General features: G+C 43.9%; 36 protein-coding genes, 2 pseudogenes and 1 other annotated feature (1 of these 39 running past the window's edge). Of the genes and pseudogenes, 22 read left to right on the top strand and 16 right to left on the bottom strand.

Annotated elements, in window-relative coordinates; all coding sequences use genetic code 11:
* From ACED48_RS04870 to ACED48_RS04825, 10 genes are all read left to right on the top strand, one after another.
* Positions 1–680, top strand: the 3' portion of a protein-coding gene (locus ACED48_RS04870; RefSeq protein WP_029626943.1) for a cell division protein FtsQ/DivIB. Its footprint begins 100 nt before the window's first position; only the last 680 of its 780 coding nucleotides appear in the window; the start codon falls outside the window, past its left edge; it ends in the stop codon at positions 678–680.
* The gene (gene ftsA / locus ACED48_RS04865; RefSeq protein WP_017056050.1) at positions 673–1941 is read left to right on the top strand and encodes a cell division protein FtsA; all 1269 of its coding nucleotides are present in this window, start codon (positions 673–675) and stop codon (positions 1939–1941) included. Before ACED48_RS04870 ends, ftsA begins: the two co-directional genes overlap by 8 nt.
* 31 nt (positions 1942–1972) lie before the next feature.
* On the top strand, positions 1973–3205 hold the full coding sequence (gene ftsZ, locus ACED48_RS04860) for a cell division protein FtsZ (protein ID WP_017056051.1): 1233 nt from the start codon (positions 1973–1975) through the stop codon (positions 3203–3205).
* A 95-nt stretch (positions 3206–3300) separates the two neighbouring features.
* Entirely contained in the window at positions 3301–4218 is a 918-nt protein-coding gene (lpxC, locus tag ACED48_RS04855) for a UDP-3-O-acyl-N-acetylglucosamine deacetylase (RefSeq protein ID WP_017056052.1), read from the top strand.
* 388 nt (positions 4219–4606) lie between these two features.
* Positions 4607–7333 carry a preprotein translocase subunit SecA gene (secA, locus tag ACED48_RS04850; protein WP_017056053.1) on the top strand — a complete coding sequence of 909 codons (2727 nt, stop codon included), beginning with the start codon at positions 4607–4609 and terminating at the stop codon, positions 7331–7333.
* A 182-nt stretch (positions 7334–7515) separates the two neighbouring features.
* Positions 7516–7914, top strand: coding sequence for an 8-oxo-dGTP diphosphatase MutT (gene mutT / locus ACED48_RS04845; protein WP_017056054.1), 399 nt, complete (start codon positions 7516–7518; stop codon positions 7912–7914).
* 91 nt (positions 7915–8005) lie between these two features.
* Positions 8006–8830, top strand: coding sequence for a 4-hydroxy-tetrahydrodipicolinate reductase (gene dapB, locus ACED48_RS04840; protein ID WP_017056055.1), 825 nt, complete (start codon positions 8006–8008; stop codon positions 8828–8830).
* A gap of 504 nt (positions 8831–9334) precedes the next feature.
* A complete protein-coding gene (carA, locus tag ACED48_RS04835; protein ID WP_017056056.1) occupies positions 9335–10489 on the top strand; it encodes a glutamine-hydrolyzing carbamoyl-phosphate synthase small subunit in 1155 nt (384 codons plus the stop codon).
* A 16-nt stretch (positions 10490–10505) separates the two neighbouring features.
* Complete coding sequence (carB, locus tag ACED48_RS04830; protein ID WP_017056057.1) at positions 10506–13736, top strand: carbamoyl-phosphate synthase large subunit; 3231 nt, start codon at positions 10506–10508, stop codon at positions 13734–13736.
* 301 nt (positions 13737–14037) lie between these two features.
* Positions 14038–14817, top strand: a complete 780-nt coding sequence (locus ACED48_RS04825; RefSeq protein ID WP_017056058.1) for a TSUP family transporter — start codon at positions 14038–14040, stop codon at positions 14815–14817.
* Here the strand turns inward: ACED48_RS04825 and ACED48_RS04820 are convergent.
* The 11 genes and pseudogenes from ACED48_RS04820 to gltB (ACED48_RS04770) form a co-directional block, all read right to left on the bottom strand.
* Positions 14768–15613, bottom strand: a complete 846-nt coding sequence (locus ACED48_RS04820; RefSeq protein WP_017056059.1) for a LysR family transcriptional regulator — start codon at positions 15611–15613, stop codon at positions 14768–14770. The genes ACED48_RS04825 and ACED48_RS04820 overlap by 50 nt on opposite strands.
* Before the next feature lie 122 nt (positions 15614–15735).
* Positions 15736–16328: pseudogene (locus tag ACED48_RS04815) on the bottom strand (flavodoxin family protein).
* 243 nt (positions 16329–16571) lie between these two features.
* Positions 16572–17189, bottom strand: a complete 618-nt coding sequence (locus tag ACED48_RS04810) for a TRIC cation channel family protein (protein WP_017056062.1) — start codon at positions 17187–17189, stop codon at positions 16572–16574.
* 77 nt (positions 17190–17266) lie between these two features.
* Positions 17267–18136: a vitamin B12 ABC transporter substrate-binding protein BtuF gene (gene btuF, locus ACED48_RS04805; protein ID WP_017056064.1), complete on the bottom strand. Its 870-nt coding sequence runs from the start codon at positions 18134–18136 to the stop codon at positions 17267–17269.
* A 1-nt stretch (position 18137) separates the two neighbouring features.
* A complete protein-coding gene (locus ACED48_RS04800) occupies positions 18138–19091 on the bottom strand; it encodes a cobalamin biosynthesis family protein (protein ID WP_017056065.1) in 954 nt (317 codons plus the stop codon).
* 10 nt (positions 19092–19101) lie between these two features.
* Positions 19102–19797 carry a 5'-methylthioadenosine/S-adenosylhomocysteine nucleosidase gene (gene mtnN / locus ACED48_RS04795; protein WP_017056066.1) on the bottom strand — a complete coding sequence of 232 codons (696 nt, stop codon included), beginning with the start codon at positions 19795–19797 and terminating at the stop codon, positions 19102–19104.
* A gap of 126 nt (positions 19798–19923) precedes the next feature.
* Complete coding sequence (locus ACED48_RS04790; protein ID WP_017056067.1) at positions 19924–20352, bottom strand: DUF1499 domain-containing protein; 429 nt, start codon at positions 20350–20352, stop codon at positions 19924–19926.
* 187 nt (positions 20353–20539) lie between these two features.
* A complete protein-coding gene (locus tag ACED48_RS04785; RefSeq protein WP_017056068.1) occupies positions 20540–21952 on the bottom strand; it encodes an FAD-dependent oxidoreductase in 1413 nt (470 codons plus the stop codon).
* 16 nt (positions 21953–21968) lie between these two features.
* A complete protein-coding gene (gltB, locus tag ACED48_RS04780; RefSeq protein ID WP_017056069.1) occupies positions 21969–26432 on the bottom strand; it encodes a glutamate synthase large subunit in 4464 nt (1487 codons plus the stop codon).
* A gap of 423 nt (positions 26433–26855) precedes the next feature.
* Positions 26856–28325: a glutamate synthase subunit beta gene (locus ACED48_RS04775; protein WP_017056070.1), complete on the bottom strand. Its 1470-nt coding sequence runs from the start codon at positions 28323–28325 to the stop codon at positions 26856–26858.
* Complete coding sequence (gene gltB, locus ACED48_RS04770) at positions 28325–32872, bottom strand: glutamate synthase large subunit (protein ID WP_017056071.1); 4548 nt, start codon at positions 32870–32872, stop codon at positions 28325–28327. The genes ACED48_RS04775 and gltB (ACED48_RS04770) overlap by 1 nt, the downstream gene beginning before the upstream one ends.
* A gap of 530 nt (positions 32873–33402) precedes the next feature.
* Here gltB (ACED48_RS04770) and ACED48_RS04765 point away from each other — a divergent pair.
* The 4 genes from ACED48_RS04765 (at position 33403) to ACED48_RS04750 (ending at position 39159) form a co-directional block, all read left to right on the top strand.
* A complete protein-coding gene (locus tag ACED48_RS04765; RefSeq protein WP_017056072.1) occupies positions 33403–34356 on the top strand; it encodes a TIGR01212 family radical SAM protein in 954 nt (317 codons plus the stop codon).
* Positions 34357–34450: 94 nt separating this feature from the next.
* The gene (locus tag ACED48_RS04760; protein WP_017056073.1) at positions 34451–36202 is read left to right on the top strand and encodes a diguanylate cyclase; all 1752 of its coding nucleotides are present in this window, start codon (positions 34451–34453) and stop codon (positions 36200–36202) included.
* A gap of 172 nt (positions 36203–36374) precedes the next feature.
* Positions 36375–38708 carry an aerobic respiration two-component sensor histidine kinase ArcB gene (gene arcB / locus ACED48_RS04755; protein WP_017056074.1) on the top strand — a complete coding sequence of 778 codons (2334 nt, stop codon included), beginning with the start codon at positions 36375–36377 and terminating at the stop codon, positions 38706–38708.
* 7 nt (positions 38709–38715) lie between these two features.
* Entirely contained in the window at positions 38716–39159 is a 444-nt protein-coding gene (locus ACED48_RS04750) for a hypothetical protein (RefSeq protein ID WP_017056075.1), read from the top strand.
* Positions 39160–39292: 133 nt separating this feature from the next.
* Here ACED48_RS04750 and arcA read toward each other — a convergent pair whose 3' ends face one another.
* On the bottom strand, positions 39293–40009 hold the full coding sequence (arcA, locus tag ACED48_RS04745) for a two-component system response regulator ArcA (protein ID WP_017056076.1): 717 nt from the start codon (positions 40007–40009) through the stop codon (positions 39293–39295).
* A gap of 577 nt (positions 40010–40586) precedes the next feature.
* Here arcA and ACED48_RS04740 point away from each other — a divergent pair.
* Positions 40587–41072 carry a putative 4-hydroxy-4-methyl-2-oxoglutarate aldolase gene (locus ACED48_RS04740; RefSeq protein WP_017056077.1) on the top strand — a complete coding sequence of 162 codons (486 nt, stop codon included), beginning with the start codon at positions 40587–40589 and terminating at the stop codon, positions 41070–41072.
* 45 nt (positions 41073–41117) lie between these two features.
* On the opposite strand, the gene ACED48_RS04735 is transcribed toward ACED48_RS04740, so the two are convergent.
* Entirely contained in the window at positions 41118–41594 is a 477-nt protein-coding gene (locus ACED48_RS04735) for a ribonuclease activity regulator protein RraA (RefSeq protein WP_017056078.1), read from the bottom strand.
* A gap of 318 nt (positions 41595–41912) precedes the next feature.
* Positions 41913–42031: a sequence feature (Thr leader region), on the top strand.
* Between the two features lie 29 nt (positions 42032–42060).
* Here ACED48_RS04735 and thrA point away from each other — a divergent pair.
* From thrA to thrC, 3 genes are read left to right on the top strand one after another with little or no spacing between them, the layout of a single operon-like run.
* Positions 42061–44520: a bifunctional aspartate kinase/homoserine dehydrogenase I gene (gene thrA, locus ACED48_RS04730; RefSeq protein ID WP_017056079.1), complete on the top strand. Its 2460-nt coding sequence runs from the start codon at positions 42061–42063 to the stop codon at positions 44518–44520.
* 17 nt (positions 44521–44537) lie between these two features.
* On the top strand, positions 44538–45494 hold the full coding sequence (gene thrB / locus ACED48_RS04725; protein ID WP_032547891.1) for a homoserine kinase: 957 nt from the start codon (positions 44538–44540) through the stop codon (positions 45492–45494).
* A complete protein-coding gene (gene thrC / locus ACED48_RS04720; RefSeq protein ID WP_017056081.1) occupies positions 45491–46774 on the top strand; it encodes a threonine synthase in 1284 nt (427 codons plus the stop codon). Before thrB ends, thrC begins: the two co-directional genes overlap by 4 nt.
* Before the next feature lie 79 nt (positions 46775–46853).
* On the opposite strand, the pseudogene ACED48_RS04715 reads toward thrC, so the two are convergent.
* The 3 genes and pseudogenes from ACED48_RS04715 to ACED48_RS04705 form a co-directional block, all read right to left on the bottom strand.
* Positions 46854–47024: pseudogene (locus ACED48_RS04715) on the bottom strand (autonomous glycyl radical cofactor GrcA); the annotation flags it as partial.
* A gap of 102 nt (positions 47025–47126) precedes the next feature.
* On the bottom strand, positions 47127–50393 hold the full coding sequence (locus tag ACED48_RS04710) for a hypothetical protein (RefSeq protein WP_017056082.1): 3267 nt from the start codon (positions 50391–50393) through the stop codon (positions 47127–47129).
* Positions 50394–50494: 101 nt separating this feature from the next.
* Positions 50495–50842, bottom strand: coding sequence for a hypothetical protein (locus ACED48_RS04705; RefSeq protein WP_017056083.1), 348 nt, complete (start codon positions 50840–50842; stop codon positions 50495–50497).
* A 178-nt stretch (positions 50843–51020) separates the two neighbouring features.
* Here ACED48_RS04705 and ACED48_RS04700 point away from each other — a divergent pair, with 178 nt between their 5' ends.
* From ACED48_RS04700 to ACED48_RS04685, 4 genes are read left to right on the top strand one after another with little or no spacing between them, the layout of a single operon-like run.
* Positions 51021–52391, top strand: coding sequence for a site-specific integrase (locus ACED48_RS04700; protein ID WP_017056084.1), 1371 nt, complete (start codon positions 51021–51023; stop codon positions 52389–52391).
* Positions 52378–54807 carry a hypothetical protein gene (locus ACED48_RS04695; protein ID WP_017056085.1) on the top strand — a complete coding sequence of 810 codons (2430 nt, stop codon included), beginning with the start codon at positions 52378–52380 and terminating at the stop codon, positions 54805–54807. Before ACED48_RS04700 ends, ACED48_RS04695 begins: the two co-directional genes overlap by 14 nt.
* A 17-nt stretch (positions 54808–54824) precedes the next feature.
* The gene (locus tag ACED48_RS04690; RefSeq protein WP_017056086.1) at positions 54825–56990 is read left to right on the top strand and encodes a site-specific integrase; all 2166 of its coding nucleotides are present in this window, start codon (positions 54825–54827) and stop codon (positions 56988–56990) included.
* An 8-nt stretch (positions 56991–56998) separates the two neighbouring features.
* On the top strand, positions 56999–57487 hold the full coding sequence (locus tag ACED48_RS04685) for a hypothetical protein (RefSeq protein WP_017056087.1): 489 nt from the start codon (positions 56999–57001) through the stop codon (positions 57485–57487).
* Positions 57488–57671: the final 184 nt, after the last annotated feature.

Raw genomic sequence — 57671 nt, 5'->3', positions numbered from 1 at the left:
TCATTGGGTTTCTTTTCTATACCACACTGACTTGGATGTGGGACGATCAACGATTGCCTCTCTCCAAAATAGTACTTCAAGGCGACTTAACTTACGTAACCGCAGGTGATGTTCAACATGCATTTAGCGAGATTGAGCATATCGGTACATTCATGTCACAAGATATCGGTGTATTGCAAGAAAGTTTGGAAGCGTTGCCTTGGGTATCAGTTGTCTCTATTCGTAAACAGTGGCCAGATACAATAAAAGTATTTTTGACGGAATATCAAGCTGCAGCAATCTGGAATGGCAACATGCTGCTGAATGAAAATGGTCAGGTATTTAATGGTGATATCGGCCTTTTGAAGGGCGATAGAGTTAAGCTTTATGGCCCTGACGGCACCAGCCAAGTAGTAATAGAAAAATGGCGACAGATAACCCCTTTGATTAATAGTTTAGGGTTGACGGTTACCTCGCTCGTTCTCAATGAGCGTCGTGCTTGGCAAATAATCCTAGATAACGGTATCCGTTTAGAACTAGGTAAAGATTCTTTAGATGAGCGTGTTGAACGCTTCATTTCGCTTTATAACGAATTAGGAAGTAAAGCGAATCAAGTGAGCTACATTGACCTCAGGTATGATACGGGAGCCGCTGTAGGCTGGTTTCCAGAGCAAGGGTTAGAAGAGAGCACAGATGACTAAGACCGCAGATGACAACATAATCGTTGGTCTTGATATAGGCACTGCGACCATATCAGCTCTGGTTGGTGAAATACTGCCTGATGGTCAAATCAATATCATTGGTTCAGGGCAAAGCCCATCCAGAGGTATGGATAAAGGTGGTGTAAACGACCTAGAGTCGGTAGTGAAGTCGGTTCAGCGAGCTATTGATCAAGCAGAGTTGATGGCTGAATGCCAAATCAGCAATGTATTTATCTCGCTATCGGGCAAGCATATCGCAAGCCGAATTGAAAAAGGCATGGGCACTATCTCTGATGAAGAGGTGTCTCAAGACGATATGGATCGAGCGATCCATACCGCGAAATCAATTAAAATAGGTGATGAGCAGAGAATTCTGCACGTAATTCCACAAGAATTTACCATTGATTATCAAGAAGGAATTAAGAACCCTCTTGGTTTGTCTGGTGTTCGAATGGAAGTTAGTGTTCACCTAATTTCTTGTCATAGCGATATGGCAAGAAATATTATTAAAGCTGTCGAACGATGTGGTCTCACTGTAGAGCACATCGTGTTTTCAGGACTTGCCTCAAGTAATGCGGTAATTACTGAAGACGAGAGAGAGCTTGGAGTGTGTGTGGTTGATATCGGTGCTGGTACGATGGATATTTCCATTTGGACTGGCGGCGCACTGCGACACACAGAAGTATTTTCCTACGCAGGAAATGCAGTAACCAGTGATATTGCCTTCGCCTTCGGCACACCAGTAAGTGATGCTGAAGAGATAAAAGTGAATCATGGTTGCGCTCTAAGTGAACTTGTAAGCAAGGATGACTCTGTTAACGTCCCAAGTGTTGGTGGTCGTCCATCGAGAAGTTTGCAACGACAAACTTTGTCGGAAGTGATTGAACCACGTTACACTGAACTTATGGGGCTTGTTAACCAAACTATTGATACGGTTCAATTGCAGCTACGAGATGAAGGTATTAAACACCACCTTGCAGCTGGCGTCGTTCTCACTGGTGGAGCAGCACAAATTGACGGGTTGGTAGAGTGTGCGGAACGTGTTTTCCGCAATCAAGTTCGAGTTGGTAAGCCATTAGAAGTTAGTGGCTTAACTGACTATGTTAAAGAGCCGTATCATTCTACGGCGGTTGGTTTACTTCATTACGCAAGAGATTGTCAGATCAGTGATGAAGGTGATTACAGCGAACCTAAGCGTTCTGCACCTTCAATGTCTGGTCTATTTGGCAAATTGCGTAATTGGATACAAAAAGAGTTTTAACCTGAGTTGCAGGAAAAAACGGAGATAACACATGTTTGAACCGATGATGGAAATGTCTGACGATGCAGTAATTAAAGTCGTTGGAGTTGGTGGCGGTGGCGGTAACGCTGTTGAGCACATGGTACGTGAATCAATCGAAGGCGTAGAATTCATCAGTGTTAACACTGATGCACAAGCACTTCGTAAAACAAGCGTGAGCAGCGTGATCCAAATTGGTGGTGATATCACTAAAGGTTTGGGCGCTGGTGCAAACCCACAAGTAGGCCGTGATGCAGCTCTCGAAGATAGAGAAAGAATTAAAGAAGTTCTAACTGGCGCCGATATGGTATTTATCGCAGCTGGTATGGGCGGTGGTACAGGTACAGGTGCTGCTCCAGTTATTGCTGAAGTTGCGAAAGAGCTTGGTGTACTAACGGTTGCTGTTGTAACTAAACCGTTTAGCTTTGAAGGCAAAAAGCGTTTAGCGTTTGCTGAGCAAGGTATCGAAGAGCTTTCTAAACATGTGGATTCTTTAATTACGATTCCAAATGAAAAGCTACTTAAAGTACTTGGCCGCGGCGTAACACTGCTAGAAGCTTTCGCAAGTGCAAATGATGTACTTAAAAACGCTGTACAAGGTATTGCTGAGCTAATTACTCGCCCTGGTATGATTAACGTCGATTTCGCGGATGTTCGCACCGTAATGTCGGAAATGGGTCATGCAATGATGGGTAGCGGTATCGCTAAAGGTGATGACCGTGCTGAAGAGGCCGCTGAAACGGCAATTTCTAGCCCATTACTAGAAGATATCGATCTAGCTGGTGCGCGTGGCGTTCTTGTGAACATCACAGCAGGCCTAGATATGCGTCTAGATGAGTTCGAAACTGTGGGTAATACAGTTAAGGCATTCGCATCTGATAATGCAACAGTAGTGATAGGTACTTCTCTAGACCCTGATATGACGGATGAAATCCGTGTAACTGTTGTAGCAACAGGTATCGGCACTGAGAGAAAACCAGATATTACTTTGGTTGCTGGCGGTAATACTAAAGTTGCGTCAACCCCTCAACCACAGGTAGCTGCTCAAACAGCAGCAAAAGTGGAAGAGAAAGTGGCACAGCCATTGCATGAAAAAACTGAGGTAAAATCTCAAGTTAAGCAACAGCCAACAACGTCGTCACCGGCTTCTTCAGGTTCAGGCGCTAGCCAAAATGCAGCACCTAAAGCTGAGAAAGAAAGTGGGTATTTAGATATACCAGCATTTTTACGACGTCAGGCTGACTAGCAAACACCCAAAATTTGACTATAGTCGAATTAATGGTAAAATCCGCGGTCGGTAAATACTGGCCGTGATTTGTAGCACTGATAAGAGGCAAGCAGATGATCAGACAACGTACTCTGAAAGAAATTGTGAAAACAACTGGTGTGGGTCTCCACTCTGGTCGTAAAGTCACACTTACTCTTCGCCCGGCAGCTGCAAATACAGGCATTGTTTACCGTCGTACTGATGTAAATCCACCTGTAGATTTCCCAGCTGATCCAGCATCAGTTCGTGACACTATGTTATGTACTGCTCTTGTTAATGATGAAGGTGTACGTATTTCTACAGTGGAACACCTTAACGCCGCTCTAGCGGGGATGGGCATCGACAACATTATTGTTGAAGTGGATGCACCAGAGATTCCAATTATGGATGGTAGCGCAAGCCCATTCGTATACTTGCTACAGCAAGCGGGTGTAGAAACACTGAATACAGCGAAGCGTTTTATTCGAATCAAAAAGCCTGTTCGTTTTGAAGATGGCGATAAGTGGGCAGAATTTGTTCCATTTAACGGCTTCCGTATGGACTTTGAGATCGACTTTAACCATCCTGCCATTGAGTCTGACGAGCAACGTTTATTATTTGATTTCTCTTCACAAGGTTTTGTGAAAGAAATTTCTCGTGCTCGTACGTTCGGCTTTATGCGTGATATTGAATATCTACAATCTCAAAACCTAGTACTTGGCGGTAGCTTCGATAATGCTATCGTACTGGACGAATACCGAATTCTTAATGAAGAAGGCCTTCGTTTTGAGAATGAGTTTGTAACACATAAAGTGTTGGATGCGATTGGTGACCTTTACATGTGTGGACATGCTATTATTGGTGAGTTCCGAGCATACAAATCAGGTCATGGCCTAAACAACCAACTATTACGTGCAGTACTTGCTGACGCAGAAGCTTGGGAGTGGGCAACATTTGAAGAAGAAGCTGGCTCTCCTGTTGCATTTGCTGAACCAGGAATGGTTCTAGCGTAATTATTGTTTACAATAATATAAGATTTCGAAAACCAGGTCATTGACCTGGTTTTTTTGTATCTAGAAAATAGATACAGTGTCGTTAACCTACGGAAATTGCTGGACAATGGGTCGTAGTTTGCTTAATCCATCAGCAATTAGAAAGAAAAGTTCCAAGCACATCAAACAAATGGTGTTCTAAATGGTCGTTAGTGTGAAAATTACTTACACTAAGGGGCATTAATTTTAACTCAAGCCTTGAAAACTCTACTCTCAAGTACAATATCAAAGATACTAGATTTATCTCAGTATCCTTGGTTAGTAACTGAAGACTAGTTCATAGCTAGTAGAGACTGACGGCATTTAAAATAGATCGCGGACGATCTGAGAACGAAGAGATTCCAAGCACATGATTACTAAGCTGCTGACAAAGGTAATTGGCAGTCGCAATGACAGAACACTGCGCCGCCTTAGAAAAATTGTAAAAGAAATTAATAACTACGAACCAACGTTTGAAGCACTTTCTGATGAAGAGCTAAAAGCAAAAACGGTTGAGTTTCGTGAGCGCTTAGATAAAGGTGAATCGTTAGATCAACTTCTACCTGAAGCTTTCGCTACGGTACGTGAAGCGTCTAAGCGTGTTTACGGCATGCGTCATTTTGACGTGCAATTGATTGGTGGCATGGTTCTAAATGCCGGCCAAATTGCAGAGATGCGAACTGGTGAAGGTAAAACCCTTACTGCCACCCTGCCTGCTTATCTAAACGCACTTCCAAGTAAAGGTGTTCACGTAGTAACGGTGAACGACTACCTAGCGAAGCGTGATGCGGAAACAAACCGCCCATTATTTGAATTCCTTGGTATGACGGTTGGTGTGAATGTACCAAACATGGCTCCACCAGAGAAAAAAGAAGCCTACCAAGCTGATATACTATACGGAACAAACAACGAGTTTGGCTTTGACTACCTACGTGACAACATGGCTTTCCGTGCTGAAGATCGTGTTCAACGTGAACGTTTCTTCGCTGTTGTCGATGAAGTTGACTCCATCTTAATCGATGAAGCTCGAACTCCGCTAATCATCTCTGGTCCAGCTGAAGATAGTTCAGAGCTTTACACGCGCATTAACACTCTGATTCCTAGCCTTGAGCGCCAGGATAAAGAAGATTCAGAAGAGTACCGTGGTGAAGGTCACTACACCATGGACGAAAAATCGAAGCAGGTTCACCTGACTGAAAATGGTCAAGAGTTTGTTGAAGAGTTAATGGTGAAAAATGAGCTAATGGAAGAGGGGGATACACTTTACTCTCCAACCAATATCAGCCTGCTTCACCACGTAAACGCTGCTCTTCGTGCGCATGTATTGTTTGAGAAGAACGTAGACTACATCGTTACTGATGAAGGCGAAGTGGTTATCGTTGATGAACATACTGGTCGTACAATGCCAGGTCGTCGTTGGTCTGAAGGTTTACACCAAGCGGTTGAAGCTAAAGAAGGTGTGAAGATTCAGAATGAAAACCAAACACTAGCATCGATTACCTTCCAGAATTTCTTCCGTTTGTACGAAAAACTGTCTGGTATGACAGGTACAGCCGATACAGAAGCTTTCGAATTCCAGTCTATTTACGGCCTAGAAACAGTGGTTATTCCAACCAACAAACCTATGGTTCGTAACGATATGCCAGATGTGGTTTATCGTACTGAAGAAGACAAGTTCAATGCGATCATTGAAGACATTAAAGACCGTGTAGCCGCTGGTCAGCCATCACTGGTTGGTACAGTTTCTATCGAGAAATCTGAGCTACTGTCTAACGCACTGAAAAAAGCAAAAATTAAGCACAACGTTCTAAACGCTAAGTTCCATGAGATGGAAGCCGAGATCGTTGCACAAGCAGGTACGCCAAGTGCGGTAACTATCGCAACTAATATGGCCGGTCGTGGTACCGATATCGTGTTAGGTGGCAGCTGGCAGGCACAAGTTGATAAGCTAGATAACCCAACTCAAGAGCAGATCGATAAGATCAAAGCTGACTGGAGAGTCATCCACGATAAAGTACTTGAGTCAGGTGGTCTGCACATTATTGGTACTGAGCGTCATGAATCTCGTCGTATCGATAACCAGCTACGTGGTCGTTCTGGTCGTCAAGGTGATGCAGGTTCTTCTCGTTTCTACTTATCAATGGAAGACTCTCTGTTACGTATCTTTACGTCTGATCGTATGGCTGGTCTTATTCAAAGTGGTATGGACGAAGGCGAAGCGATCGAATCTAAGATGCTTTCTCGCTCAATTGAAAAAGCTCAACGTAAAGTAGAAGGTCGTAACTTCGATATTCGTAAGCAACTTCTTGAGTACGATGATGTAGCCAATGACCAACGTAAAGTGGTTTATGAGCTTCGTGATGAACTGATGAGTTCTGACGACATCAGCGAAATGATCGAACACAACCGTGAAGACGTGTTTACTTCGGTGATCGATGAGTACATTCCTCCTCAATCTCTTGAAGACATGTGGGATATCGCTGGTCTGCAAGATCGTCTGAAGAATGACTTCGATCTAGACTTTGATATTCAAGGTTGGCTAGATGAAGACGATAAGCTTTATGAAGAAGCATTGCGTGAACGTATTCTTGGTATGGCGGTTGATTCCTACAAACAGAAAGAAGAAGTGGTTGGTGCTCAAGTACTGCGTAACTTCGAGAAGTCTGTGATGCTACAAACGCTAGACGGTCTTTGGAAAGAGCACTTGGCTGCGATGGATCACCTTCGTCAAGGCATCCACTTACGTGGTTATGCTCAGAAGAACCCGAAGCAAGAGTACAAGCGCGAGTCGTTTGAACTGTTTGAAGGCCTACTAGATGTACTAAAAACCGACGTTGTTACTATCCTTTCTAAAGTTCGCGTTCAGCAACAAGAAGAAGTAGAAAAGATGGAAGCTCAACGTCAAGCTCAAGCTGAAGAAGCGGCGCGTCGTGCACAAGCACAACATGCAACAGCTGAAAATCAGTTAGGTGACGATGAAGCTGAACCAGCATCTCCACAGACGGTAGTACGTGATGAACGTAAAGTGGGTCGTAACGAGCCATGTCCATGTGGAAGTGGTAAAAAGTACAAGCAGTGTCACGGTCAGATTAACTAAGTTTCTATGAATCGTCGCCGTAGCGCTTAATAGCTGCGTTGGTGGTACTCACTTACTACCGTAAGCTCCGTGCCACCGCCTTGCTCTCAAGCACTACAGCTTAGCTTCAGAAAAACTGACAATGAAAATATAAAGAGTCGCTTAGGCGGCTCTTTTTTTAAGCTAATTTTGAGGAAAGCTTAATGAAAAGAATCCATATTGTTGCAGGCATTGTCTTTAACCAAGATAAGTCGCAGGTATTTATCACTAAACGACCTGATGACAAGCACAAAGGCGGCTTCTGGGAATTTCCAGGCGGTAAGGTTGAAGCAGACGAAACCATTGAACAAGCCATGACTCGTGAACTTGATGAAGAGATTGGCATCAAGGTAACTGAACAGTCTCTGTTTGAACACCTTGAATTTGATTACACCGATAAGTCGCTTAAGTTCGATTTCATCCTTGTGACCGATTTTGAAGAGCAGCCTTATGGCAAAGAAGGTCAACAAGGTGAATGGGTAAGCCTAGAATCATTGAATCAATACGCCTTCCCAGAGGCAAATGTGCCAATTTTAGAGCGAGTGATAAAAGAGTTTTCGTAATTGCTAGCCTGAGTTTGAGATTGTTGTTAGTTTAAAGATATTAACCGAATGAACGTTGCTGCAGAGGTAAGCGGTAACGGTAACCAAAACAATGGAGATATTCGCAGTGGTAAGAATTGCAATTGCAGGAGCAGCGGGCCGCATGGGTCGCAACTTGGTGAAAGCCGCTCATCATAATTCAGAAGCAAGTGTTGGTGCTGGCTCAGAGCGACCAGAATCATCTTTGGTCGGCGTTGATATCGGCGAGTTATGCGGTGAAGGTCGTTTTGATGTGGCTCTAGTCGATGACCTCTCGAAAGCGATTGAAGAATTTGATGTTATCGTCGACTTTACTGCGCCTGTTAGCACATTAGCGAATATTGAACTTTGTAAACGTCATGGTAAGAAGCTGATCATAGGAACAACAGGTTTCTCTGAAGAAGAGAAGCGAGTGATTGATGCTGCTTCAAAAGAGATCGCTATCGTAATGGCACCTAACTACAGTGTGGGTGTGAACCTGGTATTTAAGCTGCTAGAAAAGGCCGCTAAAGTCATGGGTGATTACTGTGATGTTGAGATCGTTGAGGCTCACCACCGTCATAAAGTTGATGCGCCTTCTGGTACTGCTATTGGTATGGGCGAAGCGATCGCGGGTGCGATGGGTAATGAGTTAAATGATGTCGCCGTATGGTCACGCGAAGGTATTACTGGCGAGCGTACTAAAGATGAGATTGGTTTTGCGACGATTCGTGCTGGTGACATCATTGGTGAGCACACTGCTATGTTTGCTGATATCGGGGAGAGAGTTGAAATTACTCATAAAGCCACAGATCGAATGACCTTTGCTAATGGCGCAATCAAGGCCGCAGTTTGGTTAAATGGTAAGTCAGCAGGCTTTTATACCATGACAGATGTCCTTGGATTGAATGACCTATAAATAGATATTTATGCGCTGGCAATTGCCGGCGCTTTCTTTGTTTGGTACCTTTCCCTCCGCTATTCCTCCTTTTACAAGTTTCTCTCTACTTTCTTATTATCGTCGTTTTTCTATGATTTAACTGTAGTTTTTGGCTGGTATTATTCGCTTTCTGTTTTAGGTGTCTAAATTATAGGGTTTTCTCTTTGTGTTTATCGATTGCTTTTTGTTGGTGATGTTTTTGTCACTATATGATTGGTAAAAATGAAGGGTAAAGATTAGAAAATCTTAATATTCGAACTAAACGGGCATTAAAGTTGAACTTTTGAAGCTTTGGTGGCAAAAGTTGAATTAGCTTATATAAATGTTTAATTTCTTTTACGTTAAATGTTGACACGTATCACGTGCATCACTAAAATACCGCCAATTTGTCTAATTTCCATAAACACGCAGTTTCTGGTGTTGCAGGAAGGTATATTTGCAAATTAAGTCAATTTAAATGCATTTTTATTTCTGGAGGTTGTCTTGAAGAAGTCAGCACTACTCGTCCTAGAAGATGGGACAGTATTTCACGGTGAAGCCATTGGCGCTGTAGGTTCTGCAGTTGGTGAAGTCGTTTTTAATACCTCGATGACGGGGTACCAAGAAATCCTCACTGATCCTTCCTATTCTCAACAAATCGTTACCCTTACTTACCCTCACATTGGCAATACCGGAACCAATTCCGAAGACGAAGAATCTTCTTCAATCCATGCTCAAGGCCTTGTGATTCGCGATCTCCCTCTTATCGCTTCTAACTTCCGTAATGAAAAATCCCTTTCTGATTACCTTAAGTCGCAAAACGTTGTGGGTATCGCTGATATCGATACTCGTAAGCTGACGCGTATTCTTCGTGAAAAAGGTGCTCAAAACGGTTGTATCGTAGCAGGCGCTTCAGTAAACGATGGGAACCTAGACGAAGCTTTAGCTCTAGCTAAAGCAAAAGAATTCCCTGGCCTGAAAGGTATGGATCTTGCGAAAGAAGTTACAACAAAAGAAGCGTATCAATGGAAACAAGGTTCGTGGACGCTTACGGGTGGACTTCCTGAAGCGAAAGCCGACTCTGAATTGCCATACCACGTTGTTGCTTATGACTTCGGCGCAAAACGAAACATCCTACGAATGCTTGTTGACCGCGGCTGCCGCCTAACGGTTGTTCCTGCTGAAACTTCTGCTAAAGAAGTACTCGCGCTGAACCCAGACGGTGTTTTCCTTTCAAATGGCCCTGGTGATCCAGAACCATGTACTTACGCAATTGAAGCTACAAAAGTGTTCCTAGAAAAAGGTTTACCGATCTTCGGCATCTGTCTAGGTCACCAAATTCTTGCTCTAGCGTCAGGTGCTAAGACTGTGAAGATGAAGTTTGGTCACCACGGTGCGAACCACCCAGTTAAAGATTTAGATCGTGATGTTGTGATGATTACTTCGCAAAACCACGGCTTTGCAGCTGACGAAGAAACCCTTCCAGAGACATTGCGTGCAACGCACAAATCACTGTTTGATGGTTCTCTACAAGGTATTCACCGTACAGACAAACCCGCGTTTAGCTTCCAGGGTCACCCTGAAGCAAGCCCAGGTCCAGAAGACGCAGCGCCGTTATTCGACCACTTCATTGAATTAATTAAACAGCACACAGCTTAATCCGGAGTAGTAGACAATGCCAAAACGTACTGACATTAAAAGTATTCTTATTCTAGGTGCTGGCCCGATCGTTATCGGCCAAGCATGTGAGTTCGATTACTCTGGTGCTCAAGCTTGTAAAGCGCTTCGCGAAGAAGGTTACCGAGTTATTCTTGTAAACTCGAACCCAGCGACAATCATGACTGACCCAGAGATGGCAGATGCAACTTACATCGAACCTATTCAATGGGAAGTGGTGCGTAACATCATCGCTAAAGAGAAGCCTGATGCCGTTCTACCTACTATGGGTGGCCAAACGGCATTGAACTGTGCTCTAGACCTAGAAAAGCACGGCGTTCTTGAAGAGTTCGGTGTTGAAATGATTGGTGCAACGGCTGACGCTATTGATAAAGCAGAAGACCGTTCACGCTTCGATAAAGCAATGAAAGCAATTGGCCTTGAGTGTCCAACTGCTGATACAGCTAAATCGATGGAAGAAGCTTACAAAGTTTTAGACATGGTTGGCTTCCCTTGTATCATTCGTCCATCGTTCACTATGGGTGGTACTGGTGGCGGTATCGCTTACAACAAAGAAGAATTTGAAGAAATCTGTCGTCGTGGTTTGGATTTATCTCCAACTAACGAACTTCTTATCGATGAATCACTTATCGGTTGGAAAGAGTACGAGATGGAAGTGGTTCGTGACAAAAACGACAACTGCATCATCGTATGTGCGATTGAAAACTTCGACCCAATGGGTATTCACACAGGTGACTCAATCACTGTGGCTCCAGCTCAAACGCTGACAGACAAAGAATATCAACTAATGCGTAACGCATCTCTAGCAGTACTGCGTGAGATTGGTGTTGAAACCGGTGGTTCAAACGTACAGTTTGGTATCAACCCGAAAGATGGCCGTATGGTTATCATCGAGATGAACCCACGTGTATCTCGCTCTTCTGCGCTAGCATCTAAAGCAACAGGTTTCCCAATCGCTAAGATTGCCGCGAAACTGGCTGTTGGCTTCACGCTAGACGAGCTAATGAATGACATCACTGGCGGCGCAACACCAGCATCATTCGAACCAACAATCGACTACGTAGTCACTAAGATTCCTCGTTTTAACTTCGAAAAATTTGCAGGCGCTAACGACCGTCTAACGACGCAAATGAAGTCGGTTGGTGAAGTGATGGCTATCGGCCGTAACCAACAAGAATCTCTACAAAAAGCACTTCGTGGCCTAGAAGTTGGCGCGACTGGTTTTGACGAAATGGTAGACCTAGACGCACCAGATGCGCTAACGACTATCCGTCACGAACTGAAAGAAGCTGGCGCAGAGCGTATTTGGTACATCGCTGACGCATTCCGTGCGGGTATGTCGGTAGATGGTGTATTCAACCTAACGCAAATCGACCGTTGGTTCCTAGTTCAAATTGAAGATATCGTAAATCTTGAGCAAGAACTGAAAGCGAAAGGTTTTGCTGGTCTAAATAAAGACGAGTTAATCAAGCTTAAACGTAAAGGTTTTGCAGATGCGCGACTATCTAAGATTCTAGGAGTCGCAGAAAGCGAAATCCGTCGTATGCGTGACCAATACGATATTCACCCGGTATACAAGCGTGTAGATACGTGTGCGGCTGAGTTCTCTTCAGATACGGCTTACATGTACTCATCTTACGATGAGGAGTGTGAAGCGAACCCAACAGACAAAGACAAGATCATGATTCTAGGCGGCGGTCCAAACCGTATCGGCCAAGGTATTGAGTTTGACTACTGTTGTGTACACGCATCATTAGCACTACGTGAAGATGGCTACGAAACTATCATGGTTAACTGTAACCCTGAGACCGTTTCTACAGACTACGATACCTCTGACCGTCTGTACTTCGAACCAGTCACCCTGGAAGACGTACTAGCCATCGCTCGCGTTGAGAAGCCAAAAGGCGTTATCGTTCAGTACGGTGGTCAAACGCCACTTAAACTGGCTCGTGCTCTTGAAGCGGCTGGCGTGCCAATCATCGGTACTAGCCCAGACGCAATCGACCGTGCAGAAGACCGTGAGCGTTTCCAAGTTGCTGTAGACCGTCTAGGCCTACTTCAGCCAGAGAACGCGACAGTAACAACAATGGAGCAAGCGGTAGAGAAATCTCGCGAAATCGGCTTTCCACTTGTTGTACGTCCTTCTTACGTACTTGGTGGTCGTGCGATGGAAATCGTATACGACGAGCAAGATTTACGTCGTTACTTCAACGAAGCAGTAAGTGTGTCAAACGAATCTCCAGTACTACTGGATAGCTTCTTAGATGACGCTGTTGAAGTCGACGTCGATGCGATTTGTGACGGTGAACGCGTTGTTATCGGCGGTATTATGGAGCACATCGAGCAAGCGGGTGTTCACTCAGGTGACTCAGCATGTTCTCTTCCTGCCTACACGCTAAGCCAAGAAATCCAAGACGTAATGCGTGAGCAAGTTGAAAAGCTAGCGTTCGAATTGGGTGTTCGTGGTCTGATGAACACGCAGTTTGCTGTGAAGAATAATGAAGTGTACCTAATCGAGGTTAACCCTCGTGCAGCACGTACGGTTCCATTCGTATCTAAAGCAACTGGTGCGCCAATCGCTAAGATTGCCGCTCGTGTAATGGCGGGTCAATCGCTAGAGTCTCAAGGTTTTACCAAAGAAATCATCCCACCTTACTACTCGGTGAAAGAAGTTGTACTTCCATTCAACAAGTTCCCAGGTGTTGACCCACTGTTAGGCCCAGAAATGCGCTCTACTGGTGAAGTTATGGGTGTTGGCGCGACGTTTGCAGAAGCATACTCTAAAGCCGAATTGGGTTGTGGCAACATCTACCCAGAAGGCGGCCGTGCACTTCTTTCTGTTCGTGAAGGCGATAAAGAGCGTGTTGTTGACCTAGCATCTAAGCTATCTAAGCTTGGTTACCAGCTAGACGCAACACATGGTACTGCGGTTATCCTTGGCGAAGCGGGTATCAACCCACGTCTAGTTAACAAGGTACACGAAGGTCGTCCTCACATTCTTGACCGTATCAAGAACAACGAGTACACGTACATCGTGAACACTGCAGCTGGCCGTCAAGCGATTGAAGACTCTAAAGTTCTTCGTCGTGGCGCATTGGCTGAAAAAGTTAACTACACGACTACGCTAAACGCTGCATTCGCGACTTGCATGGCGCACACTGCAGATGCGAAGACGTCAGTCATTTCAGTTCAAGAGCTACATGCTCAAGTAAAAGCGAACGAAGCTTAATCGACTAGATTAAACGAAAGTAGAGGCCCGCTCTGAACTGAAGAGCGGGTTTTTTTATGCTTGCCATCCTGTTTATACCTATCGTAGTAAGCAACTGTTCTCCCTAGTTTGTTAAAAATCTCGATAATTTCCGTTTTATTCTCAAGTCTGTTCCCACTCGATTTATGAACACTCACTTATTGTGATTAGCATTAGATTAAATGATGAAAATTTGGAATAGGTTAAAATCTTGTGTTTCGTTATTGATCGCTTTCTTAGGGTGGTAAGTTGTCGTTATACGGAATTTTAAGGCATTGAGTATATGGAAATCACTCTAGAAATATTGGCTATTTTGTTTGTTGTCGCAACGGTGGCTGGCTTTATTGATGCGATGGCTGGCGGCGGTGGCTTATTAACTTTACCTGCATTACTCGCGGCGGGTGTCCCACCGACACAGGCCCTTGCTACTAATAAACTTCAAAGCTCTTTTGGTAGCTTCTCGGCGACTTGGTATTTCGTGCGCAATGGTATCGTCAGTATTAAAGAGATGCGTTTTGCGATCATCTGCACTTTTATTGGTTCGGCTATTGGGGCTGAATTAGTCCAATATATAGATGCAAGCTTACTGACGAGTGTTATCCCACTGTTGCTTATTGCTATCTCTCTCTATTTTCTGCTTGCACCTCCAACAACGGTTTCTAAAGGTAAGCAAAAGATCTCTGAGGCAATGTTTGCGCTGTGTATTGGCGGTGGTGTGGGTTTCTACGATGGGTTCTTTGGCCCAGGTACGGGGTCTATTTTTACGGTTTGCTTTGTCGTCATTGGGCATTTCTCTTTGGTTGATGCTACAGCTCGCACCAAGGTACTTAATTTCACCTCGAACATTGCTGCATTGATCTTCTTTATCTTGGCTGGCTTGCCTATTTGGGAGTTAGGATTAGTGATGGCGGTCGGTGGCTTTATGGGCGCTCAGCTCGGCGCTAAAGTGGTAGTGACAAAAGGGCAGAAGTGGATTCGCCCCCTTGTGATCGTAATGTCGATGCTAATGGCGTCTAAACTGCTTTGGGAACAGCATCAACAATCGATTCTATCACTGTTTTAACCCTTGGAGAGTGATAGCTATTTGGCCTCACACAGATATGAATTGGTCGAATTAAGCCTGCTAATTCTGGGAAACTATACAGGTATTGAGACTCAATATTGAGTGTTTTTACGATAGAGAGCGGGATTAAAGCCGGCCCCGCTCCACCTAATGCAAGTTGCGCTGCTGCGGTGTAGGCATCCATCTCCATTAAGGGTTTGATATCGAATTTTGCAAGCACAGATAATTGATAAGAGTTGGCTGGGTTCGTCATATCGTTGGTAATGACCAATGGAGGAAGTGCCGTGAGCGACTGCTTACTTACAATGTAAAACGGCTCATCAAACAGGTGGAAGGTCATCAATCCATGATGTGGCGGCAGTAAACCAGCACACAACCCCAAGGTTGCCTTGCCAGATTGTACGCGCTCTATGATTCTTGGGGTATGGTTGGTGGTGATGGTGATGTGTTTATCTTGTTTGATAAATTGCCCCATCATCTCACCTAGATAGCCCGCTATCAGAGACTTAGAGCTATCTAAAGTGATGAGAGTGGTATCTTCCAACTCTTGCTGTTCATAAATAAGGCCACGAAGCTCGTTGAATGCAGGGCCGATACTCTCGACTAGTGCAATTGCATCCGGCGTCAGTTTGATCTGTCGGCCACTCGGTTCAATGAGCTTTTTACCTAGCTTCCTTTCTAAATTCGCAATCCGTTTGCTGACCGCTGATTGGCTGATATAAAGCAAACTGCCTGTACGGCTCATGGTCTTTGCTTTACTCAATACCAGTAGAGTTTCGATTCCTTCGAGTAGCATTGGTTATATTCATGAAAGTTGGGAATGATTGTTTCAACTTACCTCAAACAGCATTCATTCTCTAGTCTTGAGCTCATAGATATCAAACAAGCTAGGAGCTTTGAAACTAGCCTGTTAGTTAATTAGTAAGTTAGTTCGGTTCTCTTTGCTAGACTTACGATGCGTTGGCCGAAATAGAAAGCAGTCTGAAGATCGTTGCTGTTAATGTGATTATTGGTGCTATCTGCTGTCTCATCTTCACTGGCAACCAAACCTATGCTTGATCCTGTGCGATTCAAACCTAAGTCATCAATGTGCTTTGAGATATCAAGCCCTGCCCAAATCATGCCATGCTGACAAGCCAGAGTAAAAAAGCTCAACAAGGTTTGTTGCTGCTCACCGTTAAGGCTGCCACCTGTGGTAAAACCCGCTGCGAGTTTATTTCGCCATGCTTTATTGCAGTAGCTATCACTGCTTGCATCCATAAAGCTCTTAAACTGTGCGGCTGGTGAACCCATGTAAGTCGGGGAGCCAAAGATAATGGCGTCACAGTCCTCTAATGACTTGAGCTTATCATCATTGTCATACCTTCCTTCGACCACTTCAGAAGATAGCACTTCGACAAGGAGTACTGAGTTAGGTTGTTGATTGTTAATGCCTTCAGCGATTGTCTCAGCAACTTGCTTAGTTGCTCCATTCTTAGAGAAAAAACAATGCCCACTTTACCAATACTCATCTTGAACTCCCTTTTGCCAATGTTAGTAAATAAAATTGTTTATAAAGCTATTTGTTTATTAATATAGCCTGTGGATTAGATAAGTAAACAAAAAACATTACTAACCTAATGAGCTAATGGACTAACTAAATTGAGTGTTAGGAAAAGAAGGGATCTTTGAAGAGTGGAAATCGAGGGTATCAGTGATTTGAAACCGGATTAAAAAAGGCCCCTTTGCGGAGCCTTTCACTTTGTAACGATAGCTTATTTGATGGCGAAGGTCGGCAATGATAAATGCCAACGAATGGCGCCAAGCCTGATCAATAACGTTGAGAACACGCCGGCCAGAAATGCAGTTTCTGAATCGTGCCCCATGCTGATCGCCATGGTATGGAAAGCGCCACCAATGATACAAGCGGTCGCGTAGACTTCACTTCTTAGAATCATTGGCACTTCACGGGCAAGCACGTCACGGATAATACCGCCACCGCAGCCGGTGATGACACCCATGATGATGGCCACTAGTGCTGAATCTTGATAGATAAGCGCTTTTTCTACACCAATGCCAACAAACACCGCTAAACCAATCGCATCACATACCGGCAATATCCACCAAGCCAGACGTTTTGGACGTCTTACAATAATCATGGTCAGCAAGCAGGTAGTGATGATGACCCAAAGGTAGGTGGTATCAGTGATCCAAAAAACGGGAGTCGCACCCAATGCCATGTCACGAATAGTGCCGCCGCCAATTGCGGTCACGCTGCCTAGAACGGCGACGCCAAAGGGATCCATCTTAAGACGGCCTGCGACAAAAACGCCAGAAATAGCAAAGATGGCAGTGCCAAATAAATCGATAATATAAAGCAGCATGGAGTCCATGATACTGGTGCTCTTATTGGTTGAAATTATAGGTATTGACGTTGGTGGCGAATTGTACGAAAAAATGCAGCAAATAGTTAGCGATTTTGCCTAGCTCTATCGAAGAAATCGCACACTTGTTGAATCGCTTTTGAAGTTCTGGTTGTCGGGCGATTGATCCAGTCAGAATTGAGTGACCAAATCTGATCTTGAGCGACCGCCGGAATCTCCTCTTCCCAAGTTTGCCACATGGTTCCATTCTCGATGGCGTGCTGAGAGGTGAAGATCACCTCAGGTTTCTTTAGTACAACTTGTTCAATACCAACTTGCGGATAAGGAGAGGCGCTGTTTTCAAAAATATTGTGACCACCACAAAACTCAAACACCTCACTTGGCCAATGCCCTTGAGCAACAGTGATGAGCGGCTTTTCACTAAGCTGATAAAAGTAGTTTACAGGCTCGGCATCTTTATATTTTAGTTTCAACGCGTTGAGCTGCTCTCTGTATTGCTTAGCATTGTTCTCTCCAATACTCGGATCACTGGAGTATTGGCTTAGTTGTTCAATATTGGTCGCAATGCTGTCTAGGCTTTTGGTTTTAGAGTAGTAAATATTAAATCCAAACTGCTCTAACTTTGCGAGTTCTCTGGGCGGGTTGCCAGAAGGCCACGCAAGAATCAGATCTGGCTGCAGTGCGATGATTTTCTCAACCTTAATACCTTGGTAGTTCGCCACTTTCTCAAGCTTGTCTGCTTGTGGTGGGTAATCACTTCGCTCACTTACCGCAACAAGCTTATTACCTAAACCTGCACTGTACGCGAGTTCAGTGGCGTGAGGAGCAAGGCTGACCACGCGTTGAGCTGGTTGTACTTTTTCTGGAGTCAGTGATGCTTCTTTTGCAAATGATAAAGGCAGCCATAAGCTGGAAGACAAAATAGTAAGGCTTGTAACAAGTGCTGAAGATTTCACTCTAAATCCCTTGGTGAATAAATAATAAGGCTAGGCTTTGTAAAAGTATCCAGATAGTGATGCGACCAAATAGCAGTTTCTGAACCTGAGATAGATGCAGAGTTGACGGTGCGATTCTGCCGCCTAATTTTGCGCGAATGGCTTTGGTGTTGTTGTAAATCGCAGGGCCACCCAATGATAGTTCAAGCTTGTTGCCAACGGCCGTGATTAACCAGGCAGGGCCGGGTAGTGGCCAAGAGCGACTTTGGACTAGCATCATCTTAAATGTGTGCGTTGCTTTATCACCACATACGATCATCAAAGCAAACAAACGCATCGGTATGAATTCGAGAATAGCGACTATCTTGATAGCGGTTGAGCCGAATGGAGAAAATTGCTTGCGACTTGGCGACCAAGCTCGAGCTAACTCGACCACAAGGCGATACATTAACGCGGCGATTCCACCACCAATGGCGTACCAGAACAACACACAAACTACGTTACGAGCGTAACCCATGATGATGGTTTCTGTGGCGGCTTTGCCTAGGCCAAGTGACGAAAGTGATTCGGTTTGACGATTGACTATTGGGGCCAGTAACTGACGAGCGGCCGCTTTATCTTCTCGGCCAATCGCTTTAATCAGTTGCTTAGTCAGCTTTTCATTATTGCGCCAATCAATCGCGAGTAATAACAGTGCCAATTCAAACAGTTGAGCTTGCCAAACCAATGGTTGCAGTGCCAAGAGAATAACCAGAGTCGGCAGTACCATTAACCCCCAGGCTAATGTGCCTGAGATTAAACTTTGGGAATAGTTGTGGTTGTTATTAACCTTGCTTGCTAAAAGCTCAGCAAACTTATGCCATAAGGTCGTGGGGTGTGCGGCATGGGGGATAGGTAAAATTAAATGAAAAAGCAGTGCTCCCCACATCACAAGGAGCACGCCATTTGCAAATACCTGATCAAACAGTGTTTGCATATCTAGTCGCTTACTTTAGTAGGGCAACCATCTTGATAACCATTTCAGAAGAGCTTTGCGCTGCTAGTGGCAGGAACTCTTCGAAGCTCATTGGTGATTCTTTGTCTGCAACGTCAGAGATTGCACGGACAACCACGAAGGGTACTTGGAATTGGTGACAAGCTTGAGCGATAGCCGATGCTTCCATCTCTACAGCAACAACTGACGGGAAGTGCTTGCGAATGAACTCTTGGCGTTCTGCCGTGCAAACAAATGCATCACCAGTACAGATAAGACCGCGAACGGCATGCTTATCTTCCATTTGTGCTAGTGCTTGTTCAGCAACAGCCATAAGTTTATCATCTGCTTTGAACGCAGCAGGTTGACCTGCCATTTGGCCGATTTCATAACCGAAAGCGGTTACGTCTGCATCGTGATGACGAACTTCAGTTGAGATAACGACATCGCCAAGGTTAAGTGTTGAGTCAAAACCGCCAGCTGAGCCTGTGTTTAGAACGACATCTGGTTGGTATTCGCTTAGAAGGATTGAAGTACCAACAGCTGCTGCTACTTTACCAATCCCTGATTGAAGCAAAACAACGTCAACACCATTTAGCTGACCAGAGAAAAAGGTACAACCGCCTTTATTCACTTCAGTGATATCTGAAATTGCTGCTTTTAGGATCGCAATTTCTTGCTCCATTGCGCCAATGATGCCGATTTTCATGTGTAGTCTCTTAATAAAAATATGTAAACAGTAGAACGAAATTGTAGCATGGAAGAGAAGCGTCGAGCGACTGCCCAGAAGCACTTCTCATCCTAATACCGACGATTTATCCACGTATTCTTTTATCTATTTGATTAGGCCTTCACTTTTTAGGCTTGTGCGAAGTTGTTCAGCACGTTTTCGGTTCACCCCAAAATCAGAGTAGCCAGTACGAGACTCGGAACGTACGATCAGCTTGCCACCAGTAACTCTGAGTTCTAAGTCATCGACAAAGCGCATGATGCGAGAAGTACATTCAATACGTAGGTAATTTTCGGTTCTGTTGGCTGTTTTCGAGCCCGGTAAGGTCAGCGCAACCTGTTCAATAGCATCGAGGTTTGCTGAATCTGATAATTCAAATGCGGCCAATGCATGCTGCTCACGATCATCTTGGGTCGATACACAGTTTGGTTTGTCGCCACAAGGTGATGAAGTTCTGTCTTCCATGTCAGTGATACCTTGGCTGCAAGCGGTTAAAGTCAAAAGAGAGAGAAAAAGGAGAGCTGTTTTTTCCATAGTGTTTCCTATGCGTTGTTTTAATTCTAATTCTAATTCTAATTGTCGTTTTCGGTATTGGCCATTTAGTGATTGTTTTACTCTTTATCGTTACCTTTTAATAAAGCGTATTTAATTCAAAAAGGATCCATCATTGGATCCTTTTTTTATAGTAACGAACTGAGTAATAAAGGAAACCTTAGATTAGTCACACTTCTAGGTAATCTAATATCCCTTCCGCGGCTTTACGGCCTTCATCGATAGCGGTCACCACCAAGTCTGAGCCTCGAACCGCATCACCACCTGCAAAAATCTTGCTGTTGGTGGTTTGGTATTGAAACTCTTGTTGTCCAGGAGCTTTGATGCGTCCCCACTGATCCAAATCAACACCGAAAGGTTCTAGCCATTCCATCGCATGAGGTTGAAAACCAAATGCCATTATAACGGCGTCTGCTTCAAGAATATGCTCACTGCCTTCAACGGGTTGAGGACGACGACGGCCAGCGTCATCAGGCTCACCCAAAGCGGTTTTCACGACTTTGACGCCAACGACATGACCAGAGTTGTTAAGCTCTAAGCCAATAGGCTGAAGGTTGAACATGAACTTCACGCCTTCTTCTTTGGCATTCTTCACTTCGCGACGAGATCCTGGCATGTTGGCTTCATCTCGGCGATAAGCACAAACGACGTTAGCTGCGTGTTGACGAATCGAAGTTCGGACACAGTCCATCGCGGTATCCCCCCCACCAAGCACGACCACTTTTTTGCCTTTCATGTCGATGAATGGCGTTGGGTTATCCAGTTCCATGACCTTGTAGGTATTGGAAACAAGGAAGGGTAGAGCATCATAAACGCCCGGTGCTTCTTCGTTGTCTAACCCTGCTCGCATGTTTTTATAGGTACCGACCCCTAAGAAAACGGCATCATAGTCATCGACCAGTTGTTGTAGTTGAACGTCTTTACCGACTTCGGTATTCATCTTAAATTCGACACCCATTCCGCTAAAGATACGGCGACGGTTTTCCATGATGCCTTTCTCTAGTTTGAACGATGGGATACCAAACGTGAGCAGGCCACCGATCTCTGGGTAGCGGTCAAATACCACGGCTTTTACACCATTTCGAACTAAGATGTCAGCTGCTGCAAGACCAGCGGGGCCTGCGCCGATGATCGCGACTTTTTTGTCGGTCCATTCAACGTGGGACATGTCTGGTTTCCAGCCCATCTCAAACGCTTTGTCGGTAATGTATCTTTCAATATTACCTATTGTTACTGCGCCAAAATCATCATTGAGGGTACAAGAACCCTCGCACAGTCGGTCCTGAGGACAAACGCGTCCACACACCTCTGGCAAGCTGTTGGTTTGGTGAGCCAGTTCGGCTGCTTCGATAATGCGCCCTTCATTGGCGAGCTTAAGCCATTGAGGGATATAGTTATGGACAGGGCACTTCCATTCACAATATGGGTTACCACAGTCTAAACAGCGGTCAGCTTGCGCTTTAGCTTGTTGTTTCGTGAAAGGTTCGTAGATCTCTACAAACTCAATCTTACGTATTTTGATTGGCTTCTTCGCTGGGTCTACGCGATTCACATCAATAAATTGGTATACATTCTGGCTCATGATTGGCTCCTTCCAATTATTGCGCTTGAACACGAAGTTCAGCAGAGCTACGGCTTTGGTGACCGAGCAAGGTGTTAAGATCTGCCGTCTTCGGCTTCACTAAGTAGAACTTCGGAATCCATTCATCAAAGTTCGCCAGAATCGCTTCAGCGTGCACTGAGCCTGTCTCTTCTAAGTGCTCAGCAATCAAGCCGCGCAGATGTTCTTGGTGGATAAATAGGTCCGACAAAGAAAGTGCTTCGACCGATTCGTTGTTCACTCGGCCTTGGAAGTCTTCATTCTTATCCATCACATAAGCAAAACCGCCTGTCATACCGGCGCCGAAGTTCACTCCGGTTGCGCCAAGAATGGCCACAATACCACCGGTCATGTATTCACAGGCATTGTCACCTGCGCCTTCAATCACAGCGACGGTACCTGAATTACGTACCCCAAATCGTTCACCTGCAGTGCCTGCAGCAAATAGCTTGCCTCCGGTTGCACCATACAAACAGGTGTTACCGATGATGGTCGCTTCGTTACAAACGAATGCAGTGCCTTGGTGAGGCTTGATAACCACTTTACCGCCCGCCATGCCTTTGCCGACATAGTCATTGGCATCGCCTGTCAGATATAGCTCGACGCCACCGGCGTTCCAAACTGCAAATGATTGGCCTGCTGTACCATCGAGGTACAATTTAATCGGTGCACCCGCCATACCTTGATTACCGTAACGCTTCGCTATTTCACCTGAGATACGAGCGCCAATCGAACGGTCGGTGTTGATCACGTTGTAGTAGAGGCTGGTGGACTGTCGCTTCTCAATTGCATCGAGTGCATCATCAAGGATCTGCTGGTTGAGCTGAGCTTTATCAAACGGCGCGTTTGGTTCGGTCCAAAATAGCGGGTGACCTTCTGCAGATATCGGAGCTTCGAGTATTGAAGAAAGATCGAGCTTGCTCTGTTTCGCTGTGAGGCCTTGGACTGCTTCAAGTAAATCCGTGCGACCAATTAGGTCTGTTAGTTTTTCTACCCCAAGCTCTGCAAGGTATTGGCGTACTTCATCGGCTAGACCCGTAAAGTAGTTCATCACCATTTCAGGTAAGCCTTTGAAGTATTCACGACGTAGTGTTTCATCCTGAGTTGCCACACCAGTAGCACAATTGTTGAGGTGACAAATTCGTAAGAACTTACAACCCATTGCGACCATTGGCGCTGTTCCAAAACCAAAGCTTTCCGCACCGAGAATTGCGCCTTTGATAACATCGAGGCCGGTTTTTAAACCACCATCGACTTGTAGGCGGATTTTATGACGTAGACCGTTGGCAACCAAGGCTTGTTGAGTTTCTGCTAAGCCAAGCTCCCAAGGACAACCTGCGTATTTTACTGAGGTTAGTGGACTTGCTGCTGTACCTCCATCATAGCCAGAAATGGTGATCAGATCGGCGTAGGCTTTTGCTACACCTGTTGCAATGGTTCCTACACCCGGTTCAGACACTAACTTCACTGAAACCAAGGCTTTAGGGTTCACTTGTTTAAGGTCGAAAATCAGCTGCGCTAGATCCTCGATAGAGTAAATATCGTGATGTGGAGGAGGAGAAATCAGAGTGACACCCTGAACTGAATATCTCAGCTTAGCGATCTCTGCGGTGACCTTATGACCGGGCAGTTGACCACCTTCTCCGGGCTTCGCACCTTGTGCGACTTTGATTTGTAAAACATCCGCATTGGTTAAGTAATGTGGAGTTACGCCAAAACGACCGGAAGCTATCTGTTTAATGCGCGAGTTACGATCAGTCCCAAAGCGTCGTGGATCTTCACCGCCCTCACCAGAGTTGGAGTAGCCTCCTAATCGGTTCATCGCCATGGCCAGCGCTTCATGAGCTTCGGGGCTCAAGGCACCAATCGACATTGCCGCAGAGTCGAAGCGTTTAAATAGATCGCTATTAGGCTCGACTTGCTCTAGTGGCAGAGGCTGGTCGGCTTTTTTGAGGCTCATCAAGTCACGTAGCATCGCCACAGGACGAGCATTAACTTGCTTCGCAAAAGATTGATAATCTGATGTTTCGCCTGTCTTTACGGCTGTTTGTAAAGTACTGACTACGTCTGGGTTGTAGGCGTGATATTCGCCGCCATGTACATACTTGAGTAACCCACCATGCTCGATTGGTTTGCGTTTCGTCCACGCTTTACGAGAGAGGTTATAAAGATCTTGTTGGAAATCGCTAAAGCTTGCACCTTGGATTCGTGTGGCTACGCCACGGAAGCAGAGCTCAACGACGTCAGTATGTAAGCCAACGGCTTCGAATAGTTGTGAACAACGATAAGATGCAATGGTTGATATACCCATTTTCGACATGATCTTATATAGACCTTTGTTTATGCCGTTCTGGTAGTTTTGCATCGCGGTGCGGTAGTCTTTATCTAAAGAGCCGTCATCGAGCATTTTTCCTAGCGTTTCATAAGCAAGGTATGGGTAAACGGCGGTCACACCGAAGCCAAGCAGTACTGCAAACTGGTGTGGGTCACGTGCTGTTGCCGTTTCAACCACGATGTTGGCATCACATCGTAGGTCCGTGTCCGCAAGTCTCGTTTGTACCGCACCAACAACCATAGCGGCTGGGATGGGCAGTTTGCCTTTCTCTAAACCTTTATCCGATAGAATAATTAAAACTGCACCTTTACGGACTTCTTGCTCTGCACTATCACATACCGTCTTGATCGCTTGTTCAAGGTCTTGATGACTAGGAGCGTAGTGCATGCTGAGAATGACATGGCGGTAATGTTTTTGGCTTAATTGCAGAAGCTGCTGCATGTCTGAGTAAAGTAATACGGGAGAATCGAAAGTGACACGATAGGCATGACCGTCGGTCTCACAGAACACATTCATCTCTTTACCAATACTAGTAGCTAGAGACATCACGTGTTTCTCACGCAGTGGGTCGATTGGTGGGTTGGTCACCTGAGCAAATTTTTGACGGAAATAATCGGTGATGAGACGCTCTTTAGAAGACAGCACGGCCATCGGTGTATCATCGCCCATCGAGCCGACCGCTTCTTGCCCCATATCACCGAGCACGCGCAGTACTTGGTCTGATTCCTCGTTACTCATCGCAAACTGTTTTTGGTAAGTCTTTAGAGTGTCATCGTCAAAGCTACGCTTACCGACTTGATCATCTGACAATTTGGAAAACGGTGTGAGTTTGTGAACGTTCTTTTCCATCCACTCTTTATAGGGGTGGCGGCCTTTGAGGTCATTGTCGATCTCGTTGGATTGCCACAGCTTGCCACGACGAGTATCAATTACCAGTAATTCACCAGGCCCAACTCGACCTTTTTTTGCAACTTCATCCGGAGCGTAATTCCAGATACCAACCTCAGATGCCAGAGTGATCAGGTTGTCTTTAGTTATGACATAACGCGCAGGGCGTAATCCGTTTCTGTCGAGGTTACACGCGGCGTAACGACCATCAGAAAGGACGATACCTGCGGGGCCATCCCACGGTTCCATATGTTTGGAGTTGAAGTCGTAGAATGCACGCAGATCTGGGTCCATGTCTGGGTGGTTTTGCCAAGCGGGCGGTACAAGCATACGCATCGCTCGGAACACATCCATACCACCGGCAAGGAACAGGTCAAGCATGTTATCTAAGCTTGATGAATCTGAGCCTGTCTCATTCACAAAGGGTGCTGCGGTTTGTAAGTCTGGCAGCAAAGGCGAAGAGAACTTATAGGCACGAGCCTTAGCCCACTGACGGTTACCTTCGATGGTATTGATCTCACCATTATGTGCCAAATAGCGGAATGGTTGAGCCAGTGGCCAGCGTGGCTGAGTATTAGTTGAAAAGCGCTGGTGGAACAGACATATCGCCGATTCCATGCGTAAGTCTGCAAGATCGAGGTAAAATCGCGGAAGATCGGCCGGCATACACAGACCTTTGTAAACCATGACTTGTGTTGAAAGGCTACAAATATAGAAATCTTTGTCTTCGGTGATCTGTTTTTCAATTCTACGACGAGCGATATAAAGGCGTCGTTCAATATCGCGTTCACGCCAGCCAGCAGGAGCTGAGATAAACACTTGCTGAATATTGGGAACAGAATCTTTGGCAATCGGACCTAATACGTCAGTGTTGGTCGGCACTACGCGCCAACCTGCAACAGTTAAGGTCTCTTGAGCGAGCTCTTTATTGACGATGTCTTGCGCGGATTGCGCTTTGATTGGATCTTGGCTGAAGAAAATCATGCCGACAGCGTATTGCTTGCCGAGCTTGAAGTTATTCTCTTCTGCAATAATTCTGAGATAAGAGTCTGGCTTCTGAAGCAATAAGCCACAGCCATCTCCTGTTTTACCATCCGCAGCAATACCACCACGGTGTGTCATGCGATCGAGGGCTGAAATAGCAGTTCGTACCAACTTATGACTCGGTTGGCCTTCCATTTGCGCTATTAAACCAAATCCACAGTTGTCTTTTTCAAGACTAGGATCATATAGAGCCATTGCAATTCTCCCTTTTGCTTCTCTGTCATCCAGACAGTAAATGACTAACTATTCATGTACTTGTTATTTTTTATAAACTTATTATTTTTTAGCTAGTTAAAACGTATTGGTTGTATGAACAATACCGTTCGGTTTTGTTTTCACCAGATTTACAACGTATAGCTAATTGTGTTTAAGGTCAAGTTCATGGTTAATTATCATGCATAAACGCGATTAGCCACTTAATAATCTAAAATAGTCGATGGATATCAATGAGATATAAGAGGCTGGGTATTAACGATATTTAACGTATGCAACAAGGTGAAATGGAAAGCTACGGGCGGATAGAAAAAAGGCTAGCATCAAGTGCTAGCCAAACATAAAAGTTAGGAAGGGTGTTGCCTTTCCTCTAAGCTAGCGTCATCAACGCTAGCCCGAGAAATATTATGCGGAAAGCATGAGTGAATCCGCTTTCGCTTCTAAGTTTGAGTTACCCATTAAGAAATCATCAATGGCAATGGCACATTCACGACCTTCATTAATACAACGTACAACCAGAGATTGACCAGTACGCATATCACCAGCAGCGAAAACGCCTTTCTGGTTCGTCGCAAAACCTTCAGAAGCGACGTTACCGCGCTCGTCCAGTTTAATGTCTAGTTGAGCAAGTACGCCTGTTGGCTCTGGGTGTAAGAAGCCCATTGCTAGAAATGCCATGTCACAAGGAATAACACGTTCAGAGTTCGCTACTTCGTCAAAACCTGGACGTTCACCTGGTTTTGCATCTTGCCAAACGATGTCAGCAATACGTAGACCCGTCACTTGACCTTGTTCGTTACCGATGAACTCTTTGGTTAAGATGTTCCAGTGACGTTCACAACCTTCTTCGTGAGAAGTGGTGGTTTTCATGATCATTGGGTATTGAGGCCAAGGCATGTTTGCAGGGCGCTTCTCTGGTGGGATCGGCATGATCTCAACCTGAGTAATGCTTGCTGCCTTATGACGGTTTGATGTGCCCACACAGTCAGAACCTGTATCACCACCACCGATAACTACAATGTGCTTATCTTTAGCGTGAATCTCTTCTGTCTTAAGATCTAAGTCGTTAGCACGGCGGTTGTTTTGACCAAGGAATTCCATGGCAAAGTGAACGCCTTCCAGCTCACGACCTGGGATTGGTAAGTCGCGTGGCACCGTAGAACCACCCGTTAGCAATACTACATCAAACTCTTGGCGTAACTGTTGAGCATTAACATCAACACCGATGTGTTGGTTAACTTTAAATTCAACGCCAGCTTCAGCCATTAGGTTGATCTTACGATCAATCACGTCCATACCCAGTTTGAAATCTGGGATACCGAAGCGAAGTAGACCACCGACTTTCTCGTCACGTTCAAATACCGTCACCGAGTGACCAGCACTGTTTAGCTGCTCAGCGGCGGCTAAACCAGCAGGGCCAGAACCGATAACTGCGACAGTTTTACCTGTGCGAGAGCGTGGTGTTTTAGGTTTTGCGTACCCTTCACGGTACGCAGTTTCTACAATCGTTTTCTCGATATTACATATAGTGATTGGGTCTTGGTTGATACCAAGAACACAGGCACTTTCACAAGGAGCAGGGCAAACACGACCTGTAAACTCAGGGAAGTTGTTGGTAGAGCTTAGGATATTCCAAGCCTCTTCCCAGCTGTCACGGTAAACCGCATCATTGAATTCTGGGATGATGTTACCAATCGGACAGCCGTTGTGACAGAAAGGTACGCCACAGTCCATACAGCGAGAGGCTTGAGTATTGATCTTGTTACCAAACTCTTCGTTGAGTACGAACTCTTTGTTGTCTTCAATTCGAACTGACGGGTCGAGCTTCTTTGGAAGCTCACGACCGTGTTCTAAAAATCCAGTAGGCTTACCCATTATACTGCCTCCACTTCTTCCGTTTGTGCTTGTTGTGCTTCAGCTTTACGCTTTTCAAGAACCGCTTTGTAGTCGCGTGGCATTACTTTAACTAGCGATGCAACACTTGCTTCAAAGTTGTCTAGGAAAGATTGAGCAACTTCACTTCCTGTGAATTCAACATGCTTAGTTAGCATATCCAGTAGAAGATCTTTATCTTCTTGTTCAATTGGATCTAGGTCTACCAGTTCAGGGTTAAGCTTGGTTTCGAAGTCACCCGCTTTATCCCAAACATAAGCCACACCGCCACTCATACCAGCAGCAAAGTTACGACCTGTTGAGCCGAGGATAATTGCAACACCGCCAGTCATGTATTCACAACCGTGGTCACCAACGCCTTCAACAACAACCTTCGCACCAGAGTTACGAACACAGAAACGTTCGCCAGCCATACCGCGAATGAAAGATTCACCTGAAGTCGCACCGTAGAAACATACGTTACCTACAACGATGTTGTCTTCAGCAACGATCGTAGATTTCGCATCTGGGTACAGTACCAACGTACCGCCAGATAGACCTTTACCCCAGTAATCGTTCGCGTCGCCTTCTACTTCGAACTTAACGCCTTTCGCCAGGAATGCACCGAAAGATTGGCCCGCGCTACCGTGGAACTTAACGTTCATTGGTTGTGGTAAACCTTGGTCTTTGTAAACCTTCGAGATTTCGTTCGACAGCATGGTACCCGTAGAGCGGTCTGTGTTGATGATAGGGAAGCTCGCATTCACGGCTTCGCCTTTCTCAAGCGCTGGAATCGCAGCTTGAATCAACTTACGGTCTAGAACGTTCTCTAGGTTGTGATTTTGTTGTGTCTGGTTGTAGATACCATCTTCTTCACGAGCATGCTCAATATGCAGAACTGGTGTTAGGTCTAGGTTCTTGTACTTCCAGTGACCGATGTCATCACGAACTTTCAGTTTGTGAGATTGCCCAACCATTTCATCGATAGAACGGAAGCCAAGTTCCGCCATGACTTCACGTAGACCTTCAGCCATGTATTGGAAGAAAGTGACTACGTCTTCTACGCGGCCGTCGAAACGTTCACGTAGAGTCTTGTTCTGTGTTGCGATACCAACAGGACATGTATTCTTGTGACACTTACGCATCATGATACAGCCTTCAACAACAAGTGCTGCTGTTGCTACGCCCCATTCTTCAGCGCCAAGTAACGTTGCTACTGCAAGGTCACGTGGTGTTTTCATCTGACCATCAGACTGAACAACGATACGGTTACGTAGGCCGTTTTTCAGTAGTGTTTGGTGCGTTTCCGCTAGACCCAGCTCCCAAGGCAGACCGGTGTGACGGATAGAAGACATCGGAGATGCACCCGTACCACCATCAAAACCTGCGATAAGTACTACGTCAGCTTTCGCCTTCGCTACACCCGATGCAATCGTACCAACGCCTGCTTCCGATACTAGCTTCACGTTGACACGGCCGTTACGGTTCGCATTTTTCAGATCGTAGATCAGCTGAGCCAAATCTTCGATTGAGTAGATATCGTGGTGTGGCGGTGGAGAAATAAGACCTACGCCCGGAGTCGAGTGACGCGTTGCGCCGATCCAGTCATCAACCTTATCACCAGGTAGTTGACCACCCTCACCAGGTTTCGCACCTTGAGCCATCTTGATTTGTAGCTCATCAGCGTTAGATAGGTAGTAAGACGTTACACCAAAGCGACCAGAAGCCACCTGTTTGATTGCTGAACGTTCCCAGTCACCGTTTTCTTTGCGTTCGAAACGTACGGGATCTTCACCACCTTCACCTGAATTTGATTTAGCGCCAATGCGGTTCATTGCCACTGCCAGTGTTGAGTGAGCCTCATGCGAGATTGAACCAAAGCTCATTGCGCCTGTTGCGAAGCGCTTAAGGATGTTCTCGATGGGTTCTACTTCTGCAAGAGGAATAGAGCCAGCAGGGTTCTTGATGAAGTCCAGTTGGCTACGTAGCGTGGCTGCGTTGTCGCCTTGGTCATCAACGGCTTTTGCGTACTTCTTGAACTGACCGTAATCTTTATTACGCGTTGATTCTTGAAGTAGAGAAATCGTTTCTGGGTTGAATAAGTGTTTCTCACCACGCTGCTTCCACTGGTAAACACCGCCAACATCAAGAATTTGAGCTGGGATTTCACGAGCTGGGTAACCAACACGGTGGCGAACCAGAACTTCACGTGCGATATCGTCGATCGTTAGACCTTGGATACGAGACACAGTACCGGTGAAGTACTTTTCAACGACTGATTTACTAACACCAAGTGCTTCAAATATTTGTGCACCGTGGTAAGACTGCAGCGTAGAGATCCCCATCTTAGAGAAGATCTTCAGTAGACCGCCGTTAACGCCTTTACGGTAGTTCGCGAATAACTCACGTGGGTGTACGTTTGGATCGAGCTTCTTAGTACGTTGCAGATCAATAATCGTTTCGATAACTAGGTATGGGTTTACGGCGTTTGCACCGTACCCGATAAGCGTTGCAAAGTGGTGTGTCTCACGAGCATCGCCCGTTTCAACCACGATGTCACACTTAGCACGTAAACCTTTGCGGATTAGGTGGTGGTGAACCGCGCCAACTGCCAGCATCGCTGGGATAGCGGCGTGGTTTGAGTTAACCGCACGGTCTGTCAGTAGGATGATAGAGTAACCATCAATCACGGCATCTTCAGCATATTGGCAGATGCGTTTTAACGCACGTTCCAATTTCCCTTCACCACCGTTTGCCTGGAATACGATATCAAGTGTCTTTGATTGCAGGTGATCGTTATCGATTGCACGCAGTTTTTCTAACTCAGAGTTAGATAAAACTGGCGATTCAAGTTCTACTTTTTGACAGTGTTCTGGTGTTTCAGCAAGTAGGTTCTGATCTTTACCTAGGTAGGTGTTCAGAGACATAACCATACGCTCACGAATCGGGTCGATTGGCGGGTTAGTTACTTGAGCAAACAATTGTTTGAAGTAGTTTGAAAGGTGCTGCGATTGGTGAGAAAGAATCGCTAGCGGCCAGTCGGCACCCATTGCAGAAAGTGGCTCGTAGCCCGTTTTCGCAAGCGGTAGAATGATTTCGTTTACTTCTTCAGAGCTCACGCCAAACGATTGTTGTTTGTGCAGAAGTTTCTCTGGAGAAGGTTGGTTAGATTCGTTACTCGCATCTGGCAGCTTTTTCAAGCTCAGAAGGTTCTCTTCAACCCATTTCTCGTAAGGTTGCGCTTTCGCGATACCATCTTTTACTTCTTCATCAGAAATAATGCGGCCTTGCTCAAGGTCAGCAACAAAAATACGACCTGGTTGTAGACGACCGCGGTATTCAACGTTTTCTGGTGCGATTTCAACGACGCCAGACTCAGACGCCATGACTAGGAAGTCGTCTTTTGTCACTGTGTAACGAGAAGGGCGCAGACCGTTACGGTCAAGCGTTGCACCTACTTGAACACCATCGGTGAAACATACTGATGCAGGGCCATCCCATGGTTCCATTACGTTCGCATGGTATTGGTAGAACGCACGACGAGTTGAATCCATGTTTTTGTTTTCTTGCCATGCTTCCGGGATCATCATCATCAATGCGTGTGGCAGAGTACGACCTGAAAGAACAAGTAGCTCAAGTGCCATATCGAAGTTTGACGAATCCGAGCTACCTTCCTGACAGATAGGCAGTAGCATGTCGATTTCAGCTTGTGTAAACAGATCCGATTCGAGGATTGCTTCACGTGCTTTCATCCAGTTTAGGTTGCCGCGTACCGTATTGATTTCGCCATTATGCGCGATATAACGGAAAGGTTGAGCCAGACGCCAACGTGGGAATGTATTGGTAGAGAAGCGAGAGTGTACTAGTGCTAGAGCTGTCACCATGGTTGGGTTTTGCAGATCTAGGAAGTACTGAGGAACTTGTTCTGTTGTTAGCTGACCTTTGTACACCAATGTTTTGTAAGACATTGAGTTGATGTAGAAGTCATCACCAATGTTTGACACGCTTTCTAGGCATACACGAACCGTGTAGTTACGTAGAACATACAGTTTGCGTTCAAGCTCTTCTGGTGTAGTACCAGGGCCGCCAGAGATAAATACGTGTTCAAATTGAGGTTCAGTGCTTAATGGGTCAGCACCAATCATTGAATTGTCCGTTGGAAGTTCACGGTAACCGATAACTTCTAACTCTAGGCGCTGTGCATTGCGTTCTAGAATGTCACGACACTGTGCACGTTTGTGTTCATCTTTCGGGAAAAGTACAACACCAACGCCATATTTTTCAAAAGATGGCAGTTTAATTCCAAGTTTTACGGCTTCTTCTAGTAAGAATTCGTGTGGCTTCTGTAGCAGGATACCTGCACCATCACCAGAACACGGATCACAGCCTTGGCCGCCACGGTGTTCCATACGTGCAAGCATATCGAGTGCTTGAGTTACTACATCATGAGATTTGCGATTCTTTAGATGCGCAACAAAACCGATACCACAAGCGTCATGCTCCAGTTCAGGAGTATACAGACCCTGTGAGTTCTGCTCTTGATCTACCATAGATACATCCTTCCAGTTAAATCTAGGCGCAACTTATTTGTATAAAGTCAGCCTTGTCCTTTTATATTTATGGGTCTAAACCTGCCTATGCTGGCGGTTTGAATCCTTTCCGTATCTCGCAGGAAAAGTATTGCGAGAAAAACAATCCTTAGTGATATCCGTTTATTTTTAGCCACAAACTAGTGGTTTATATAGGTGGGATATGGATATCACCGACTTATTAACAAGTTTTCGTTGTAAGTAAATACACAAAAATAGCCAATATGTGTAAGTATCCTACAATTTTGTCTAGGCGAATTGCAATGAAAGTTGACCCATGTAGACCATTTTTTTCGTTTTATTTTGAATTTAATGTCTAACAAATGTGCAACATTAGGCAAATAGAGCCGAATTTTTGCATGTTTATTGATATTTGATAGGTTGCTCGCAAAAGTCCTTGAGTAAACTAATTGGTTTAATTTTGCAGGGATGTAATTTTTTTTCAGAAATAGACTGATATTCATTCTTATTTACTTGAGCACTTTCAAAATATGCAATTACACGAGTTGGTTAACACTATCGGCCAAGACCTTCAGCGCCGTTATGGCGAAAAGGTTCACAAACTGACACTGCACGGTGGCTTTAGCTGCCCAAACCGCGACGGAACAATCGGCCGTGGTGGGTGTACTTTCTGTAATGTCGCTTCATTTGCCGACGAACAAACTCAAATTCAAAGTATTGCTGATCAGCTAAAAGATCGTGCGGGTGAAATTGCCCGAGCTAAGAAGTACCTTGCCTATTTTCAGGCTTACACCAGTACTTATGCTGAGGTGCAAGTACTCAAGAATATGTACGAAGAAGCGCTTAGGACGCCAGGTGCTGATATTGTTGGTTTGTGTGTAGGAACAAGACCTGATTGTGTTCCCGATTCGGTGTTGGAACTGCTGGCGGGTTATGTGGAGCAAGGCTATGAAATATGGCTTGAGCTAGGCTTACAAACCGCAAACGATAAAACACTGAAGCGTATTAACCGTGGGCATGATTTTGCGGCGTATGAAACGATCACCCAACGTGCGCGTGTTTTAGGGATTAAAGTGTGTACCCACCTCATTGTTGGCCTACCGAAGGAAGCTAAAGCTGATAACCTTGAAACTTTAAACAAGGTACTCGCTGTTGGCACTGATGGTATCAAATTGCATGGCCTGCATATTGTCGAGGGCAGTACCATGGCTAAGGCGTGGAAAGCTGGCAAGATCGAGGCGCCAACCTTGGAGGAGTACATTGATATTGCCTGCACAATTATCCAACGCACACCTGCTCATGTGGTCTATCATCGAGTTTCTTCTGCCGCACGACGTCCAACTTTGCTTTCTCCTTTATGGTGTGAAAACCGATGGCTAGCGATGACTGAAATTGGCCGCTCGTTAGACAAGACGGGTGCCCAAGGCATTGAGACGGGCGCTGCATTTGAATACAGATTACCGGTATTAAACAGCGGGAATTGATAGATTTGAACAGAAAGTAGGTAACAGCAGATAATCCCTATAATTAGTGGTAACATTTCCCCCTTACAGAATTGATGGTATAGATTGAGAGTAAATGGAACTGGTTATGACTTGGTTGTGGGATAGAGCATATGGCTACGGCATCTATATCGTTATCGTATTGCTGACTATCCTCATCTGCTGGCACCTTTATTCACGTTATCAGTTACATATAGAAAAACTTCTAGTTGCTACTCCATCACCCCTCTATTTTGTTGATGTTCGAAGTGGTGAGATTTTATATGCCAATCGCCAAGCCATGCAGTTGCTTGGCATCCGCCAGCTTGGCGTTAACTTTCGTTTCCCTACCGTAGAAAGTGAAAACAGCTTCCGTCATCACCTAGCCAATCACATAAACTCTCAATCATTTGAACAACTCTCAATTTGGACACTTTCTGAATTTGAGCATTTTAAGATCAACTTGGTTGGTCGCAGGATCCTTTTTAGAGGCAAAAGGGCTTGGATGATTCATGCCTCGCCTTATAACAATACCAATGAAGAACTATCCCAAGAGGTTCGTGAGCTTAATGTCGCACGCACTGCTTTGGACTCTTTATCTGAGTTGATCTATGTGAAAAATCAGAAGGGTGAGTTGGTCGCTAGTAATCGTTCGTTTAAAAAATTTTGGTATGGTCGCCCTGAAGAGGGCACTTTGAGTGTTTCCAATGATGCACTAAAAGGCCGAGTGAGTGAGCGATCATGGACCACAGACCAAGATGGAAAGGGCTGTTTGCTGGAAACCTATCAAAGCGTTTTACTTTCTCAAGATGGGGAAGCGATTGGTACGCTTTCTATCAGTCATGATGTGACCGATTGGCATGATATGCAGCAAAAACTGCGTGGCGAAATGGAAAAGCGAAAAGACACTGAGGTTGCGCTTGCTCAACGTGACACCATTTTACAAAATATCTTAGAAGCAAGCCCTGACTCTATCGGTATCTTTAACGAAAATATGGTTTACCAAGCGTGTAACAAGCCGTTTGTTACAGCTCTTGGTATCTCTGAAGTGAGTGACTTAGTTGGTAAGCGCTTGCAAGATGTAGTGCCAAACAATATTTATATGCGCCTTTCTAATACTGATCACCAAGTGCTTCATCAAGGCAAATCATTACGCTATATCGATAAGGTTGTTTCTAGTGATGGTGAGTGCACTTGGTATGATGTGGTGAAATCACCGTTTAAGGATCCGGCATCGAGTACAAATGGTGTGTTGATTATGGCGCGTGATATTACCGAGCGCTATCTAGCAGAGCAAAAACTTGAAGAAGCCAACCTTGAGCTAGAACGTCTCAGTTTCATGGATAGCTTAACTTCGGTTTCGAACCGACGCCGTTTTGATGAGCAGCTGTCGGCATTGTGGTATTACCATGCTCGAGAAAAGTTGCCATTGACCATTATGCTGTGTGATATCGACTTTTTTAAGGGGTATAACGATTTTTACGGACATCAACAAGGTGATAATGCGTTGATTAAAGTTTCTCAGGCATTTAAGCAGGTACTCAATCGCTCTTCTGATTGCGTGGCTCGTTATGGTGGTGAAGAGTTCGGCTTTATTCTGCCAAACACGACAACCGAAGGTGCTCAGCTGGTGGCACAGCGTATCCATGATGAAGTCCTTAAATTGGAATTGGATCATGAGAAGTCGACAGTCTCTGAATTCATCACTGTCAGCATCGGTATCATCTCTTATATACCGATGCCCGGTGACGAAATGGAGTCGGCGGTTGCCTTAGCAGATAGTGCGCTTTACCAAGCTAAGTCTGAGGGTCGAAATCGTTCGATTGTGCACCCTTCTTCAACTCATTAACCTTATAAACTCTGTGATTTTGTTAACAGGTGCATTTTGGCTTCGTTAATATTTATATTGATTCATTAACCATGATATTGCGTTGGATCTCTTGCTGCATGTGATGTAGCTAGCTTACCTCCTACCTTCAAACAAGGTAGAATACTGCTAGTCTTATCGCATGGAGCGCTAAATGAAACCCATGAAAAATCTTGCTCAATATTACGTGGATCTACTCGTAAAATTGGGAATTGTCCGCTTTTCTATCTTGCTTGCCTTAGCGCTTGTTGCCCTCGCCGTAGTTGTGCAGGTCGGCATAACCCTCGCACTCAAAGGTAATGTTGATGATATCGACATTATTCGTTCTGCTTTCTTCGGTTTAGTCATTACACCATGGGCGGTTTATTTTCTTTCAGTGGTTGTTGATCAACTGGAAGAGTCTCGTCAAAGATTGGCGAAGCTGGTTTCTAAGCTTGGCGATATGCGTGAGCGAGACCAAGAGCTAAATAGCCAGTTACAACTTAATATCGAGAAGCTTAATCAAGAAATTGAAGAGCGAGAAAAAGCGGAAGAAGCACGTGCTGAAGCGATGCAGGATTTAGAAAATGAGGTGTTTCAGCGTGAACGAACTCAGCTTGAATTAGCAGAACGTACCGCACTCCTGCGCTCGTTTATCGACGCTTCACCCGACCTTATCTACTATCGTAATGAAGATGGTGTGTTTTCAGGTTGTAACCGCGCGGTTGAAGAACTCACTGGAAAAACAGAAAAAGATCTGGTTGGTTTGACACCTTGGGATGTATACAGCAAAGAGATCGCTCAACAAGTTGTTGAAACTGATAAAAAAGTGTTTGCTGATAATCAGGCCCTGACCTATGACCAATGGCTAGAATACCCTGATGGGCGAAAAAGCTATTTCGAGCTGCGTAAGGTGCCTTTTTACAGCAAAGATGGGCGTCACTTGGGCTTAGTGGGCTATGGACGTGATATTACTGAACGTAGAGAGCATCAAAAGTCGCTAGAGAAAGCCAGTCGGGACAAGACCACGTTCATTTCAACCATTAGTCACGAGTTAAGAACGCCGCTCAACGGTATTATTGGCTTGAGCCGCATGCTATTAGATAGCCAGCTGACTACCGAGCAGCGCAAGCACATGCAAACCATCAAGGTGAGTGCGGTGACTCTGGGTAATATTTTTAACGACATTATTGATATGGACAAATTCGATCGTCGTAAGCTTGAGTTATTCCCAACGCCGATCAACTTTGAAGACTTTGTTGTCGAGATCGAAAGTATTTCTGCATTGATGGCGGAGCAAAAAGGGTTGAGGTTTGATTTAGAAAGATTATCCGACCTTCCTGCTGCGGTTGAAGTGGATGGTACTCGCCTGAGACAAGTGCTGTGGAATCTCGTCAGCAACGCGATGAAATTCACCAAAGATGGTGGTGTGGTAATGACAGTTAGCGCCGATATTGATGGCGACTTTGCTAACATTACTATGGAAGTGGAAGACACCGGCATTGGTATACCTGAAAGTGAAATCGAGAAGATCTTCGCGATGTATTATCAGGTGAAATCTGGAACGGATAATCTGCATGCGGTGGGTACAGGTATTGGCCTCGCGGTATCTCAGCAGCTGATCAACATGATGGATGGTCACATCGAAGTAACCAGTGAAGAAGGCTTTGGCAGTACCTTTACCGTTTCGATTCGAGTTCCTGTTAATCACGACACTCAAGCACTCATTAAAGCACCACGAAAGCAATCGCATCTTAAGATCTTCATGGTCGAAGATATTGAACTTAATATCACGGTGGCTCGCTCTCTACTTGAAAGCCTAGGTCACGAAGTGACAGTGGTGATGACAGGTAAAGAGGCTCAAATCGTATTCAACCCACAAGACTACGATCTGGTGTTGTTAGATATTCAATTACCTGACATGACAGGCTTTGATATCGCCCAGTATTACCGAGAGAAATACAGTCAGTTACCTCCTTTGGTCGCATTAACCGCGAATGTTTTAAATAACAAGCAAGAATACCTACAAAAAGGCATGGATGAAGCGATCAGTAAACCACTATCTGTTCGTGCTATTCAAGATGTGATCAGCAAATTGATCGAAGGTGTTCCCGAGGTTATCGAGAAAGTAGCAGAGGATACGCCTACTATTTCATTGGTTGACACCGCTTTGCTTGATATTGATATGCTAGAGTCTTACGTTGATATTGTTGGGCCGAAACCGGTTTTAGATAGCATAGCGATGTTTGAAGATATGATGCCGGAGTATATGGAAATATTGAACTCCAATATGGTCGCGAAAGATCAAGCCAGCATCGTTTCTGAAGCGCATAAGATTAAAGGTGCGGCAGGTTCAATTGGCCTTAAACGCATACAGCAAGTCGCTCAGAAAGCGCAATCTCCCGATCTGCCTGCGTGGTGGGAGAATATTTCAGATTGGGTGGATGAAATTAATAATGAATATCAGAATGACATTGAAGTCCTAAAAAGTTGGTTAAACCAAAGGTAGAAGAATAATGAAAAAATTAGCATTTTCCGCATGTGTGTTGGCATTAGCGGGTTGTTCTACGCCACAAGTAGAATGGCAAAAAGGTACTCAGGTTGAAGTCTCAACCGCGATAGTCACAATGAAAAGCAACCTTTGGCTAAATAAAATGCCGATGATTGGAGAGGATCAAGATGAGACTTTGCATGGTGTTATTTATCTAGAGTCAACCTCTCAATTACCAGCAACGCTTGCTGTCGAGAGTGTTACAGTTAAGCAGGGGGCGGATACCTTACTGGTAACGGCTGACGATCTTGATTTGAGAATTCAAAGTGAAACTCAGTGGGAAGTCGCTTTTGTATGGCAGCTAGATATCGAAAGTGAGAAAGCTGTTGATGTTGCAGTACAACTTAGAGATGGCGAAATCGTAAAGTGGTTAGTGGAGAAAGATGTGAAGGTTGATACTGTCTACTAGACCTTTCGGATTCATGATCAATAAAAAAGGGAGAATGCGTTGGCATCTCCCTTTTTAATAACGATTGATTGTGCTTCTGATGTTAGAAGTGCTAACCGGTTAGAAGGACTAAACGGGCAGAAGCGTAATCAAATTAGTCTTCTAGGTCACCACAAAAGCGGTAGCCTTCACCGTGAATCGTTGCGATGATTTCTGGCGTACCAGAAATGGATTCAAAGTGCTTACGAATACGACGAATTGTCACGTCTACAGTACGATCGTGTGGCTTAAGCTCACGGCCAGTCATCTTCTTAAGAAGGTCTGCTCGTGTTTGGATCTTACCTGGGTTCTCACAGAAGTGAAGTAGAGCACGGAACTCTGAACGAGGTAGCTTGTAGCCTTCGCCATCTGGACTAACTAGAGAACGGCTATTGATATCTAGTACCCAACCGTTGAACTCGTACTTTTCAACGCTACGCTTTTCTTCTTGAATAGAGCTAGTGCTCATTGAACGGTTAAGAAGATTACGTGCACGAATAGTCAGTTCACGAGGGTTGAAAGGCTTAGTGATGTAATCATCTGCCCCTATCTCTAGGCCAAGAATTTTATCAACTTCGTTATCACGACCCGTTAAGAACATAAGTGCTACATTTGCTTGCTCACGTAGTTCACGCGCAAGTAGTAAGCCATTCTTACCTGGAAGGTTGATGTCCATAATTACAAGGTTAACTTGGTTGTCAGATAGCACTTGGTGCATCTCTTCACCGTCGCTAGCCTCAAAAACAGCATATCCCTCTGCTTCAAAAATACTCTTTAGAGTGTTACGAGTTACTTGCTCATCTTCAACGATCAGAATCTGCGGGGTTTGCATTTGGCGGTACCTAAATTTGTGACGAAACTGTGCTAATAGAATAAATTCTAGGCAAAAACATAACATACAGGTAATGTAATTTTGATGATAACTTAAAGTTTTCAAAAAAACACTTACTTCCAGTTATCTGCCTTCCTTGAAGTATTGCCCAATAACGTAGATCCAGTACGCCTTTTAATCATTCTCTTAGTGATTGTAGAGGATTCTATAATGTTAACAGCATGCTAACAACGTGAGAATGTTAATTCCATTCACTTTGTTGATTTACATCAATTGCCGAATCGCAACAAACTTTAATAGTATGGCTACAACTTAACCGATATTATGGTTGATTATTTAATAGCAAACCAGAATGGTTATTCGTGATTGTTCTCATATCTGACTTGTTTAAGACATGATAATGAACCAAGGAAGCCAAGCTGTTCCGATAGTCTAGTAGATAAATATGCTTAATCAAATTTTTATTCATTATTGAATTGAGCATAATATGATGAAAACAAAGGATTAAGTTCAATTACATATAAAAGCATAGAGGTTTACCTTGTTTTATAGGTAGTGCCTTACTCACGGAGGATATATGCACGATATAACACCAGACTTATGTGATGAGTTTGAAAGCAAAGTTACCCAACTGAACCTGCCGCTACAGAACTTTGGTCAACGTGGTGCGTTCTGGGGAAAAATTGTAACAGTTCGTTGTTATCACGATAATTCTAAGGTTCGCGAGGTTTTAGAAACCGACGGCAGCGGTAAAGTGCTGGTTGTTGACGGAAATGGCTCGTGCCAGAAAGCGCTGCTTGGTGACCAACTTGCTATTCTCGCGATAGAAAATGGCTGGGAAGGCGTGATTGTTAATGGTGCTGTGCGTGATGTTGGTATGATGTCGCAAATGGATTTGGGCGTTCAAGCTCTAGGTGCATCACCATTCAAAACTGAGAAGCGTGGTGTTGGCCAAGTGAACGTGACGCTGACAGTACATAACCAGTTGGTGCAGCCTGGTGATTACATTTATGCAGATTGGAATGGCGTGTTAATTTCGTCGGAGCTGTTGCTTGAATCATAACGGCGATTTGATTCGCAATTGTTAATGGGTAACAAGCTTATTGAATTAGAAGCGAAACCCTAATCCGACTTCAACACCTTGCTGCCACTCTTCATAATCAAGGGTGGCATGCAGATCTAAATTATCAGTCAGTTGTACTCGGCTTGAAATTTCTGCTGCTACCGAATTTTCGCTGTCCTCTTCTTCATCTTTATAGGTATGCAACGAACTGTTGAAAGAGACCTTTTCTGAGAATTGATAACTGACACCACTCAAGAATCCGCTTTCATATTTCAGTGAAGCACTGTTAATACGTGTACCGACATAAAGATCGACATCAGCAAACAAGCTATAAGAGTAGCCACTGTCGATCTTCCAAGTGTCAAAGCTTTCACTCGAGGCATTTTGAGTTGAAATAAAGAATTTATGAGAAGAGCGATCAACTTGAGCGGGTAGTAGAGGCAGATTGCTCAACAGAGGCAAGCTATTTGCTGAACAAACAACAGGCGCAGCAAAGATTAAAAGAATAAGCAATCTCTTCACTTCCCCACTCCTGATATCATTATTGTTGTTTTAAAAACGCTATCGGTTAATTAAAGCACAAAACCTGTATGTTCGCCGCCCAAGTGATATGTAAATTTGTCATGACTTTATATGATCCTAGTTACCTTTCTTGTTCTGAAGGGGAAACCCAGTATCTGAATTGAAGGTGTAAACGGGATGTTTTATCCCTTAAATGGCGGTTTGCTCTGAAAAGCGGTGTGAATGTAAAAAAAACGCAACTTTTCATTGACGTCTAGTGGTAAAAATTGATACACGTAGAGTAAAGCACAAGCAGAGAATTTGATATGCAGCACGTACGCCACCTAGTAATGACCACAACCATTATTATTACCGACATTAACATTGTTGGGGCAGGCTGCTAAGTAACGGATTTTAAAAAAAAGGCCTGTATCCAACAAGATACAGGCCTTTTTTTGTACCATTTTTATGACTTATGGAGAAAGGGATGCGCGTTTTAAAGTTTGGAGGTTCATCATTAGCTGATGCCGATCGTTTTTTACGAGCGGCTGATATCATCGCTAATAATGCCCAGCAAGAAGAGCTAGCTGTTGTACTGTCGGCTCCAGGAAAAACAACCAATAAGTTGGTCGCTGTTATTGAAGCTGCACTGAAACATGGTGAAGCCGATACGCAAATTGCAGAGATCGAATCATCATTTGTTTCACTGTTTACAGAGATCAAAGCCGTCGTTCCTTCTATCGATGGTTCGGCATTCCAAGAGCAGGTCGATACCTCTCTTGCTCAGTTGAAGCAGTTCGTGAACGGCATCAACTTACTTGGTATGTGCCCGAACCACGTCAATGCTCGCATCATCAGTAAAGGTGAGCGAATCTCTATCCAGTTGATGAAAGCGGTACTTGAAGCGAAAGGCCAACCAGCAAGCCTGATTGACCCAGTTCAATACCTATACGCTAAAGGTGATCACCTTGAAGCTATGGTGGATGTGGATGTGTCAACTCAGAACTTCCGTCAATCGCCACTTCCACAAGGTCACGTTAACATCATGCCGGGCTTCACTGCTGGTAATGATAAAGGCGAGTTAGTCACGCTTGGCCGTAATGGCTCTGACTATTCTGCAGCGGTATTGGCGGCGTGTCTTCGTGCCGATTACTGTGAGATTTGGACAGACGTAGATGGTGTTTACAATTGCGACCCGCGTTTAGTACACGATGCTCGTCTTCTTAAGTCATTAAGCTACCAAGAAGCGATGGAGCTTTCTTACTTTGGCGCTTCGGTTCTTCACCCGAAGACTATCGCGCCTATCGCACAATTCCACATTCCTTGTCTGATCAAAAACAGCTTTAACCCTCAGGGTGCAGGTACTTTGATTGGCCAAGACACTGGCGAAGATAACTTAGCAATCAAAGGTATTACTACGCTAAGTGACCTAACGATGGTTAACGTATCAGGCCCTGGCATGAAGGGCATGGTAGGCATGGCGAGCCGTGTATTCGGCGCGATGTCTTCTGCTGGCGTTTCTATTATCCTTATTACTCAATCTTCTTCTGAATACAGCATCAGCTTCTGTATTGAGTCAGCAGACAAAGTAAAAGCGAAGCAAGTACTGTCTGACGCATTTGAACTTGAACTCAAAGATGGCTTGTTAGAGCCGGTTGAATTCATGGACGACGTAGCGATAGTGACACTGGTGGGTGACGGTATGCGCACTTCACGCGGTGTTGCTTCTCAGTTTTTCTCTTCTTTAGCCGAAGTGAACGTTAACATTGTTGCTATTGCTCAAGGCTCTTCAGAGCGCGCTATCTCTGCGGTTATCCCTGAAGATAAAATCTCAGAAGCGATCAAAGCGTGTCACGAAAACCTATTTAACTCTAAGCACTTCCTTGACGTATTCGTTGTGGGTGTTGGTGGCGTTGGTGGTGAGCTTGTTGACCAGATTCAACGTCAGCAAGGCAAACTGGCTGAAAAAGGTATAGTTATTCGCGTATGTGGCTTGGCAAACAGCAAAGGTTTGTTGTTAGACAGCGATGGCCTACCGCTAGAGCAGTGGCGTGACCGCATGTCGAGCGCGACAGAAGAGTTCAGCCTAGCTCGCTTAGCGGCTCTGGTTCAACGTAACCACATCATCAACCCTGTATTGGTTGACTGTACGTCTAGCGAAGGTATTGCTGCGCAATATGCAGACTTCCTAGCGGCTGGTTTCCACGTGGTAACACCAAATAAGAAAGCGAACACTGCAAGCATGGCTTACTACCATCAGCTTCGTGAAGTGGCACGTAACTCACGTCGTAAGCTAATGTACGAGACAACGGTAGGCGCAGGTCTGCCGGTAATCGAAAACCTACAGAACTTAATCTCTGCAGGTGATGAACTTGAGAAGTTCAACGGTATCCTTTCTGGTTCACTGTCTTACATCTTCGGTAAACTTGATGAAGGCATGACGTTAAGCCAAGCGACAAACATTGCTAAAGACAACGGCTTTACTGAACCAGATCCTCGTGACGATTTATCAGGCATGGATGTCGCGCGTAAGCTACTTATCCTTGCTCGTGAAGCTGGCATGGCACTTGAACTTGAAGACGTTGAAGTTGACCAAGCATTGCCACCAGGTTTCGATGATTCGGGTACGGTTGACGAGTTTATGGCTCGCTTGCCAGAAGCGGATGCTTATTTCAAAGAGCAGTCAGCTATCGCAGCAGAAGAAGGCAAAGTACTTCGTTATGTGGGTGAGATCACCGATGGTAAATGTAAGGTTCGTATCGCTGCTGTTGATGGCGACGACCCGATGTTCAAGATTAAAGATGGCGAGAACGCTCTGGCATTCTACAGCCGTTACTACCAGCCAATCCCACTCGTTCTACGTGGCTACGGTGCAGGTACTGAAGTTACAGCAGCAGGCGTATTCTCTGATGTGATGCGTACTCTTGGTTGGAAATTAGGAGTTTAGGAATGAGTTCAAGTGATATGGATGTTGTCGTTTATGCTCCGGCATCAATCGGTAATGTCAGTGTAGGGTTTGATGTGCTGGGGGCCGCTGTGTCTCCAGTGGATGGCACATTGCTTGGTGACCGAGTAATGGTTAAAGCTGGCGATCAACCATTCTCACTAAAAACAGCAGGCAGCTTTGTTTCTAAGCTGCCAACTGAAGCAAAAGAAAACATCGTCTACGACTGCTGGGTGGTGTTCTCTAGAGAGCTAGATAAAAAAGGTGTTACGCTTAAGCCTTTGGAAATGACACTCGAAAAGAACATGCCTATTGGTTCTGGTTTAGGTTCAAGCGCATGTTCAATCGTAGCGGCGCTTGATGCGCTAAACCGTTTTCACGGTCAGCCTCTGAATGAAACTGAACTGCTTGCTCTGATGGGCGAAATGGAAGGTAAGATTTCAGGCGGTATTCACTACGATAACGTTGCGCCATGTTACCTTGGTGGTGTGCAATTAATGCTTGAGGAGCTAGGCATCATTAGCCAAGAAGTCCCGTGTTTTGATGACTGGTATTGGGTGATGGCTTATCCGGGCATTAAAGTATCTACGGCGGAAGCGAGAGAGATCCTACCATCTCAATATCGTCGTCAGGATATCATTGCTCATGGTCGCCACTTAGCGGGCTTTATCCACGCGTGTCACTCAGGCCAACCTGAACTGGCGGCGAAGATGATCAAAGACGTGATCGCTGAACCATATCGTGAGAAACTGCTTCCAGGGTTTGCTGACGCTCGTAAATACGCGTTATCGGCAGGTGCATTAGCTACTGGTATTTCTGGTAGTGGCCCAACTCTGTTTAGCATTTGCAAAGAACAAGATGTCGCCGAGCGTGTTGCGCGTTGGTTAGAACAAAATTACGTACAAAATGAAGAAGGATTCGTCCACGTTTGTCGCTTAGATAAGCAAGGTTCGATCGTTACAGGAAGTGAGTTATGAAGCTGTACAACATCAAAGAAAACGATGAGCAAGTCTCTTTTGGCCAAGCCGTTCGTCAAGGTCTAGGCTGTAATCAAGGTCTATTTTTCCCATCAGAGCTGCCTAAGTTCGATGACATCGATGCACTACTTGCAGAGGACTTTGTCCCTCGTAGTTCAAAGATTCTTTCTGCTCTCATTGGTGATGAGTTACCAAAAGAACAGATTGATCAACTAGTGGATGCGGCATTCCAATTCCCAGCTCCGATCAACCAAGTGAAAGACGGTGTTTACGCACTTGAACTGTTTCACGGTCCAACGTTAGCATTTAAAGATTTCGGTGGCCGTTTTATGGCTCAATCTTTGGCAGCGGTTTCTGATGGCGGTCAAATCACAATCTTAACGGCTACATCGGGTGATACTGGCGCTGCTGTTGCGCATGCTTTCTACGGCATGGAAAATATCAATGTTGTGATCCTTTACCCGAAAGGCAAGATCAGCCCACTGCAAGAAAAGCTATTCTGTACGCTAGGTAAGAATATCCACACTGTCGCGATTGATGGCGATTTTGATGCGTGTCAGGCACTAGTAAAAGACGCGTTTGACGACGCTGAACTGCGCAAAGAGATTGGCTTGAACTCAGCAAACTCTATTAACATCAGTCGCTTAATGGCTCAGATCTGTTACTACTTTGAAGCGGCTTCTCAGCTGACTAAAGATCAACGTGAAAATCTCGTTATCTCTGTGCCAAGTGGTAACTTTGGTAACCTAACGGCTGGTCTGTTAGCGAAAGCGCTTGGCCTACCAGTGAAGCGTTTCATTGCTGCAACCAACGAAAATGACACGGTTCCTCGTTACTTAGAAACAGGTCAATGGGATCCAAAACCAACGGTTGCGACAACATCGAACGCGATGGATGTGAGCCAACCAAACAACTGGCCACGTATCGAAGAGCTTTGCCAATTGAAAGGTTGGGGCTTAGATACACTAGGTAAAGGTAAGGTATCTGACGAGCAGAGCGCTGAATCAGTACGTGACCTGAAAGCACAGGGTTACCTATGTGAACCACATGGTGCGATTGCTTACCGTCTATTGGAAGAGCAACTGCAAGAGAACGAAACTGGCTTGTTCCTATGTACAGCGCACCCAGCGAAGTTCAAAGAAGTGGTTGATGATATTTTAGGTACAGATATTGAACTGCCAGGCCCGCTAGCAAAACACGCGGCGATGGAGCTGTTGTCTGAAGATCTTGATAATGATTTTGAAGCGCTAAAAGCAGTACTTCGTCGAGTTCAACCTTAACGTACATCTGTATTGCTGAACAAATAAAAACGGCGCTCAATGAGCGCCGTTTTTGTATTCTAATTCAGGCTCTAAAAAATTATAGAGACTCAGTGAACGTACGTGCGATAACGTCACGTTGCTGTTCAGTTGTTAGAGAGTTGAAACGTACAGCGTAACCCGAAACACGGATTGTTAGCTGTGGGTAGTTCTCTGGGTGAGCAACGGCATCTTCTAGTGTTTCACGTTTAAGAACGTTAACATTTAGGTGTAATGTTGGAACTCCAAAGTGACTTATAATGTTGTGATTAAATTGGTGTGAAAATATGACTTAAATGTTTTTCAAGATATATTAAAAAAGTGGATTGAGACTCTACTCATCTAAACCACACCTGTCTGCGAAGTTTTTCCAAAACATCGGTATTGAGTGCCGATTTTGCTCCAGAGCATTTGAAATGCAGCCCGTGAACTTTGGTGTTATATCTACCAGAGCTTTCAGAACGGGTTGTATGTCTTCGATTTGTTGTTGATAGAAATCTAGAAGTAAAGGGACAGGTAACAAATAAATTAAGGCATCGGTAGTAGTATCTGTGATTGATTCAGCCTTGGTTAACATGGCAATCAACCTGATAAGGAGCTGCTCAACGACTTCAGTTTTGTCAGAGCAAAGCTCTTCAATAGCCATTCTTTGCAAGCACGAAATGATCATGCTGAGTATATTTTGTTCTTCCCAGTCAAATTGAGCAAATTTGACCAGTACTGCTAATTGTTCGTTACTCCCACAACGTATCAACTCCATCATGCTCTCGAATGACATTGAACTAATGTTAGAGTGATAATTTAACCAAAGTAAGTTCTCGATAGTCTCATGACTTTTATTTGAAACAATGACTTCTTGGAAGTCTTCAGGCATCAATGATTCTAAATTAGGTGCAAAATTTTTCAGGATATTCCTAGTCCCTGCATCGATGCAGAAGAAGCCAATTTCAAGTTTTTCGGCTAATGCAATGCCTAGTAGGAAGCTTTCGGTACATAGATCTCTAAATTTAAGCTTTAGATCAAGAGGTATATCCAAGTTGCTGTCGCTATGTGACTCTGTCCTTTGAAGGATGTTTGATAGGTTCTCAATGACGTTTGACGGTACGTCACTGTTTTTTCGCTCTCCTTCGCTTTCAAAGTACACAGTGTCATGTGATTCATGGTAAAACGGCAATTGATCTTTGTGAAAGTCACAATATTGTGATAATGCCTCATACACAGCCTTTGTCATATGCCATGTGCAATCACTAAAAGCTTGGTTTCCAATATATGCTAAATATATGGCTGTGATTTCATCTATAACGAAATCCCTGCAACCAACTTTATAGTGATCCTCATTGATGGGAGTTGTGTGGATTGTGACACCTTCGCAGAGTATTGCTAGCATTGCTTTCTCTACGTTACTCTGACCATTTAGATACTTGTATTTTATGTCTATAGGGAGAGGTTGCTTCATTTGTGGAGCTAATCGCTCTCTCTGCTCCCTGAAAGTGGATGTTAGCTTATCTATTTCTGCTAATATCTCTTCACCTGTAGCATTTTCTGGAAGGCTTAGCATATGAAACACTTCATTTTCATCATCATCCATGATGTTCTGTGCTATGCGGTAGGCAGCAATTATAGGGTATAGCTTCTCTGCTATTGCTCCTTTATTATCAATTAGATACTGTGGGTTGCTTTTTACGGAATGCGTGGGAACCGCTATCTTTATATGCGATTTATGACTTTCTTTGTAATGGTATGCACTTGTATATTTCGCTGAGTTAAAAGACCAATTTTGTTCATAAAAATTTTGGTTGGCGTGCATAATTAACTTGAAATAGTGCTTCGCATTTGAATACGGGTCATCAAAGAACCAATCGAGAACTTTATTCGCAATGTCTTCAATGCGATGTGAATGATAAAACATTAGTCGCCATGAATAGTCCCCAAAGAATTCATCAAAAATATTTGAGGGCAACTCATTTGTTAGCTCATGAGCTTTGTTAGGATCTTCTTGATAGACGGTCTCTAAGTACTGTCCCCATAAATAGATGAGATTCCTCTTTTCATATGCCTCTAGAGTGCGACCCTCATATCGTTCTATGTTCTTTCGAAGTAAGGTTGCTGCAAGCTCGTAGTCTTTTTCTTCATTGGCTAATAAAGAGTAGATTGTTGTTATTTCTTCTTGCTGTTTTTCCTCTTCACTCAAATGAGACAAGCGTTGAATGACGGTATTGTACTGTCTGGCTTGATATGAAAAGTTTAGATATGAAAAATAAGCTTCTGAGAGCCAAGGAAAGTGTTCGCTAAAGCCTACTTGATAAAGCTTTACTGCTACTTCTACATGTCCATTGTGTGCAAAGTGAAACGCAATACTGTCGATAAAGGAGATATTTAAATCTGCGTCTTTAAAGTAGTTGTCTATGCTGTCTTCAATTTGAATATGAGGAAATTCTTGAGCTGATAAAATTGGACAGCTTATAGCAGCCAGAGCTAGTAGGTTAGCCTTTGCCCCTATAGAGTCTTGTTCAGATAACCTATCGAGAGTTCCTATTATTAGCTCGGTATCTTCACTTTTGTAGAGCAATTGAACAACAGGTAAGTTACAGAAGTTTTTATCGGTTTGATTTATTAGTTTTAGAGAAAGTTCTTCTGGTGACAGCGATTGTATATTTTCAAACTCCTTTAGAGGAGTTTTGGTCAGCACAGACTTCAACATTTCGTTATTGAAGTAGTCTTTTTTTTCTATGTTGGGCTGGTTCTTTTCTAGACAATCTCTCGCTATTGCACAGGTATATTGAGTGTAGTGAAATAGCTGGCTAAGGATATTAATTAGCTTAAAGTCAGGCGTTTTACTGTTGTCAATCAGTTCAATGAGAGAGTCTCGTAAGTTATCAAACCTAGACTTAGCTTCAGATGATAGACAGAAATAATCTTTATTAAGAAAGTCATTAGCATTAACACACTCTAGAATGATTCTTTCTCGTTTGAAATCAGCTAGAGGTTTTAAGCTTTGTAATAGGTCAAGGATACCTTGGCTTTCGGCTAGCATTGAATATTCGAGCGTTTTTTCAAATAAAGCACCAAGAATAAACTCAGGTAACTCTGATTGTCTGTCTACAAGGTTACCTACATAGTCCTCGGTAGCAAGCCTTTGTAAATAGATATACTGAGGTATTGTTTGCTCAGGGATTCTTTCAAAGTATGCTTTGGCTGCTTCTTTACCGCTTCGAATTTCGATTAGTTTAAGTATTGCAGCGTTTGCAAGCTCCTGTGCAAATGCGGAGTAGTTTTCGGATTGAGAGTAACCTTCGACTCGTTGTTCATCATCTTTAAGGCTTTCCTCACTCATTAGGATTCTAAGGGATGCAATAGCCAACTTTGCTTCTTCATCTAACATCCCCATCATGCTGAGAAAGCTAAGTTTTTGTATCCCACTATGATTGTCGTTTTGCCTGAAATCATCTAGAGCATCAATGATAGGTCTACTTATAGCACTTAATGATACGTTATCATTGATCTGGACTTGAAGCTTATCTATAAAAACTTCAGCATCAATAACTTTGTTACCGCCAAATGCGTCACCTGTACCGTTACTGGTTATATTGTAGGTGTTCATTGATACCTCGAAGTCTGCTTAGGGGATTGATAAGGCTCACATTCTAGCTGAGCCTTGATTGACTAGTATGCGATGGTGTTAGGTTTTACTGGAAGGGCTGATTACTTGTCGCTGATGTTGATTTTGTCGCCCATTATTTTATCGCCATTAAATGCGTCACCACTACCGTATGCATTAATGTTGATTACAGTTTGAGGTTTTTCGTTTAACTGGGCTATTATCTCCTGAAGGACTTTTGATGATTCAATTAGCCCCGCTAGCTCTTCTGGAGATGCTGACTTCTTGTATTCTTCTTTAGATAGTTCTTCTGCAATTACATTGGCGATCTTATCGTCAAGGTGAACCACATTTTCCAAACCAGCTTTGATGTAGCTAGCCGTTAGTTTAATTGGAGATGATACCAAGTCATATAAAACTCCCCCGATGATCGCCCCGTTTACAAAATCCATACTTTTCTCTCTTTATGACATTGAAGTGAAGAGCATTATACAATCCATTACACTGAAACTGTAAACACATTCCTCTATCTCAACTACATGTACTCTCTATTTTTTTGATTTAATTTGCTAATTTTTAGTTATAAATCTATGTTGTATAGTGTTTTTTTGATTTGTCTTGCGGGTTTTTATGACTAATGGTGCAGTCGTGACTAGTGATGAAGTTGTTCGTGGAACTAGAGGGAATGATGCTTATGTTCTTACTACTCTCAAGTGTGACTTATACCCTGAACTAAAGGTTAGAGTTAATGATGATGGCGAGATAGAGCCTTATGGCTCATCTCGCTCCAAGAAGAAAGAAAAGGAGCTTCTTCAGATAGTCACCGCAGAAGGTAAATTGGTATACCCACAAAATCTTTATCTGACAATCTGCGCTCGAAAAACCCAGTCTATTGGGACTCGTGCTCAAGCCCTGTTGATGTTTACTCGGTGGCTCGAATTAACAGGTAAATCTTACAGAGATATCTTCGCAGACCCTTCCGACGGTGTCGGGCATGAATTTGCTGATTTTCTTGTTCGGTGTGTAATTGGTGAGCATGATGAAGGATTAAATCTCGCCTTGTCTACAGCGAAAACGTACATGAGATTTGTTATCGATTTTTACAAATGGATGAACCGAGAAGGTGTACTAGTTTGGTCTGATAAAGTAAGACCGTTTGAATTCACATTGAAGCGAATACCTCGTAAATCAAAACAGAACGTCGATATGTTGAGTCACACAAAAAGAAACCATGAGATTTTGGTTCAAACAAGTAGCGTCATGAATAAGTTCCCTCGCTCTGCAAAAATCCCACCTCATAAGAAGCTGAAACCATTGTCAGAGCATGAATTAGAGGTGCTCGATAGTTATATTCATCGAGCTGAGTTTCCAGTACGTAACCGACTAATGATTGAGCTGGCTTACAAGGGAGGGGTTCGAGTTGAAGAAGTTGCCTCATTAAATGAAGGAGCAATCTATCAACCATCGTTAGGCGAGGTCGAGTGCGAACTAGCGCTAAAGACATCAAATGGTGTCCAAACTAAGAATGACCTTTCAAGAGTTACTAAAATTCCAGCTTCTCTAATGACAGCACTCTATGACTATAAGATTTCAGAAGGTAGACAAAGTATAGTTGACTCGTTAAGCACGCTGTCTGAGGGGAGCCAGTTTGAGCCTCGCTTATTTCTCAGCAAGAGCACCCTTCTAGGTTCAATTAGCCCAAATACTATACAAGGAATATGGTCAGATCTGAGAGCTGGAATTCGACTTGTTCACACAACTTGGTACTACAAGTTCCATGACTTACGAGCAACTTTTGCAACAGACTTTCTACTGCAAAAAGTGAGAGATTCTGACTTGCCATTGGACTTCTTTTTCAGCGAGCTGAAAAGCTTGATGGGACACAGTGATTCGACAGATACAATGGTTTATATCGATTTTTTAAAAGACTTAAGGCTCAGCATGGAAGCAGCCTTGAGAAGGAATCAAGAAACACAAGAGGCTTCTCGTGGCGAAAAGTAATATCTCGGATTTATACATCTCTGACCTTGAGAATAGAAAAGAATCTCCATACGACAATGATGTCATTGCTTTCACAAGGCAAGGCTTCAATGCGAAAATTGACCTTGCATGTTTAGACCATCTATTTGCTGATGTTAAGCAGCCTAAGATTGAGTGCGGCACAAGGTTGACTGTGATCGATAAACTGAAGCAGTGTATAAAAAGTCACTTTGAGTTAGATAGAACCAGCTACGCTCGGCATTTGTTTATATCTTTACGTTCATTCATCAATAATGCTGATAAGCATCAATTGGCAGTATTTAGCAAGGAGTCATGGAAGTCATATTTTGGTGCAAAGGGTAACATGTGGCGGTTGGTAGAGTGTGCAGAACGACAGTATGCACACTATTACATGTACGACGACAAACAGATTGTAGGTGTTTCCGAGAAATCTGCTGCTACTAAGAAGAGAATGATTAAAAATTTGTTCTCTCAAGTGGGCTTAGATGTTTTTGAGTGGGACAAAGGCTCAAAAGATTTCTCTGTTACAGGTAAAAACAAAAAGGCACTTGAAAATTACAGTAAGGTTGAGCATGACATTGTGCTTAGACGTTTGCATGACAAGTTTTTCTTGCTTGCACCTATCTTAATTGCAGAACAAGAGGCGGGGCGTTTTTCAGATGACTCAAAAGGTATCGCCTATAGCCTAGCTCAGGCGGCACTAAGCTCGAAAAAACAAACTCTTGATGTGGAACTACTGTTCCTAGAAGGAATGACTCTAAATCAAGCATTTAATTTTTCGATGGAAATTGGTTATCACCTTTTTTGCCATTATACGGCCTTCAATGACTCTGTAGTTACATCTGTTCGAAGACCAATTGAATTCATAAAGGAAAAATCCGAAGGAAAAGTTTCAAAATACGCCATTATCAAAGGCTTTAAAGGTCGAGCTGCGAAGGAAGTTACAGGGGTTATTGGCGAATCTGAATTAGAGGAAGTCTCTGCACGAGTAGATAAACGTACAGGAGCAGCATTTCTGAACATGCTGCTGAAGCTATCATCTACTTTTAACCCTGATGAGCACGGCTTGTTGCTATATCAGCTAGATAATGAAGGTTTGCCTATAGAACTTAAAACTGACTTTAAAAATGATAACGTTCCACGAAAGTTAGAGCTATTTGCGGATAAGCGTGTCGGGTTAGCGGAAAGGTTGGCGGAGAGCATTAATTCGCTTTGTGAGCACAGTTATGTTGAGCAGGTAAAAAGGGTTGTTGATGATGAGGGTGTTCGGCGTATTTCAAAGTCTAAAGAGTATTACCAGCCTACCAGTAATCAACATACTTCATTGATGCTTCGTCTTTCAGTTGCGTTCATGCAATGCTTCACGGCTCAATCATTAAGACATGCTCAGTTGCCACTGTTTTATTCAGCACCTGATGAGAATGGGAAGATCACAGTGACATGTACCTCAGCATTGATAAGCTCAGAATCAGAAGATGCTCAGAACGCTGTGATTACCTTTTACCTTGATGAGGCATTTTTACCAGTTGTTCAGAAAATAGAAGACTGGGCAACAGCAAGAAACCCTCTGTTTAGAAAACGTAAAAAGGGCAATCAGTACACTTCTAAATCAAGTATTGATGACTCGAAGTATAATATTGAGCCTACCAAGGGTGCGTCTTATCTATTTCCACAAGGACGGAGCGGTGAAACTAGCTTCTTTAACTCGTACCCCGTTACTGCTCCTTTTCTATCGAGGATAGGGCTTACACCTAGCCATTTCTTTTGCACGTTAAATTCTACACGATTCCGCAAAACCGTAGCGGATAACGAGTATCGACATGGTTCTGAACTCACAGCTATGACTGTCCTCCAGAACTCTAAAAAAGTGTTCGAAGAACATTATGCCAACGGTCATCAGGGGCTAAATAATGAGATTATTGCACAAGCATTAGATGTAATTGAGCTGGTTATTAAAGGTGTGGAGCTTGAAGAGGCAAAGCAAAAGGTTAGGGATACTTGGAAGGTTGAAGTGCTCTCTTTTGACGAATACAAGAAAAGAGGCAAGCCTAGTAATCCCAATGGCACATGTTGTGATGGTAAGCCAGAGTTCGAAGGTCAAGAGGATAGGCTAGCTCAGGCAGCAGCAAAAAAAATGGGAGTCATAGATGATTCATCAAAACTCCATTGCTACCAATTTGATAAATGCCATGAGTGCCTCAATGCCAAACTGGTCGATGAACCTAATCAGGTATATAAACTTTTGTCATTTATAGAGTCACTAATTGATACTGCTGATCTTCATCCTGAAAATGAGGAGTTGGAAGAGCGAATCGAGGCATTTGAAGAAATCGTATCTCAAAACATATCAGAAAATGTTCTGAAAGAAGCAGAGGCTTTGCTTGAGGCGAATGGTCGCTATTTTTTGTATGCGTAGATTGACAGGGGAGCTCTATGAAAACTATTAAAACAGCGAGTGGCGCAAAAGTTAGCTTTGAAGAGTTTGTTGAAGATATCGATACTGATTATGTTGATGATGTACTTTTGCCAGCAATTGAGCGTGGTAATTGGGATGAGTTGGAGTCTCTTGCTGTAATTAATGACTCTGAATTTCCTGTGCTGTTTGAGCAAAATATATGGGAGTTAAGCCAGATAGGTGACGGCTATCAAACAAATCGCCTGCTATTCAACCATTCAACAAAGAAAGGCTTTGATGGTTATATTTTACCAAGAAATATACGTAATGAAATCAAGTGTTTTGCTGCTGTGGAGCTGCTGACAGAATATGGTAAATACTCATATTTATCGATTGTTGATACGGTTAGCAAGCTCACAGTGATAGCCAAACACGCTACAGAAATTGGAATTACTAGCTTTTCTGATATCGATGAAGATGCCATATTTCAACTGCAAGAGAACGGTCTGAACATTAACGATAAGGGTAATAAAGTATTATCTGCGATTAACAGGTTAGTTCAGTGCCAAGAGCCATTACCTATCCAGATCGAGATAAATAAATCGTTGGAGCCGAAGCATTTTAGCTTGCCATCGGCGGAGCCTGATCAACACTTTGCTATCCCATTCAGAATTTACTTTGAAATGGTTAATTGTGCTATTTCTGAAATCAGTGAAGCATACAAAAATAGATTAGATCTTGAGGAATCGATTGAAACTTACCTTGAGCATTCTGAGCGGATTAAAGATGATTTAACGGCGAAGGTTCGTTCAGGAGCAATAGATCTATCGACAGTAATAGCTGATAAATCTAGAGTTGGAGTAATAGAGAGGTACTTTAAGTCTCATGGGGTTTTATTAGTTGATAATCAGGAAGATGACCGTTGGGGCGACACTTGGCTGGGTTGTGTTAGTGGCAGCTACAATGGTAATAAGTCTGCTGTGTGGAACGATTTCGCTGTAAAAGTTGGTTCTCGGTATTTCAATAAGCGATCTATTTTTATTGAGTATATTCGTAATTTACAGGCTTCTGCTGCTTTTCTAGTGATGGCATTAAGCGGTATGAGGATTAGTGAGCTTTATGGATTGTCTCCCGTATATGGTGCTCAGGATCACATAAAAATAGGAGCAAATACCATTTATGCACTCACAACAAAGCAGGAAAAGTTGACTCTAGATTCTCAAACCGCTGATGACGTCTTTATAACAAATCGGACAGGTTTTCGGGCTTTTCATGTTCTCAACGCTATTCACCGACCTTATCGTAAGCGCTTTAAGGAAGGCTCTAACAGTATATTCTTTGCTGCCTTAACAGAGGTGTACCACCCAAGACCTATTGAGAAAGTTGGATTAGGAAAAACAATTAGAGATACTGTAAAGCGTGTACATAAAGATATATTTGTTTTGAACTCTCATGATTTAGACGCCCTCAGAGCATCTAACCCAGAACATAGCAGACTTCCTGAAGTCGGTGATAGCTTTCCTTATACAAACCACCAATGTCGAAGAAGTTTCGCATACTACCTGATTGGTCTTGAGTTAATGGACTTCCCACAGTTAAAGCAACAGTTGGGTCACATATCCATAGCTATGACACGTTGGTACGCAAGAAATGCACACTCACTTAAGAAAATTTATGGTGAGATTGAAGAAGAAAGAGTAGAGCGTTCGGCTAAGATTCTGTCTCGTACCTATAACAAATTAGCAAACAAAGAACGCTTGGCAGGGGGATTAGGTAAAAGTCTTTTGAAGGAAGTTATTGAGAATGAAAATTACTTTGTTCAAGGGGTCAATAATAGGAAGCTTGCGGCTAGATTTTGGAAAGAGGAAATAAAAACTGGCAAGGTACATGTCCATGCCGTTGGAAAGGGTATGTACTGTACAAAGAGGCAGTGCGCAATGAGAGCTGCTATTGATCTTTCAGAATGTACTGATTGTGGCTGGGATATTATTGAAGATGCAAGCGAAGCGGAGTCTATACGAATGACAGCAATGAGAAATCTATTAACTTTGCAGGCATCAGGGGAGTTAAATGGTAGCTCAGCTTCGAAGTTTGTGATGGATATACGCTCAGCAGAGAAAATTATGTCTGATTTACACTTCCCATTTGAAGCCTTTGAGATACCTGATGATGTCGTTCAGTTGATCCCAGTAAAAAACATATAGAGGTAAGTATGGCACGTAATAAGGATGCTTCTCGTAAATCGCTGCTCGATGCAATCTCTAGAATTAAAGAGCAAACCTACACGCACAAAGAATTGAGAAACAAAACAGTTGTAAAACTAAATAAGTCAAATGTTGAAAAGGAAGCAGGACTATCTGCTGGTGCTCTTCGTCATCACCCTGATATTGTGAAGGTGATAGAGGGAGCTAGTTCTAACAACAACCATAGTGCAGATGATGTGGCGAGCTTGACTGAAAAGGTTGATAAACTGGAGGCTTCAAATAGAGAGCTAAAAGCCGAGGGTGCCCGTTATAAGAAGGATGCAGATCAAGCAAAAAAGACCCTAAAAGAATATCAGTCTGAGTATCATCAAACAGTAACAGCTTTGTTCTTTAAAATACCGATTAATGAAAGAGAGGAGGTAATCAAGTCACTTGATGACTCCTCTTTGAACGGAGATGTCACGAATATAAGTGAATATAGGCGTAAGTCGGATTAGTCAGGTCAGGATGTGATCTGCCAGTTCTCTAACATCGATGTAATCAGATCTGAAAGAATACTCTAGCTCACTTTTGTCCAAAAGCTTCTCGGATTAAATTTTTACCTGTGGCACTTTCTAACTCGAAAGTGTCGGGTGGACGACACTTGTTACCAAGTGCCGTCTCCCTAAGAACCCAGCGTGC

Origin of the sequence: Vibrio sp. 5S239, from assembly GCF_041439575.1 — a bacterium.
In the GTDB taxonomy this organism is placed as follows: domain Bacteria; phylum Pseudomonadota; class Gammaproteobacteria; order Enterobacterales; family Vibrionaceae; genus Vibrio; species Vibrio kanaloae.
This window is presented reverse-complemented; position numbering and strand designations above follow the sequence as displayed.

Coding starts and splice junctions, on each gene's coding strand:
- thrA (WP_017056079.1), top strand. CDS start 42,061: ATGCGCGTTTTAAAGTTTGGAGGTTCATCATTAGCTGATGCCGATCGT.
- mtnN (WP_017056066.1), bottom strand. CDS start 19,797: ATGAAAATCGGCATCATTGGCGCAATGGAGCAAGAAATTGCGATCCTA.
- ACED48_RS04690 (WP_017056086.1), top strand. CDS start 54,825: ATGAAAACTATTAAAACAGCGAGTGGCGCAAAAGTTAGCTTTGAAGAG.
- thrB (WP_032547891.1), top strand. CDS start 44,538: ATGGATGTTGTCGTTTATGCTCCGGCATCAATCGGTAATGTCAGTGTA.
- ACED48_RS04810 (WP_017056062.1), bottom strand. CDS start 17,189: ATGGACTCCATGCTGCTTTATATTATCGATTTATTTGGCACTGCCATC.
- ACED48_RS04775 (WP_017056070.1), bottom strand. CDS start 28,325: ATGGGTAAGCCTACTGGATTTTTAGAACACGGTCGTGAGCTTCCAAAG.
- dapB (WP_017056055.1), top strand. CDS start 8,006: ATGGAGATATTCGCAGTGGTAAGAATTGCAATTGCAGGAGCAGCGGGC.
- thrC (WP_017056081.1), top strand. CDS start 45,491: ATGAAGCTGTACAACATCAAAGAAAACGATGAGCAAGTCTCTTTTGGC.
- ACED48_RS04740 (WP_017056077.1), top strand. CDS start 40,587: ATGCACGATATAACACCAGACTTATGTGATGAGTTTGAAAGCAAAGTT.
- gltB (WP_017056071.1), bottom strand. CDS start 32,872: ATGGTAGATCAAGAGCAGAACTCACAGGGTCTGTATACTCCTGAACTG.
- carB (WP_017056057.1), top strand. CDS start 10,506: ATGCCAAAACGTACTGACATTAAAAGTATTCTTATTCTAGGTGCTGGC.
- ACED48_RS04700 (WP_017056084.1), top strand. CDS start 51,021: ATGACTAATGGTGCAGTCGTGACTAGTGATGAAGTTGTTCGTGGAACT.
- secA (WP_017056053.1), top strand. CDS start 4,607: ATGATTACTAAGCTGCTGACAAAGGTAATTGGCAGTCGCAATGACAGA.
- gltB (WP_017056069.1), bottom strand. CDS start 26,432: ATGGCTCTATATGATCCTAGTCTTGAAAAAGACAACTGTGGATTTGGT.
- ACED48_RS04800 (WP_017056065.1), bottom strand. CDS start 19,091: ATGCAAACACTGTTTGATCAGGTATTTGCAAATGGCGTGCTCCTTGTG.
- mutT (WP_017056054.1), top strand. CDS start 7,516: ATGAAAAGAATCCATATTGTTGCAGGCATTGTCTTTAACCAAGATAAG.
- ACED48_RS04750 (WP_017056075.1), top strand. CDS start 38,716: ATGAAAAAATTAGCATTTTCCGCATGTGTGTTGGCATTAGCGGGTTGT.
- ACED48_RS04785 (WP_017056068.1), bottom strand. CDS start 21,952: ATGAGCCAGAATGTATACCAATTTATTGATGTGAATCGCGTAGACCCA.
- ftsZ (WP_017056051.1), top strand. CDS start 1,973: ATGTTTGAACCGATGATGGAAATGTCTGACGATGCAGTAATTAAAGTC.
- arcA (WP_017056076.1), bottom strand. CDS start 40,009: ATGCAAACCCCGCAGATTCTGATCGTTGAAGATGAGCAAGTAACTCGT.
- ACED48_RS04790 (WP_017056067.1), bottom strand. CDS start 20,352: ATGGAAAAAACAGCTCTCCTTTTTCTCTCTCTTTTGACTTTAACCGCT.
- lpxC (WP_017056052.1), top strand. CDS start 3,301: ATGATCAGACAACGTACTCTGAAAGAAATTGTGAAAACAACTGGTGTG.
- ACED48_RS04765 (WP_017056072.1), top strand. CDS start 33,403: ATGCAATTACACGAGTTGGTTAACACTATCGGCCAAGACCTTCAGCGC.
- ACED48_RS04705 (WP_017056083.1), bottom strand. CDS start 50,842: ATGGATTTTGTAAACGGGGCGATCATCGGGGGAGTTTTATATGACTTG.
- ACED48_RS04825 (WP_017056058.1), top strand. CDS start 14,038: ATGGAAATCACTCTAGAAATATTGGCTATTTTGTTTGTTGTCGCAACG.
- ftsA (WP_017056050.1), top strand. CDS start 673: ATGACTAAGACCGCAGATGACAACATAATCGTTGGTCTTGATATAGGC.
- ACED48_RS04710 (WP_017056082.1), bottom strand. CDS start 50,393: ATGAACACCTACAATATAACCAGTAACGGTACAGGTGACGCATTTGGC.
- ACED48_RS04685 (WP_017056087.1), top strand. CDS start 56,999: ATGGCACGTAATAAGGATGCTTCTCGTAAATCGCTGCTCGATGCAATC.
- ACED48_RS04760 (WP_017056073.1), top strand. CDS start 34,451: ATGGAACTGGTTATGACTTGGTTGTGGGATAGAGCATATGGCTACGGC.
- arcB (WP_017056074.1), top strand. CDS start 36,375: ATGAAACCCATGAAAAATCTTGCTCAATATTACGTGGATCTACTCGTA.
- ACED48_RS04820 (WP_017056059.1), bottom strand. CDS start 15,613: ATGCTACTCGAAGGAATCGAAACTCTACTGGTATTGAGTAAAGCAAAG.